A 57,671-nucleotide genomic window follows, 5' to 3' on the forward strand; every position below is an offset into this window, starting at 1 on the left:
CATTATGTGCAAAAACAATAACACTTTCGAAAAGATTACTGCATGATTTAATAATTTTCTCCAGTTTTTTTTCATCAAAGGTATAAAGGTCGTCTTTGTAAACGATACTTTCTACAGGATATGCAAAATTTTGAGCAAAAATTAACGCTGTATTTGTTGCTCTTTTTGCAGAACTTGCCCAAATAATATACATTTTAGGAATAAAATCTTTAGCATAAGTAGAAACAAGATGAGCGTCTTTCATTCCTTGACAAGTCAAACCACGATCTTTATCATGCATTGGAACTTCCCAACTTGATTTTGCATGCCGAACTAAAATTAGATTTTTCATACTACTAATATTTATTTATCAATGGCATTGTATCAATTTATTTGAGGTTACAAATTACAAAATAAATTTTAAATGTAATTACATATTCAAATTCATATGGTGAAAATACCGTTAATTTATAAAAATTTCTATTGTATGAATGAAAAAGAAGTAAAGCCAAATTTAAATTTGTTTAAAAAAAAACACTCTTAAGAATAAATTACAGAAATCACATATAATCAATTTTTCTGTGGTAATTTAATGATCTTTTTTATTAATAAAAATTAAAATATAGCCTTAAAAAAACCTTTTATTCTTTTAAACCCGCAATTTGTGATGTGTAAAAAATTTCACTTCCAATAGAGATGGTGGTTAGGGCTATGACGACCTCTATAATTTTTTGGAAACAACAAGATTGATTTGCGAACAACTGCTAGATTGACTGCTAAAGGTTATGGTTAAAATCAACAGTCTTTTTACATTGAATACCATACTTCTTTGTAGCTTCTGTACTTGTAAGTTGTCCTCGTTTTATTTCTCGAACAATTTGTAATTTAAAAAACATTGTGTAGTCTTTTTGGGTGCGCTTAACATAGTGAGTTTCTTCATCTTTTTCCATTAGGATACTTTTTGTGTATCGCTATTTCAGGACAGGACACTATTAATAATTATAAACCTCGTGAGTTTGACTTTCGAGGTTTATTTTTTATACAAATAAAAAATTGCAGTACGCTGAATTAAATAATGCAATTAAAGTCCTAAAAAAATCAAGTTAATTTCTAAACATCATTACCATTCTGCTTGTTAAAAAAACAAAATAATTGTTAATTTTTTGAAATTAAAAACTAAATTTTTCTTAAAAAAAGTACATTTAAACGAGTATTTAGGTTAGTTATAGAGAAAAAAAATTAATACTGCTAATTCTTTGTAATTTTAATTTAACAAATTAAAGCTTTGTTTTTTAGTGCTTTAATAAAAATATAATCACTAGAAATAAAAATTGATTTCCCATTTATCAAATACCACAAAATTAATTTTAGTAATAATAAATTAAAAATTTGATAGTATGAATGCAAAAACTACTTTACTTATACTGACTTCCATAACTTTTGTTAGTAATCTATATTCTCCATTTAAAACTCTAAGATACTGGAGGAATTTAATACAAATCATACGTTCTGAATCTAACAAGATTTTGTGTATTAATTCATCGATATACCATTTAGTTTCAATAGACATTGATTCAAATTCAATGCTAACTAAATATTCGAATCCAAGCTATTCATCTATTACCTCTGATAAAAATTGCCAAATATACCTTTAGCAATTTTAAGATATTCAAACTTTCTAACGATTTAAAACAAATCAATATGAAACCAAATTTTACCCATTCGACAAGATTATTTACAATTTTCTTTTTATTTTTTTTAAGTTTCACAACAGTATCTCTTGCTCAAATAGGTCCTGGTATTGCTCCTATTAATACTCCAAGTGGAGGATTTAAGATTGACGGTACTCTTCTTGCGAACACTGCCGCAGGAGATTGGGTTGATGGAACTGGCACAGGCGGTTTTATACTTAATAATTCAGGAGGTCCTCTAAATACAGGAACTACTTATCATCTGTATGATCTGTATAACACTTCATCTGACAACATTTTTGGCGGAGGTGATAAAGTAGGTGACAATCCTAACAATTGGACCTGGACACCCGGTACAGCCAATGATAAAACCGACATGAATAATGCATTAATACATTTAACTACTGATTCAAATGGAAATGTATGGGTTGTTTTTGCAGCTGATCGTCTAAGTAACAATGGAAGTGCTTATATTGATTTTGAATTTCTTCAAACACCTATGACCAAAACAAGTACTGGATTTGCTACTTCAGCTCCAGCTTCTACAGGTGGAAGAACATTGGGCGATTTTTTATTAACTGTATACTTTGAAAGTGGCATTGCTAAATTTGACATTCAACGATGGGAACTTACTGGTAGTACATGGCAATACAAAACCTATTTTTCAGCTCTACCGCTTAACTCAGTATTTGCTGCAGGAAATACCAGTAATGTTCCTGTACCTTATCAGGCATTTGGGGTTAATAATTACCTTCAATACACATTTATTGAATCAGCAGTAAATTTAACAGCAGTATTAGGAGCAATTGATCCATGTACAAGTCTTAAAATAAAAACTATTTTTGTTAAATCTAAAACTTCTACATCCTCATCTGCAGCGATTAAAGATTTTTTTAATCCAGTTGCTATTGATAACCTTACTCTAGGAAGTTCTGATGCAGGAGATGATGCTACTGTTTGTTCAGGATTACCATATACGCTTCAAGGATCAGCAGTACCTAGTAATGGATATCAAGTTATATCCAAAACTTGGTCTGTTTTAAGTGGTTCCGCAACCATAGTGGATCCAACAAATCTCAATTCAAATGTAACTATCACAGGAAGTTCTGCAACATTCCGACTTACAGTTGTAACAGGACCAATATCTGGTTCAGGATCACAATGTACAGTAACGGATGATGTAACTATAACCGTTAATCAACCTCCCACCTGCTTAATATCGGGTCCAGATGGTCCTTTATGTCCGGCTTCTACTTCTAATATTTATTCAGCTCCAGTTAGCGCTAATTATGGATGGAGTATTTCAGGAAATGGATCAATTGTGGGAAATACAAATGCTCAATCCGTATCAGTAATCGCTGGTTCAGGTTGTAATACAACATTTTTGTTATCATTAATAATTACTGATGCCAATGGATGTATTTCAACTTGTACAAAAACTGTTACAGTCGTAGACGAAACATTACCTATTATAACTAATGCTGTAGCTTCTTTAAATCAAACACTTCAATGCAAAGATACTACTGGTATAAATGCTGCTTTGGCTTTATCGCCTGCTGCTACCGACAATTGTACACTTACTCCCAATAAAGTTTTACTGAGCGATGTAACAACCGCTGATGCTAATTGTACCAATGCGTATGTAAGAGTTAGAACTTGGAACTTTACTGATGGTTGTGGAAACACTTCTGCCAATTTTGTTCAAACTATTACTGTAATTGATAATACGGCTCCTGTTGTAACTACAACCGCAGCTTCATTAAATCAAACACTTCAATGCAAAGATACTACTGGTATAAATGCTGCTTTGGCTTTATCGCCTGCTGCTACCGACAATTGTACACTTGCTCCCAATAAAGTTTTACTAAGCGATGTAACAACCGCTGATGCTAATTGTACCAATGCGTATGTAAGAGTTAGAACTTGGAACTTTACTGATGGTTGTGGAAACACTTCTGCCAATTTTGTTCAAACTATTACTGTAATTGATAATACGGCTCCTGTTGTAACTACAACCGCAGCTTCATTAAATCAAACACTGCAATGCAAAGATGCTTCCGGTATAACTGCTGCTTTGGAGTTGTCACCTGCTGCTACCGACAATTGTACGCTTGCTCCAAATAAAGTTTTACTGAGCGATGTGACAACCGCTGATGCTAATTGTTCCAATGCGTATGTAAGAGTTAGAACTTGGAACTTTACTGATGGTTGTGGAAACACTTCTGTCAATTTTGTTCAAACTATCACTGTAATTGACAATACGGCTCCTGTTGTTACTACAACCGCAGCTTCATTAAATCAAACACTTCAATGCAAAGATGCTACTGGTATAAATGCTGCTTTGGAGATGTCACCTGCTGCTACCGACAATTGTACACTTGCTCCAAATAAAGTTTTACTGAGCGATGTAACAACAGCTGATGCTAATTGTACCAATGCGTATGTAAGAGTTAGAACTTGGAACTTTACTGATGGTTGTGGAAACACTTCTGTCAATTTTGTTCAAACTATCACTGTAATTGATAATACGGCTCCTGTTGTTACTACAACCGTAGCTTCATTAAATCAAACACTTCAATGCAAAGATGCTACTGGTATAAATGCTGCTTTGGCTTTATCGCCTGCTGCAACCGACAATTGTACACTTGCTCCAAATAAAGTTTTACTGAGCGATGTAACAACCGCTGATGCTAATTGTACCAATGCGTATGTAAGAGTTAAAACCTGGAACTTTATTGATGGTTGTGGAAACACTTCTGCCAATTTTATTCAAACTATTACTGTAATTGATAATACGGCTCCTGTTGTAACTACAACCGCAGCTTCATTAAATCAAACACTGCAATGCAACAATGCTTCCGGTATAACTGCTGCTTTGGAGTTGTCACCTGCTGCTACCGACAATTGTACACTTGCTCCAAATAAAGTTTTACTGAGCGATGTGACAACCGCTGATGCTAATTGTACCAATGCGTATGTAAGAGTTAGAACTTGGAACTTTACTGATGGTTGTGGAAACACTTCTGTCAATTTTGTTCAAACTATCACTGTAATTGACAATACGGCTCCTGTTGTTACTACAACCGCAGCTTCATTAAATCAAACACTGCAATGCAACAATGCTTCCGGTATAACTGCTGCTTTGGCTTTATCGCCTGCTGCTACCGACAATTGTACACTTGCTCCAAATAAAGTTTTACTGAGCGATGTGACAACCGCTGATGCTAATTGTACCAATGCGTATGTAAGAGTTAGAACTTGGAACTTTGCTGATGGTTGTGGAAACACTTCTGCCAATTTTGTTCAAACTATTACTGTAATTGATAATACGGCTCCAACTTTTAATGAATTATTACCATCTAATATAAACGTAGAGTGTAAAGCTATTCCAGTTGCAAAAACATTGACTGCTACAGACAATTGTGGTATTGCAAGAATTGATTTTTCTGAAACAGAAACTCCAGGAAATTGCCCTAGCTCTTCAACTATTTTAAGAACATGGATAGCTACTGATTCATGCAATAATAAAACTACTTATACTCAAAAAATAACAGTTAAGGATACTACACCTCCAACTTTTACAGCCCCTGCAGACATAATAATTTCAAGTGATGAAAATTGTCTTGCAGACATCAGTATAAGCTCCACTGGCACGGTAACTAATATTAAAGATAATTGCGATTCTAATCCATTAGCCACGTATGTTGATTCTGAATGTTTTGGAACTTCAGATGAGCAACAAATAAATGCAGGAAATGGAAATTATTTCCCTTTCACCATATCTGGATTTGATAATTTAACAGCTGCTAATATTGAAAAAATTAGTTTGGCATTCGAAACAAATCAAGGAAAAGGTAGAGCTGAATTTATTTTAGTTGCTCCAAGTGGTCAAGCAATTAAATTAGTTGGACCTTATTGTGAAGGAGGAGAATGTGATAATGAATCATCAAATACTCAAGAATTATATCTACCTGTTTTTTATCCTAATAACTCAGGTTATAAAAAATGGAATAATAACGATTTTATTCAAGATAGTGCTAGTCAAAACTTAACACCAAATGGAGAAACTACTTTTTCAAATAGTATTTTTGGAGTATCTTCTTTTGTTTCTAGTTTTGAAGAATTTACAGGATCTATGAACGGAAATTGGTTTGTATATTCAAAAAAACAAGCTAATGTTAATGGTAGTGTTATATTTAAAAGTGTTTGTTTGAAACCTACCAGTCTTTGTGTAGGAAATAAAATAATTTCTAGAACTTGGACTGTAACCGATGCATGTGGAAATAATGCTACTTCAACTCAAACTATCAAAATTATAGATGCTAGCGCTCCAACTTGGATTACCGCTGCAGATGCTTTAAACACCTCTATCGAATGCAATAATCCAGAAGCTTTGGCAGTTGCCCAGTCTCTTGATCCTATAGCAAAAGACAATTGTGATACGGATGTTTCCAATATCACTAAAGTAAGTGGTGTGTTTGTTGCTTCTTCTGAATGTGCCAATGCTGGAACATACACCAACACTTGGACTGTAAATGACGATTGTGGAAACACTTCGGCTGTATTTACTCAAGTGATTACTATTCAAGATACAACAGCTCCAACTTGGTCTACTCTAGCAACAGCTTTAAACACTACTGTAGAATGTAGCGATGCAGCAGCTTTGGCAACAGCCCAAGCTACTTTCCCTGCTGCTGCTGATTTATGTGATACGGATGTTTCCAATATCACTAAAGTAAGTGGTGCGTTTGTTGCTTCTTCTGAATGTGCCAGTGCCGGAACATACACCAACACTTGGACTGTAAATGACGATTGCGGGAACACTTCGGCTGTATTTACTCAAGTGATTACAATTCAAGACACAACAGCTCCAACTTGGTCTACTCTAGCAACAGCTTTAAACACTACTGTAGAATGTAGCGATACCGAAGCTTTGGCAACAGCGCAAGCTACTTTCCCTGCTGCTGCCGATTTATGTGATACAGATGTTTCTAATATCACTAAAGTAAGTGGTGCGTTTGTTGCTTCTTCTGAATGTGCCAGTGCTGGAACATACACCAACACTTGGACTGTAAATGACGATTGTGGAAACACTTCGGCTGTATTTACTCAAGTGATTACTATTCAAGACACAACAGCTCCAACTTGGTCTACTCTAGCAATAGCTTTAAACACTACTGTAGAATGTAGCGATACCGAAGCTTTAGCAACAGCCCAAGCTACTTTCCCTGCTGCTGCCGATTTATGTGATACGGATGTTTCCAATATCACTAAAGTAAGTGGTGCCTTTGTTGCTTCTTCTGAATGTGCCAGTGCCGGAACGTATACCAACACTTGGACTGTAAATGACGATTGTGGAAACACTTCGGCTGTATTTACTCAAGTGATTACTATTCAAGATACAACAGCTCCAACTTGGTCTACTCTAGCAACAGCTTTAAACACTACTGTAGAATGTAGCGATGTAGCAACTTTGACAAAAGCCCAAGCTACTTTCCCTACTGCTACCGATTTATGTGATACGGATGTTTCCAATATCACTAAAGTAAGTGGTGCGTTTGTTGCATCTTCTGAATGTGCAAATGCCGGAACATACACCAATACTTGGACTGTAAATGACAATTGTGAAAACACTTCGGCTGTATTTACTCAAGTGATTACTATTCAAGATAAAACGGCTCCGATAATTAATACAGTTGCATCAAATATAACTGTTGAATGTAATAGTCAAGGGAATCAAAATGCAATTGCTGATTGGTTGTCTATTAACGGAGGAGCAACTGCCTCTGATAATTGTTCAGATGTAACTTGGTCTAATAATTTTAATACACTTTCTAATGATTGTTCAACTGCAGTAACTGTAATATTTACAGCAAAAGATGCATGCGGAAATAGTTCTTCAACGTCAGCTACATTTAGTGTAAAAGACATTACTGCCCCTATAGCTCCTGAAGCTCCAGCAACAATAACCGTAACTTGTGCTACAAATGTTCCTGTATTAACAACACTTACAGCTACTGATAATTGTAATGGTGAAATCACTGCTGAGGGAATTGATGTAATTACTCAAGGAGATTGTCTTAACTCATTTGTTATTACTAGAACTTGGACATTTACAGATGCTTGTAGCAATTCCTCTTCAACTTCACAAATCATTACTGTAATTGATACAACTGCTCCTGTAATCAGCACACTACCAGAAATATCAACTATATCTTGTCTTGCAACACCTGAATTTACTCAAGCCACTGCAACTGACGGATGTGGTTCTACTGTAACTTTGACTTTTGCGGATGTAACCACAAACGGTCAATGTGCTGGTTCGTATTCTGTAACTAGAACTTGGACTGCTACTGACGCTTGTGGAAATGCTGCTACAGCTTTACAAACCATAAACGTTCAAGACACAGCTGCTCCAATTATTGCTGCGTTACCGGAAACATCAACTATATCTTGTCCTGCAACGCCTGAATTTACTCAAGCCATTGCAACTGACGGATGTGGATCTACTGTAACTTTGACTTTCGCTGATGTAACTACAAACGGTCAATGTGCTGGTTCGTATTCTGTAACTAGAACTTGGACTGCTACCGATGCTTGTGGAAATGCTGCTGCAGCTTCACAAACCATAAACGTTCAAGACACAACTGCTCCAGTTATTGCTGCTTTACCTTCTGCCTCAACTATCTCTTGTCCTGCAACGCCTGAATTTACTCAAGCCATTGCAACTGATGAATGTGGTTCTACTCTAACTTTGACTTTTGCAGATGTAACTACAAACGGTCAATGTGCTGGTTCGTATTCTGTAACTAGAACTTGGACTGCTACCGATGCTTGTGGAAATGCTGCTACAGCTTCACAAACCATAAACGTTCAAGACACAACTGCTCCAGTTATTGCTACTTTACCTTCTGCTTCAACTATCTCTTGTCTTGCAACGCCTGAATTTACTCAAGCCATTGCAACTGACGGATGTGGTGCTACTGTAACTTTGACTTTCGCTGATATAACAACAAACGGTCAATGTGCTGGTTCGTATTCTGTAACTAGAACTTGGACTGCTACTGACACTTGTGGAAATACTGCTACAGCTTTACAAACCATAAACGTTCAAGACACAACTGCTCCAGTTATTGCTGCTTTACCTTCTGCTTCAACTATATCTTGTCCTGCAACGCCTGAATTTACTCAAGCCATTGCAACTGACAGATGTGGTTCTACTGTAACTTTGACTTTTGCAGATGTAACCACAAACGGTCAATGTGCTGGTTCATATTCTGTAACTAGAACTTGGACTGCTACCGATGCTTGTGGAAATACTGCTACAGCTTCACAAACCATAAACGTTCAAGACACAGCTGCTCCAATTATTGCTGCGTTACCGGAAATATCAACTATATCTTGTCCTGCAACGCCTGAATTTACTCAAGCCATTGCAACTGACGGATGTGCATCTACTGTAACTTTGACTTTCGCTGATGTAACCACAAACGGTCAATGTGCTGGTTCGTATTCTGTAACTAGAACTTGGACTGCTATTGATGTTTGTGGAAATGCTGTTACAGCTACGCAAACAATCAATGTAGTAGACACTGTTGGTCCTACAAGTGCTACTCAATTCAGTTCAACTGTTAATGTGAATTGTGATGCAATTCCAGCTAAACCGGAACTTGTGTTTGTAGACAATTGTTCTACAGTTTCACCGGCTATTTTTACTGAAAACATCATAAACAGAACCGAAAATTCTTATTCAATCGTAAGAAAATGGTCTGTAGCTGATGCTTGTGGAAATGCATCTGAGTTTACTCAAATCATCAATGTTACAATTCCTAATAGTGTTGTAACAATAAGCAGTTCAATTTGTAATGATGGAGAGATCACAACGAAGAATCTAAATGATTTATTACCGGTAGGAACTCCAACAAACGGAACTTGGGTAGATGTAAATAATTCTGGTGGGTTACAAGGAAGTAATCTTAATGCTTCAAGTCTTTCAGTTAGAGATTATACATTTGAATACAAAATTAATGATGCAACTTGCCCTAGAACTATAAGAATTGTCATGACGGTAAATACTGGTTGTGGTGGTATTGTATTAGCTTGTGGAACTGTATTGGTTCATAATGCTTTCTCTCCAAATGGTGACGGAATTAATGAAAAATTCATAATCGATAATATTGATGATATTGTTTGTTATCCAGAAAATACGGTAGAGATATACAATCGTTGGGGGGTTTTGGTTTTTGAAACCAAAGGATATAATAATACAAGTAATTCATTTGATGGAATTTCTGGCGGTAGATCAACTGTTCAACAATCTTCTGGTTTACCAACAGGAACTTACTTCTATATTTTGAATTATACCTCTGTTGACAATGATGGAAAAATCATAACCAATAAAAAAGATGGATATTTATACTTAACCAAATAATTAGTCTTCTACCTGAGAACAAAAAAAGTTCTCAGGTAGAATAAAAATAATAACAATAGCCCTATTTCAATTAACTGATAACAGTTATCAAATCCATCAATTGCCCTACACAATTCTTATAAATGAGTTCGATAGGTAATTTAAAGTAATAAATATCTACTATGAAAACAAAATTATTTTCTTTCGTTTTGATGTTTACAGCAATAGTAAGTTTTGCCCAACAAGATGCTCAATTTACTCAGTATATGTACAACACAATCAATATTAATCCCGCTTATGCTGGATCAAGAGGTGCTTTAAGTATTTTTGCGCTACACCGTACACAATGGGTAGGGCTTGATGGCGCACCAGTAACTAATGCTCTGTCAGTAAATACACCCCTCAAAGAAAGCAACTTAGGCTTGGGGGTATCAATTATAAATGATAAAATTGGGCCAACTACTGAAAATACGATTTCGGCTGATTTATCATACACCGTTCCTACTTCTGAAACGTTTAAACTGTCTTTTGGAATCAAAGCAACTGCTAACTTTTTCAATTTAGATGTCAACCGATTAAATCCTGTTGACGATGATCCTAGTCTGCATGATTTTAATAATAAATTTACGCCAAATATTGGAGCCGGTGTTTATTTACATTCTGATAAAGCTTATGTAGGGTTTTCAGTTCCAAATTTCATTGAAAGCAACCGTTATGATGATAATGAAGTAGCCATTTTTAAAGAAAAAATTAATTACTACTTAATCGCAGGTTATGTATTTGATGTGAATGAGTACATAAAATTTAAACCCGCATTATTAACAAAAGTTGTTAGTGGTGCTCCTCTTCAAGTGGATGTATCAGGGAATTTTATGTTCAATGATAAATTTGTTGTAGGGATAGCTTACAGATGGTCTGCGGCACTAAGTGCAATGGTTGGATTTCAAGTTACTGACGGCATGTATATAGGATATGGTTATGACCATGAAACCACTAAGTTGAATAACTACAATTCTGGTTCTCATGAAATATTTTTACGTTATGAAATATTCAAAAATAATGGTAAAATTATAACTCCAAGATTCTTCTAGAAATTAAGTCTATGAAAAAAATTATATTCTTTTACATAACATTAATAAGTCTTGCTTCTTTTAAAGGAAATGCTCAAGACTCAAAATTTTATGTAACAGATAAAATAAGTGACAAATATGCTTACATAGATGTTATAAAAACATATGAAAGGATTACTGAAAAAGGATATAAGTCAGTAGATCTTTTTAAAAAACTCGGAGATTCCTATTACTCAAACGCAGATTTTAAAAAAGCTGCTAAATGGTATTGTGAATTATTTGCCTTAAACATTGATATAGAACCGGAATATTATCATAAATATGTGAAGTGTTTACTATTTATTGGTCAAAATGATAGTGCCAATGAAATACTGGAAAAATTAAAACAAAAATCAGAGGTAATACAAGAGAAAAAAAATTAAAAACAACCATAAAATCACAACTCCTAGATTCTACTAAAAACAATTATTATGAAAAAAAATATACTCCTTTACATAACAATAGTAAGTGTTTTTTCTATTAACATTTATTCCCAAAAAGCAAAATTGGCTATTGCCGATAAAAAATATGATGGCTATGCTTATTTAGATGCCATCAAAACCTATGAAAGGATTGCTGAAAAAGGGTATAAATCAGCTGATATGTTTAAAAAACTGGGCAATGCTTACTACTTTAATGCGGACTTCGATAAAGCCGCTAAATGGTATGGTGAATTATTTGCCATTGATTCCTCAAATTTAGAACCGGAATATTATTATCGCTATGCTCAATCGTTAAGAGCAATAGACCAAAATGATAAGGCAAATGAGATGATGGAGTTATTCAACCAAAAATCAGGTAACGATACCAGAGCGAAACTATTTAAAAAAAACACCAACTATTTAGAAGCTATAAAAGCGAATTCCGGAAGGTATAAAGTTGAAGATGCCGGAATAAACTCTAAATATTCTGATTATGGAACTGCACTATATTCGAATAAATTAGTTTTTGCTTCAGCTAGAGATACCGGAAGTCTTGGACAAAGAAAACACAAATGGACCAATCAGTATTTTACAAACTTGTACACGGCTGATTTAGGAGAAGACATGACTCTGGGTGCTGCGAAAAAGTTTGATGGAACCATAAATTCGAAGTTTCATGAATCTACTCCTACTTTTACATCTGACGGAAAAACCATGTACTTTACACGAAACAACTATCTAGATGGCAAGAAAGGGAAAGACGGAAATAAAATTACTTTAATTAAAATATACAAAGCCACTTTAGAGAATGACAAATGGGCAAATGTAACCGAACTCCCTTTTGACAGTGATAATTACAGTACTGCACATCCTGCATTAAGTCCAGATGGAAAAACATTGTATTTTGCCTCTGATATGCCTGGAACTTTAGGACAGTCTGATTTGTTCAAAGTAATGATAAATCAAGATGGTACTTTTGGAACCCCTGAAAATTTAGGCAATGCTATTAATACCGAAGGAAGAGAAACCTTCCCATTTATCAATGATGAAAATGAAATTTATTTTGCATCAGATGGACATCCTGGACTTGGAGGATTAGATGTATTTATGTCTAAAATAAATGAAGATAGTTCTTTTAGTGAAGTTCAAAATGTAGGTGCTGATGTGAACTCTCCTAAAGATGATTTTGCTTATTTAATCGATACAAAATCAAGAAGAGGTTTTTTTACTTCCAATAGAGACGGTGGGCAAGGGTATGACGATATTTATAAATTTTTGGAAACAAGAAGACTGATTTGCGAACAGCTGCTTTATGGCGAAATCACTGATATAAAAACTGGAGAACTGCTTGCTAATACCAAAATAACTTTATACGATAATCAATTTAAGAGTATCAATACTGCTACTTCTGATGATAAAGGAAAATATAGCTTTAGCGTAGAATGTGGAAAGACTTACAATGTAAGAGCCGAAAAACCCGAATACGCAACCAAAGAAGAAAAAACAACTATCTCCGCAACAACCGGAAAAACATATTTGCCAATCGCATTAGAAAAAGAAATATGTAAAGTAGCTGTTGGCGATGATTTGGGGAAATGTTTTGGTATAAAAATGATTTATTTCGATTTAGACAAATCGAATATCAGACCAGAAGCGGCTCTGGATTTAGAAAAAATATTAGATGTATTAAATCAAAATCCAACGATGAAAATTGACATCCGTTCTCATACAGATAGCAGACAAACCTTCAAATACAATGAAGCTTTATCTGAAAGAAGAGCTAAATCAACTATAAACTGGTTAGTAAAAAATGATATTGATGCAAGTAGATTGACTGGTAAAGGTTATGGTGAAACTCAACTGGTAAACAAATGTACTGACGATGTAATTTGTACAGAGGAGGAACATCAACTCAACAGAAGGAGCGAATTTATTATTACTGCTTTGTAATAATTATCATAAATTTAAAAGGCTGTCTGATATGTAGAGGGCACTGAAAAAGTCCCGCTAGAAAAAATTGCGACAAAATCTTAATAGGATAACGGAATAAACGCTCTGAGAATCGCTTAATCAAGTTTAAAAACTTTTAAGTTTGAAAATATAACAAAGAGAAGGGCTTAAACTGATTTAAAGTTTAAGCCCTTTTATTTATAGGTAGTTTTTCAGTGCCCTCGATATGTAGTCAGCCTTTTTTGTACCATCATTTTCTAGAATAATGAATTACTATACAAACTAGGTAAAATTTGTTTCACTCAGAGCTTAATTCAATCTTCCAGAGTGAACTAAAACCCAACCAATAATTACTCCAAACAAAAAAGTCCAATGAAAACTATTTCATTGGACTTTTCTATTCAAACAACAAAATGAAAATTAGCTATACGTTTATTAATCATTTTTTTGATTCTGATATAAATATAAAAGGCTGCCTTTTGGGGGAAGACAGCCTTTTAGTTTAAAAAAACAAACTCTAATTATATTTTTGCGAAAATATTGGTGTAATATTTTCTACCATTTGCAGGGTTTTCTTTAATTGCAATTCCAAAATGTGTATGATCGCCTTCAATATTAGCTTTGTGGCTTGGACTTGCTAACCAAGCTTCTAAAACTGCCTCAGGTGTGTTATAGTTGTAAGCTATATTTTCACTTACAGTTTTAGCACCTAAAGTTTTAATGATATTTTCAGAACGAGCTACAAAATCATTATGATTGACTACATTATTGGCAATCATGTAATTGTCATGCTCTTCTGATTTGAAAGACATATGATTAATTTTTTCCAAAGGTATTAATCCAACACTAACTCTGTGTTTATTGATTAAAGCCATTGTTTCTAATTCTATTGGATTATAAGAATAACTTACTACTTTTTGTGCAGACGCTTCTGTAGTTTGAGTCTCAGAATCATCTGAAGAGCAAGAATTCATAGTGCAGATCACAATAACGAGTAATAATACACGAAGTAATTTTATCTTCATAATATGGTAGTTTAAGTTTAAAGTAGATTGTGGGGCAAACTTCTTTAATAAATAAATAATATGTTCTTATTTCTTATTCAAACATACTTAATTTATCGTTAAACTACCAAAAATAATCGACTAACTACATAATAAAAATAATTAAATATGTATTTTTCTTACATTATGGTGATAAGCGATCAATTTTCCATGAAAAATCTTCTTGATAACTATATCTAATTCTGTCATGCAATCTATTAGGTCTTCCTTGCCAAAATTCTACCTCTAAGGGTGTTATAAGAAATCCACCCCAATGTTTAGGTCTGGGAATTACCATACTCTCAAAATCCTTTTCTAACTGTTTTAGATTTCCTTCTAAATATTCACGAGAAGGGACAACTTCACTTTGGTTTGAAACGATTGCTCCTAATTTACTACCATCCGGTCTCGATTCAAAATAATTGTCTGAAATGGTTTCAGTAGTTTTACGAGCAATACCTTTTATGATAACCTGGCGTTCCATAGTGTGCCAAAAAAAAGAAAGACAAATTTTAGGATTTTGGGCAATAGCCCTACCCTTTTCTGAATTATAATTGGTGTAAAAAATAAATCCTTCCTCATTAAATTTTTTCAACAAAACAACTCTGGCCTTTGGAAATCCATCTAAACCTATTGTAGATACCGTCATAGCATTAACCTCGCTATCCCCACCAAAGTCTTCTACCTCATGAAACCATCTGTTAAAAAGGTTTATTGGGTCTTCGGGAATATTTGATTCTAATAGCTCACTCTTTTCGTACGATTTTCTATAATTACCTAAGTCTTTCATATATTATATTTTAAAATGATTTGAAACTTGAATGATTCAGTTTAAGAAGATTCAAATATCCAAATGTGAATTCAGATGAAATAAATTATTTTTATTTAAAACTCGAAGCTTTTTCCATCATCGGCCAAGAGTACTTCCGGAAAAATAGTTGCTGCTTCTTCTTTAAAAAGCTCAATATTTTCATATCGAGTAGAATAATGTCCTAAAATTAATTGCTTTGCGTTAGCTTTCAAAGCAATTGTAGCCGCATCTTTTGCTGTGGAATGCAAAGTCTTTTTAGCTAAATTTTCTTCTGATTGCAGGAAAGTGGATTCGTGGTATAAAACATCAATGTTCTCAATGATTGGGATTATAGCCTCATTATATGCGGTATCTGAACAAAATGCATAATTTTTTGCAGGATTAGGATCAAATGTTAATTTGTCATTTTCAATAATTCGACCGTCTTCTAAAATAATGTCTTTTCCGTTTTTTATATTTTGATAATAGCAGGTATCAATTTCATAATTTTGAACGGCATCCAAGTTAAGTTTCCTTTGTGCTGCTTTTTCTTGGAACAAAAACCCATTTGTATAAACACGGTGCTTTAAAGGAATGGTTTTTACCAAAACTTTTTCGTCTTCAAAAATCACTTCACTATCGTTGGATTCTAATTCATGAAAGAACAAACCATAATTAGTCCATGAATTAGATAATCGCAATTGCAACTTGATTATTTCTTGAATACCCTTTGGACCATAAATATGCAAATCAGTTGTTCTGTTGAGCAAAGTAAAAGTAGATACTAATCCTATTAGCCCAAAAAAATGATCTCCATGTAAATGTGAAATGAAGATATGATTAATCTTCGAAAATCGGATTTTATTTTTTCGCAATTGCACTTGGGTTCCTTCTGCGCAATCAATCAGAAAAATTCTGTTTTTTATTTCTAAAATCTGTGAAGTTGGATTCGTAAATGTTCTGGGCGTAGCTGCATAGCAACCAAGGATTGTTAGTTTCAAGTTTATGTGTATGTGTTATAGCGTATTTGGTTAAATCAATTAAACGGTTAAACCAATAACCGAATACACTAATTTAAAAACCTAAATCTCTTTCAATCTCTTCCATTTCAATAATATCATGAGCTTCCAATAGAGAAGGAACAACAGTTAATTTTTCAGGAACCGCATTGTAATCAAATTCAGAAGTAACTATAACAAATGATTTTTTAGCTTTTTTATGAAGTTTTGACAGAGGCATAAATAATTTCATATTCCCCGATGGCAAATCTTTGTACAATAAAAGATCTATGATCAAATTATGCTTTTCAAATGTCTTGTATTGGTGCGTAACCTTCATTAAAAAAGAGGTGAAATCACCTTGCGTATCTCTAATACTAATTGTATGTCCTTTTTGATCTACTTTCATATTTTTAATTTCTAAGTCTACTCAAGGTAGAGCCGTTTATAAATAGCTAATTTACAAAGTTTTATATTAAATTACTGAATTTTTGATGCCAAAAGATAAATTACGGCCATTCTAATTGCAACACCATTTTCGACTTGGTTTAAAATCACCGATTGTTGTGAATCTGCCACCTCACTGGTGATTTCGACACCACGATTTATTGGTCCCGGATGCATAATTACGATTTCTTTATTTAGGGAGTCCAAAATCGATTTATCAACTCCATATTGTTGAGCATATTCTCGTGTAGATGGAAAATAATTCACATCCATTCTTTCATTTTGCACGCGTAACATATTCGCCACATCACACCATTCAAGCGCTTTTCTCAAATTTGGTTCTACTGTAACACCAAGCGACTCAATGTATCTTGGAATCAACGTTTTTGGTCCGCAAACTTTTACCTCTGCTCCTTGCATTTGCAACGCATATATATTTGACAACGCAACTCTGGAGTGTAAAACATCACCTACAATCACTACTTTTTTTCCAGCTACCTCTCCTAGTTTTTCTCTAATTGAATAACTGTCTAATAAAGCTTGTGTAGGATGCTCATGTGCACCATCACCTGCGTTTACAATACTGGCTTTTACGTTTTTGGAAAGAAAATAAGCAGCACCGGGATTAGCATGTCGCATGACTACCATATCTACTTTCATCGAAAGTATATTATTAACGGTATCTATTAGAGTTTCCCCTTTTTTGACTGAAGATTGTGCTGCCGAAAAGCTAATAACATCGGCAGACAAACGTTTTTGGGCTAATTCAAAAGAGAGTTTTGTTCTAGTACTATTTTCGAAAAAAATATTGGCAATGGTAATGTCTCGTAAGGAAGGAACTTTCTTAATTGGTCGATTGATAACTTCTTTAAAATGATCGGCTGTTTCAAAAATTAGGTCAATATCATTCTTGTTGATGTATTTTATTCCTAATAAATGATTTACGCTTAATTCTTTCATTTCTTTTTACGATTATTAGTTTTTAATGTTAGCCTTTTAAATAAATTATAATCTAACTTGTAATTAAATAGACACCATCTTCACCGTCATTTTCCTTCCAACTGACTTTCACTTTTTCGTTATTTATGGCATCTACCTGTCTTCCTCTGTAATCCGGTTGAATAGGTAAATTACGGCTAAAACGTCTGTCAATCAAAACTAGAAGTTCAATTTCTGATGGTCTGCCAAAAGATTGGATGGCTGTCAAAGCGGAACGAATGCTTCGTCCTGTAAATAAAACATCATCAATGAAAATAACTTTTTTGTTTTCAACGATAAAATTAATTTTGGTTTTATTTGCTTCTAATGGCTTATCTGTTCTTCGGAAATCATCTCTAAAAAAGGTAATATCCAAATAGCCCAATTGAATTTCAGGTGTTAGGTATTCTTTTTCTAATATTTCTTTCAACCGTTCTGCTAAAAAAACGCCCCTTGGTTGAATACCTACTAAAATAGTGTCTGAAAAATCTAAGTGTTTTTCAATTAATTGACAGGCCAAACGATGTAATATGATAGTAACTTCTTTTGCAGTAAGTAATACTTTTTGACTCATTGTAAAGTGTGTTGTTTGGTTGTGCAAATATACGAATTCCGATTTATGATTTTATAATTATAAACAGAGAAAATAGAGGCCTTTCTTATTTACCCCATGAAATCCAGGTAGCTTTATGCCAAATAGTTTCTAAAGGTCCTTGTTTATGAGTTTTAAGCCACCAAGTGCAAAATAACAATTGGATAATAAATAATACAATCCCTATCAATAAACAATATGTTGCGCCTGTATATTCAAAAAATCCTAATCCATATCGGTAATAAATAAAGGAACCTATCATAGATTGCATGATGTAATTAGTCAAACTCATTTTTCCGAAAGGAATAAGCTTAGAAAACACTTTATGAACAGAATCCTTTTGATACAACAAAACAAATCCTGAAACGAGGACTAACATAAATGCTACGTTAGACCAAGAAGCAAATATAACAGTGAGTGTGTTAGATAGTGTTATTCTTTCAATTACAGCTACGGTATGCGTCTTTAAAACAAATAATGGGATAAATAAAATACTTGAATATAGCAATACTTTTTTCCAAAAGTGTTGGTTCGTATGGGTTGCATTAAAAAGTTTTTTTCGACCTAATAACATTCCAAACATAAATAATGCGGGAGCCTGAAAAAACCTTCCATTTTCCCAAGACCATAATAAAGAAGCGATTTTTCCTAATGTCAAGTTTCCAACTACATAATCGATGAAAGAACCATTTTTCATATAAAACCCAATGCTTTCATAATAACCATTAGACAAATTAGGTGGCGCTACATAATCCGGATTCAGCACATAATAAATACACCTTGCCCATTCTAAAGGTTGCAGTATCAAAATAACAGCCGTAATAAAAATAGCTTTGTTACTCCAGTTAACAACCGGTATCAATAAAAGTCCCAGAAAAGCATATAATGTCAGAATATCTCCTTGATAAAATGCAGTATTTATAAGCCCAAAAACAAATAATAATGCCATCCGCCAAAAAAATCGCCCTCGGAAATCATTTCCTTTTTTAGCTTGGTTGTCATTTTGAATGTAAAAACTAAACCCAAAAAGAAGCGCAAAAATGGCATACGATTTTCCTCCAAAAAGAAAAAATAAAGAATCCCAAACTATTTTATCCAAAGCAACAAGCCAAGCTGGAAAATTTTCAGGCAAATGATAATATTCAAAATGTTCTACATTGTGAAGTAACATAATAGACATAATGGCAAAACCACGTAAGGCATCTACCACTTCTATTCTGGGAGATTTTAAATTTAAAGTAATATTGGTCATCTTGATAGCTTGATTTAAACAGAAATAGTAAAATTCAAAAATATATTTTTTTAAATAAAATAGTAGTTTAAAAAATAGTTGGAAAGTTACATTTTGTGATTTTTATTAAAACTATTAAAAAATTTTACAAGAAACAGTAGAAATTATATAACAAACAAGCGATTCAATTTAGTAATTTTATATTTCTAATTAAAGATAAAAATCATGCAAAAAAAACTAACTAGATTGTTAATGCTTTTAATAGTGTTACTATCGTTTACAAGTTGTTCAATTATAGAAGGTATATTTAAAGCGGGTGTTGGTGTTGGCGTTTTTATTGTGATTGCAGTATTAGCGATTATTGCTTTCATCATAAGTAAAATTTTTAAAAGAAAGTAGATACTAATAATTTTAATCCTATTAGTGAATATCCATTAAACAAAAAATCTCCCACAAATTGCGGGAGATTTTTTAGTATTAAACAGTATTACTTTTATTTTGCATACATCTTAGTTCTTAATTCCTTAACTTTTTCATCATCAAGATAGTCATCAAATGTCATGTAACGGTCAATCGCTCCATTTGGCGTCAATTCAATTACTCTATTAGCAACCGTTTGAGAAAACTCATGATCATGAGTAGTAAAAATCACAGATCCTTTGAAGTTTTTCAATGAATTATTAAAGGCTGTAATGGACTCTAAATCCAAGTGATTCGTAGGTTCGTCCAGCATAAGAACATTCGCTCTTTCCATCATCATTCGGGACAACATACAACGTACTTTTTCTCCTCCAGATAATACTCTACAAGTTTTCAAGGCTTCTTCTCCAGAGAAAATCATTTTCCCAAGAAAACTACGAATGTTAACTTCATCACGCTCTTCCTCTGTTTTTACCCATTGACGCAACCAATCTACAAGTGAATAATCACTCTCAAAAAATGAATGGTTTTCTACCGGCAAATAGGCTTGGTTCGTAGTAACTCCCCAGTCATAAGTTCCCGAATCCGCTTTTTTATTTCCGTTTAAAATTTCGTAGAAAGCGGTTGTTGCACGGGAATCTTTCGAAAAAAGAACAATTTTATCGCCTTTTGCCATATTCAAATCAACTCCCTGAAACAAAATTTCGCCATCAATTGAAGTACTTAAATTCTGTACATTCAAGATTTGATCCCCTGCTTCACGCTCTTGGTCAAAAATAATCGCAGGATAGCGACGGCTTGAAGGTTTTATTTCGGAAATATTCAACTTGCTAATCATTTTTTTACGAGAAGTAGCTTGTTTTGATTTGGCTACATTCGCACTAAAACGACGAATAAATTCTTCTAATTCCTGTTTCTTTTCTTCCGCTTTTTTATTTTGTTGTGCGCGTTGCTTCGCCGCTAATTGGCTTGATTCATACCAAAAAGTATAATTTCCTGAATAATGATTTATTTTACTGAAATCAATATCCGATATATGTGTACAAACTGAATCTAAAAAGTGTCTGTCGTGAGAAACTACGATTACAGTATTTTCATAATTTGCCAAAAAATTCTCTAACCAAGCTATGGTTTCAAAATCCAGATCATTGGTAGGCTCATCCATAATAAGTAAATCTGGATTTCCAAAAAGCGCTTGTGCCAAAAGGACACGAACTTTTATCTTTCCTTCCAAATCTCCCATTAAAGTATAATGGTATTCTTCAGTAATACCAAGGTTTGACAACATCGATGCTGCATCCGAATCGGCATTCCATCCATTCATTTCTTCAAATTGCACTTGCAACTCTCCTATTCTATCTGCATTTGAATCATTGTAATCTAAATACAAAGCATCCATTTCTTTTTTAATCGCATACAAGGCTTTATTCCCCATCATAACGGTCTCCAGAACGGTACTCTCATCAAACATATTATGATTTTGGTTCAAAACCGACATACGTTTTCCTGGTTCCAAATGAATATGTCCCGATGTAGGATCCATTTCACCAGCAATTATTTTAAGAAAAGTAGATTTTCCAGCACCGTTGGCTCCAATAACTCCGTATATATTCCCGTGTGTGAAGGTCGTATTTACTTCGTCAAACAAAATTCGTTTGCCAAACTGAACTGATAAATTATTAACTGTTAACATGAATATTTTTTTATAAAATTTTTGCAAAAATACGAAAAAAAATACTGATTTAATGAATTCCAAAAAAATCCGTTTTTAATTGTTTCAATTTATAGAATATGACATTAATTCGTATAAAATTTCATCAGATTTTTTTATTTAAAATAACTTTTTTAAACTGCCGTAGACCGCTAATTCTACATCAGCAGGACTTCTAGAATTACATTGCTCAAATAAATCATTCAATACCGTTGGATTTATCGTTTGTTTTTTATCAATTTTAAGTAAAAGCTGCTGAGATAAATCACTTAAACTTTTAGACAATGGTAAAAGCGGCTGCACCAGTGGAGCATTTGCACTTAATCCAATTAAATCACTATTCATGGCGATCCATTTTATCAAAAAATTGGCCACCAAAATTTGGTTTTCTTGACTTTTATTTTCTAAATAATTGTTTACGGCAGTATCAAAATCAAAAACATCTGATGCATCTGCAGTACAGGCATCCGCAAATAAAGTTAATGGAGAGTGCATGCGGTATTTTTTTCCGCCACCGTTTCGTTTATAATTTTTCAGTGGTTCACAAAGGTTCGAAAAATCATTTAAAGCACGTGTGTCTTGATTGTTACTGATGTTTCTCAGAATTACTTCTTTGTTTCTAATGTGCGTAATTCCAAGTTCTTCTAATCTAAAAGAAATTGTTTTCAACCTTTTGCGTAAGCTTTTCATATTCGTCACCTCCTCACTAGACCACAATCGCTCTGCAATAGCTGCGGATCGTGGCCAAATCCTTGAATCGATATTTAATGGCGTAACCAGTTCGCTCCACATGGCCGCTTCTCCCCCTAAAACCCTTGCTTTTTCTTCCGGACTCAGAATACTGTTTTTTGGTATGGGATCATTCAAATAATGACTTTCAATACCAAGCATTAAGTCAATATAATACCCATTGGACAAAACACTATTAAAACCACTTTTTGCTGCTTTAATTAACGAGCCTCCAGAAGCAAGACCTTCATTTGTTCCTCTCCAGGCATGAATTATGGCATCTTTAGACATGTTTCCGGTCATTATTTCTTCCCAGCCCATCAATTTTTTGTTGTGCTTTTTCAACATTGGAAGTAACTGCATGTTAAAATACGTTTGCAAATCATGGTTGTTCTCCAAGTTATTTTTTTTCTTAAATTCCTGTATTTTAGGATTTGAATTCCACTCTTTCCCATTATTTTCATCACCTCCAATATGAAAATAAGCCCCTGGAAATAAAGGGCAAACTTCGTCAAAAATTTCGCTTAACAATTGATACGTTTTTGGATTTGAAGGATCTAAAGTTGCATTGAAAACCCCTGAATTTCTTTGCACTTCATAGGTGACTTTTCCATCACTTACTTTACTTCCTACTTCAGGATATGCGGTAAGGAATGCCGAAGCATGGCCCGGGACATCTATTTCCGGTATAACTAAAATCCCTCTTTGATCCGCATATTTCACAATATTTTTGATTTCTTCCTGAGTATAATAATTTCCATCCGAAGCCAATTCAGTTAATTTTGGATGTTTTTTCATTTCAATTCTCCATCCTTGATCATCTGCTAAATGCCAATGAAAAACATTCATTTTCATCGCAGCCATTGCATCAAGATTTCTTTTAATTACATCCACCGGCTGAAAATTTCGCGCGCCGTCAATCATCAATCCTCTCCAGGTAAATCTTGGTGAATCTGTAATTTCAACCGTAGGAAAATAATACGAAGTGCTGTTATTTTGCAGTAATTGCAACAGCGTTTCTAAGCCATGGAGCGCACCTAAATCAGACGTCGCATTGATTGTTATTTTATTGGAAGCAATAATTAGTGTATAACTTTCATCCTCATTTATTTCTATTTTCCCGTTGCGAACACAATTAATTTGCAATTCTGCTGCTGGACTTTCGTTGATTTTCGTCAAAAAACTTTGCTCCAAGAACAATCCTGTTCTGCCGTCCAATCTTCGTAAAAAACGAGTTGCTCCTATAAAAATTCTAGGATTTGGGTTACCGGTAATATTTACTTTAAAACTTTTGCTTAAAGCAAAAGTACCAGCAGTCAAATTTATATTTTGTGGCCACGGCATAAGATCTAATTGTTCTTTTTGCATTTGAGCATTCGAAACAAAAGCAGAGAATAATAGGATTAGAATTAATTTCATGTTATTTATCCGTTTATAAAGTTAATTTTAATAATCGAAACGCTTGAAAGCTTCGATAGCTTCGTACTCTGCAAGACCAAGATTATCATATAATTTTGCTGTATTTTTATTACGGTCTTCCGCTCTTACCCAAAATTCTCTGGAATCGTTTCCTTGAAACATTACTCTATCTTTTTGAGATTGATGGTACAAAATGGCGTGTCTTTTTAGTAAAACTTCATCTGGACTTAAAGGAACTGCCATATCAATTTCGTGAATATCCCATTCATGCCAAGCACCTCTATACAACCACAACCAACAATCATTCATGTAAGGCTCCGGTTTCAGTTGTTTCATTGCCGCGAAAATTGCATTCAAGCAAACTTCATGCGTTCCATGCGGATCAGCAAGGTCTCCCGCAGCAAAAACCTGATGGGGTTTTATTTTTGCGATGATATTCTTTACAATGGCAACATCAGCTGTCCCTAATGGATTTTTCTTTATCTGACCCGTTTCATAGAAAGGCAGGTCTAGAAAATGAATATTCTCCTCTTTTAATCCAATATATCTTGTGGCAGCATACGATTCACGTCTTCTGATTAAACCTTTTAATTTTCGAACCTCTAATGAATCTATCTGGTTTTCTGTTTTGTAATTTAGAAAATCGATAACTGCGTTAAAATTAATTTTAGCATCATCGGTCCCTATAAAATCGTTGCAAACTTCGGCAAATTTTAAAGCTTCATCATCAGTAACGGCTATATTTCCTGAAGTTTGATACACCACATGAACATCATGTCCTTGTTTTATCAATTTTGAAAAAGTTCCTCCCATAGAAATTACATCATCATCTGGATGCGGACTAAAAAGGATTACTCTTTTCTTAGCAGGATTAGCGCGTTCCGGTCTATATGTATCATCCGTATTGGGTTTTCCTCCTGGCCATCCAGTTATCGTATGTTGCAATACATTAAACATATTGATATTTAAATCGTAAGCGGAACCTTCTAAAGCCAAAAGATCAGACATTCCATTATTATTGTAATCCCTGTCGGTTAGTTTTAAAATGGATTGATCTGTTTTTTGGCACAGCCAAACGATAGCTTTACTTTTTAATTCTTGAGTCCAAATGCATTCTCCCACCAACCAAGGCGTTTTGAATCGGGTTAATTCTGAAGCAGCCGATTGGTCCAGAACAAAAGTGGTATTGGTGTGATTTTGCAAAAAAGTAGCAGGAACTTCAGAACTGATGTCTCCTTGAATAGTTCTTTTTATAATATCGGCTTTATTTTGTCCCCAAGCCATCAATACAATTCTTTTAGACCTGAGAATTGTAGAAACTCCCATCGTAAGTGCTCTTTTAGGAACATTATCAATTCCATTAAAATCTGAGGAAGCATCTACTCTGGTAATATGATCCAAAGTAATTATTCGAGTTCCTGAATTGATATGCGAACCTGGTTCGTTGAAACCAACATGACCTGTACGTCCAATTCCTAATAATTGAAAATCGAGTCCACCTGCATTTTTTATTTTCATTTCATAATCAATGCAATATTGATTCAGTTCATCGATAACCACCGTTCCGTCTGGAATATTTACATTTTCCGGATTGATATCAATATAATTAAAAAGATGCTGGTGCATGAAATAATGATAACTCTGATTGTTCTCTTTTGTCATTGGATAATATTCATCCAAATTAAAAGTGATTACATTACTAAAACTAAGTCCTTCTTCTTTATGCATTCGTACCAATTCTTCATACACTTTTATTGGTGAAGATCCTGTTGCCAAACCTAGAACACAAGGTTTATTTTCTTCTTGTTTCGATCTAATTAATTGTGCCATTTCTTGAGCGACAATCACAGATGCTTCTACTGAGTTTTTAAAAATTTCATTGTGAATTTTTTCAAATCTCGTTTCCTCAAATTTACCGGCACTTTTATAACTGATGTCAGGTTTAATTTCTAAAGCACTTTTCATATGTCGTTTTTTATACTGATTTATAAAGATAGGTTTTTTTAAAAGAGTGGAAAAAAAATTAAAATCGCAGATATCTAATTCTTTAAATCAAATGCTAAATTTTATCGAATTCTAGAAAAAGCGTACCATTTCTATTAGGTAAGGGTATTTCACAGAAAATGGAAAATTAATTCTAATGCAGGAATTAGGAAAATATTCAAAAAAAAAGCATCGTTTTATAACAAAAAGTGATTATTCTATAATTCTAACAATATTTATTCTAAATAATTTTTTTTTAGTTTACTTAACAAATATATTTACGGTCGTACAGCAATAAAAATATTTTTACAACAACCACTAACCAATTTATATTTATGAATTCAGAACAAACAAAAGCTAACAATTCCGCGCTTTATACGCTTATTACCGTATTTTTCTTTTGGGGTTTTATTGGAGCATCAAACGGGATTTTTATTCCATTTTGCAAAGCTAAATTTGGCTTAGATCAATTTCAAAGTCAACTTATTGATTTTGCATTTTACGGAGCATATTATATTGGGGCATTACTTCTATTTATTTTTAGCAGCATTGCAAAAAAGGATATTTTAAATAATTGGGGATTCAAGAAAGGAATTATATACGGGCTTTTGATAAGTACATTTGGTGCTGTACTTATGATATTGGCAGTAACACAAGGAAGTTATTTATTCATTCTTGGCGCATTATTTATTGTAGCACTTGGTTTCTCATTACAACAAACATCGGCACAGCCTTTCGCAGCTTCTCTTGGTGAACCACATTCAGCATCTAGCAGACTGAATTTTGCCGGAGGAATCAACTCATTGGGAACCACGGTAGGACCAATAGTGGTTTCGATCGCCTTATTTGGAGTTAGTGCAGGTATAAATATTGAAGAATTTGCTCAAAAACCGGATTCATTAGATTCTATGAGAATCCTTTATGTATTTGTTGGAGGACTATTTTTATTGGCAGCAGCTTTATTCCATTTTTCTAAAAAATTACCAGCAGGAAAAAGTGATTCTTCTTTTGAAACCGCGAACAAAGCAATGAAAACCCTAATTGCCATCACTGTGATTTTGGTCGCTATATTTGCGTACATCTTTTCTCGTTATGAAGAACCTGAATTTATCGCTCGTTTTATTGAAAATAAAGAAAAGGATTATTTAGGATTAGGCTTAACGGTTTCCACACTTTTGGTAGTTGTTATTGGATTGTTCTTCGCAAACACAACGGCTCAAAAAAATCCTGAAGGATGGGGAGCCATGAAATACCCGCAATTAGTATTGGGAATGTTAGCCCTTTTCGCTTATGTGGGTGTCGAAGTAACTATAGGAAGTAACCTTGGTGAATTATTGGTAACCGCTGATTTTGGTTCTATTTCTGGACCAGCTTTAGCACCTTACATGTCTATGTATTGGGGAAGTTTAATGATCGGACGTTGGGCAGGAGCAATTACGGTTTTCAATCCATCATCACAATTAAAGAAAATTTTACTGATCGTAGTTCCTTATGTAGCTTTTGGAGTGGTATTAGCTGCTAATGCTATTTCCGGACAAGATGTAACGCCTTTATATGCATATGCATTTGTAATTTTATTTCAAATCGCTGGTTTCTTTTTAGGAAAAGACCAACCTTCAAGAACACTTATGATTTTTGGTTTAATGGGAATGACAGCCATGCTTATTGGTTTATTTACTACTGGAACAATCGCAATTTTTGCTTTTATGAGCGGTGGATTATTCTTAAGCATTATGTGGCCATCTATTTTCTCATTGGCAATTGCAGGTTTAGGAAAATACACTTCCCAAGGTTCTGCTTTCTTAGTAATGATGATTTTAGGTGGTGGAATTATCCCTCCACTACAAGGAAAACTCGCGGATATTATTGGAATTCATGCTTCTTACTTTATTCCTGTTTTATGTTTTGCTTTCATCGCATTCTACGGATGGAAAGTAATTGGAATTCTAGAAAAACAAGGAATCGGAAAAGAAGTGGAAGTTGGTGGATCTCACTAATTTTAGCACAAACTAACCAAAACCAAACCAACAAAAAAACTCCCATTTTGCTAAGCATAATGGGAGTTTTTATTTATTTCGAGATCATCAAATTAAAAATCGGTGATCTGCAATCTCAAATCTATTTATTTCCTTTCTCGAAATCGGCAACAAACTGTGCTAATCCAATATCAGTCAATGGGTGTTTCAATAAACCGTAAATTGCAGACAATGGTCCGGTGATCACATCAGCACCAATTTTCGCACAGTTTACAATGTGCATCGTGTGACGCACTGAAGCAGCAAGAATCTGAGTTTCGTAACCGTAGTTATCATAAATTAATCTTATTTCTTCAATCAAAGCTAAACCGTCTGTTGAAATATCATCCAAACGACCAATAAACGGAGAAACATAAGTAGCTCCCGCTTTGGCAGCCAATAAAGCCTGACCAGCCGAGAATACTAAAGTTACATTCGTTTTTATACCTTTATCCGAAAAGTATTTAGCAGCCATAACTCCCTCTTTAGTCATCGGCAATTTTACCACAATTTGCTCGTGTAAATCCGCTAATTCTTCCCCTTCTTTAACCATTCCGTCAAAATCCAAAGCATTTACTTCAGCACTTACATCTCCATCAACAAGATTACAAATATCAACGTAATGTTTCAAAATGCTATTTTTTCCAGTGATTCCCTCTTTTGCCATTAATGTTGGATTAGTTGTAACACCATCCAAAACGCCTAATGCTTGTGCTTCCTCAATTTGAGCTAAATTAGCCGTGTCAATAAAAAACTTCATAATATATTTATTTAATTGTGTGTTTCTAATTCTTTGGGCGTGACCCTTCGTAAAAACTTCGGGTCGGGCTTTCCGTTTCAATCCACGCTAAAAAGCATGGGATTTCACTGCAATCCCTCACGCAAGCATAAAATCAATAAATTCGGTGCAAAATTACAACTTATAATGATTCAAACCATATACAATAAGACTTCGTAACGTACTTGTGTATGGTTTTGTGTACTATGTGTATCTGCATATTACATATTTTATCAAAGATAAAGTTATTAACAATTACTAAAAAGATTAAAAATGACCTTACAGGCTCTGTAGAAAAATAAAATTTCTAAAAAAACTTAAATTAATATCAGAATTTACTTAAAAATGAAAATATCGTTAATAACATAACTTTTGTATTGTTTCCATAGTCAATACATTTACATAATTAACAGAAACAAAAAGCCCGACTTTTGAGCCGAGCCCTATGCAATAAGGTAAAAAATCTTCTAGGACATTTTACTTCTGCAAATCTACTCAAAAAAAAGGTTTCAGTTTCATAAACTAAACCAAAAATGTTTTACACTTCAAAACAAGTTGCTGAAAAAGCAGAATGCACCCGTATGACAGTTTCCCGTTGGAAAAAAATTGGCTGTATCAAACCCTGTCATGAATCCCCAAAAGCCACACTCTATCTAAAAGAGGAAATTGACTTATTTTTATCAACCTATACAAGAGGTAGAGGACACTTAAAAAGGATTTACAATGTCTAATCCATTTGAAGACCTAGCCAAAGCGTTGGAACGTATCGAAGCAAAGATGCAGGCCAATGAGCCAACACCGGAAACACTCTTGTCACGAGTTGAAACTGCCGAGCTATTAGGCATTACTCTAAACACCCTCAAGAAATTTACTAGAGATACAACAATACCCGCTTACGGGATTGGATCACGTGTGTTTTACAAGAGAAATGAAGTACTTGCCTCACTAACGAAAATCAATTAGTCATGGATATTACGAAACCACAAGACAAGGCTCAAAAGCCTATTGATTTGATATTAGAACGATCACAATCAGAAATAAAAGCCGCCAAACATCTAGAGGCTGTTGCTATAATTCCACAAAGTTCGAAGGCAGTAAGAAAAAGCAAAACTAATGGGAAGGAAGAGTCAAAGTCTCCGTTCCCGCGAGTTGAAAGTTATATTTCAGCTAACAGAAACATATCTCTAAACGAAATGACAGGACTTATTGAATTCGATAGGATTCCGATATCAGACCATATCGCTTCTACTTTACGTGTTGAATGTGCCAACTATTATCGTATTAATATCACAAAGGATACCATACAAACAGTTCTGGAAACGGAGGCATATAAAAAAAAATACCATCCTATAGCCGAATTTATTGTTGCATTAAAGATTAGAAAATACGACGAGAGCTGCTTAGACAATTTCGTGAGCTGCTTTGAGACATCTATGGAAAAGTCCTTACTTAAAACCTATCTAAAACGGTGGATGCTTGGGCTGTTTGATATGTATAGCAATAAATGGATAACCAAAAATGTACTTGTACTCGCAGGAAAACAGGACTCAGGAAAAACGGCTCTAACCAAAGGTATATTACCAAATGACCTTAGAGAATATGGAAAAGTCACCTCCTTTAATTCATTCAAGCTAACAGATGCAAAAGTCTCCCTTTGTAGTCAATTTGTGGCTTGTTTTGATGAGTTTGAGTGTATTCTTGCGAATAAAGGTTCTCTAGCAGACTTCAAAAACATAACTAGTTCCTACGACATATCGGAACGTTTACCTTATGGTAGATTTAAAACCCAAATGTATAGATCGGCAATAATAATGGGTACCACAAACAGTGAGCAGATGTTAACCGACCCCACTGGAAATAATAGATTTCTTGCTATTGATATGCAGGGGTTCGACTTTGAAAAAGCAAAAAAAATAGATATGTATGATGTTTGGCGTGTAATATACGAATACCATATGAATGGAGAGACTAGTTCCTTAACTGATGACGAAAAACTTTTACAGACAGATGAGAACTTAAAATACGAGGTCGAGGATATAACACTATCCTTGATTAGAGACAAGTTGGTGCCGTCTACAACATCTTCAGTGACTGCAAGTGAGATTCTAATATACTTAGAGACTTTGACCAAACAAAGAATGACTGTACAACGTGTAGGCATCTCCCTAAAAAAGCTGGACTATGAACCAATAAGTATAAGAAATGGCAAGCACGTAGCAAAAAAATATAAAATTCAATTAGGGGATAGTAGTGGAAGTATTGGAGCCCCGACTAGTATACCCGAGTTCTTAAATCATCTTGATAATATAATGAAAGAAACAGATACACCGCCAGGTCTATAACTAAAATGTAGTAAGAGTGTAGAAAGCTTTTCTAATAACTCCTACTACATACTTACTAATGAAAATAGGACTTAACAAGGATGTAGTAAGTGTAGTAAGTTATTTACACTTATTATAGTCCTAGTAATACAATACTAGGATATAAGTCGTCTCCCTTCGTATATGATAAAAGTGCACTGATCCTAAAGTTGACAGAAAACTATCTTACTACACTCATTTTTCCCTGGTAACCCTTGCTACCACTGTGGAAAAAGTGTAGTAAGTTATTTTTGAAAAGCTTACCACATCCTTGCTAAGCCTACTGTCTCCTAAATTTACTACCCCAAGGACTCGACTGCCATTTTCATTTTCCCTATAATTAGACGGGGCGGCGTACTAAGGTAGTGCATCACTGCTTTTATACTCCTCATATTTTTTTTTTTTGATGTTGCAAACACCAAAATTTAAGGTCAGAAACCTCCCTATATAACTTTAAATTGCGGTAAAACCACCTACTAGCTGTTGAAAAGGGACTCACTTAAGAGCTTATACAGCTAAGAAAGCGACGACACTCGAGTAAAAGCTTATCCTTATTAAAACCCGAGCTATAAAGATGGTTATAATAAGCAAAAAAGGTCCTCTAAAACTGATCTACCCCGCTTATAATATAAATAGGGTTCGGTATATAAAATTGGGGCGGGGCTTATATGCTATCAAAAAAGCCAAAAGCGTAAATTAATAACTAGACTTTGCTGATTGGCTTTAATTGTTCGCTCGATTTTTTTGGAAGGGTGCCATTGCGAAAAGTTGTTTTTTAGATAAATTCTCCTTGGCAGTCTTCCGAAAAAATGAGCATAGCCTTGTGGCGATTGAACTATTTACAACTACAATAACACCCCAAGTGAAGCAAAAAAAGCGTTATTTACTCCAACCCATAGAAAGCTTTTTTTGGTAAACGGGTGGCGGTGTTCGCGGATATCGAACAGTCACCTCAGGACGGGAACGAAGCGTAGCATGCGAAGTGGAGTGCAGTACTGAGAGCGTGAAACGGCAGGGAAAAAATATAAGTCAGCCGTTAGGCCAACAAAGATTTAAGGCAAAGTGAAGTTTTTACTGAACGGAGCCAACCCTGATGGCTGTGCGAAAGAGCGAGCCGCTGCAAAACAGAAGCGACAGGCATTGCACTGCTGAATTGAATGAATCGAAGTTTACGGAGAGAAATGAGATGAAGCTGTGTTGTGGATGTGGTAGCTTCTACGAATGACTTGAGAGGGCGTGTGAAAATTGGGAATGCAGACAACAAAAAAAGAGCTTCTCTTTTTTGAGGTGCTCTATTTTTGGGGGCAAATGGTCTTTGGAATGGAGAGAAGAATGATTGACTGGAAAAGCCAAATGTAACGAAGCAATCGAAAGGAAAGAGACCGCTTGACAAGCTGCTGTTACTATTATACCGAAAATGTTCAATGAAAACTGCCTTTACGCCACCTTCTCCTCATACAAATGCTTCTGGAACTCTATAAACAACTAACAACCTTTATAAACCTATCTACGCCCTCCACTCAGCATACTGGCCTTCTGCCTGATCCATTATTTCCTGGAGAATGTTGTTGAGTTCGTTAATGTTTACTTTTCCTCTCAATTCTTTTTTTACGGCTAGTCGTATGCTTGCTTTAGCATCTTCTTTGTTCATCCAGTCTATCTGCAAGTTGTTTTTAACTGCTTTGACTACTCCGTGTACAATATCCTGAACAGGGCCTGCTTCTTTGATAATATCCTTTTTTGAAGCTAGTATATCATAGAAAGCTAATTCTTCGTCTGATAAGCCTAATTCTTTGTTTCGGTGGTCTTCTTCTTGAAGTAGTTTGGCTCTCTACTAATTCAGCGATGATGGTTTATTTGTCAACCAATTTTATTCTGTCGTTTTCTCTTTTCGCTTTACCTTGTTCTACTGCTGTATCAACGACATAACGCAATATTATATCAATCTGCTTGCCTACTTTGGCAAAACCAAAAGTCCGAGCCAAGTAACGAAAAAGTTCAGCTTCCTCAATGCTCAGATTATTTGTTAAAACTTCCTGTAAAGCAACTAAAACTTCTTCAGGAGCAATGTCCTCCATTATACGTTTTTCTATGTCGTTGCTGCGGTAGTAATCTAAAGTTGTATTGTCGCTCCAATAAAAAGGTTGATGATGTATTGTCTGAACTATATTCATCTCTTTGATAATTCCTTCCAAGTGTTTGTCTAATTTTGCCCCTGCGCGACTGGTGTTCCACGCTTGCAATACTTTTTTATATAATAAACTTTTACTTATAGGAACCTCTGTATCCACTAATGATTGTATCTGTTGCTTTATGGTATTACGGTTTTGAAACTCATATATTGTTTCACTGTTAGCATTAAAAATAGGCGTTAGGGCTTGGGCAGTATAAGGATTTTGCTTTGTTGTAACATTCATTGGTAAAACCGCTTCGGGCATTGCTTTAATTGACTCAAATGCAGGTTCAAATAAAGCTTCAGTAATAATCTCTACTTTAACTTCCGGCTGTGTTTGCAGTTGCTTTACTTTTTCAATTATAGCATCAATAATTTTATCTGAGTTTTCACGCCAGTCAATTGTCCAAATGCGATGAATATCCCAACCTAAAGCTTTAAGCACGGATGGCATTACCATTTCTCTGTCGTTGGTTGTGTGAGCATTATAGTAGTAATGTCCGTCAACCACAATTCCCAAAATATATTGTTGCGGTTTATCGGGGTGAACAATACCAATATCCACTTTAAATCCCGAAGTGCCAATATTACACTTTACAACTAATCCTTTTTCCTGTAATTTTTTACTAATAGATGTTGATAAGTGTTGCTTGTTCAAGGTTTCCTGAACATCTTCGGGACGAACACTTAAATGTCCTTTTTCTGCAAACTGTAAAAATGCCTTCAATCCTGCTACACCTTCGGCTGATGTGCGGCTTAAATCTATTTGGTCTGTTTGCAATGTAACGAATATGTGCATTTCATAGCGTGCACGAGTTACAGCGACATTTAATCTACGCCAGCCACCATCACGATTTAATGGACCAAAATTCATACTCATTTTACCTTCTTCATTAGGAGCATAGCACACTGAAAATAGAATAATATCACGTTCATCACCCTGGACATTTTCTAAGTTTTTCACAAACAATGGCTCATTGCTTTCATTGGCAAATTCTTCCAATTTCGGGTCAGACATAAAAAGTTTTTGTAGTTTGTCTTCTATTAGATTCTGTTGTGTTTGACTGAAAGTAACAACACCTAAACTCAATTTCCGTTTTTGTGAATCGCTGTAATGTGTTTTAATGTATTGCACAATTTCATCTGCTTCAAATTTATTTGTGCGTGTTTTACCTTTATCATAAAATCCTTTTACGGGATGATGCTTTACTTTACGGTTCAAATCATCAAAGGAAGGGAATGTAAGAAGTTTGTTTTCGTAATAATTTACATTGCTGAAAGCAATTAGACTTTCGTGCTTACTTCGATAATGTCGCAACAAATATTTTGAAGGCACTGACAACGACAAACAATCATCTAAAATACTTTCTAAATCTTCCACATCCATATTTTCTTCGTCCAACTTTACGGTGCTGAAAAATGAGGTTGGTGGCATTTGTTTCGGGTCCCCTACAATTACGCATTGTTTTGCTCTTGCCAAGGCACTTACTGCTTCGCAGGTTGGTAACTGCGATGCCTCGTCAAAAATTACGATGTCAAAATGTTTTGTATTCACATCAAAATACTGTGCTACTGAAATTGGACTCATAAGCATACAAGGAGCAATACGGGGTAGTAATGCAGGGATTTGGTCAAACAATTTTCTGATACTCAATCCCCTGCCTTTGTTTTTGATGGCTCGTTGTAAAATTCCAATTTCTGAACTTTGCATTGCTTCGGCTGTAGTGTTGGGTAACTGTGCCGCTAACTTCATTCGTAATTCTTGAATGGAGAGGTTTTGAAAGTCCTTTGCAATTTTTTTATACTGTTGAATTTTACTTTCAAATAAGCCCACATTGAATAAACTTAATGATTCGTGTTGCGAGATAATCCTTTTTGCAATGGAAGCGTGGGCAGTGTAATTAAAGTAATCGGCTATGTTTTCAGAATCACACAATTTGTTTTCGTAATCACTTATCAGCCATTGCAAACTCAAACCCTCGCCTTGATAACGGAGTTGAACATAGTTCATCCAAATTCTTAATTGAGGAAGGTGTGCTTGTATTTTTTGTAGTTGTATTACAGTTTCATTTAGCCAGTTTTCTTTTTGTTGGAAATTAATCGCCGTAAGTGTTTCGTAATTTTTCTTTTGTTCGTTTAACGTTGTTGTTGTTTGTATGAGCTCTGTAATGGCAGCAAAGTTACCCTCCTTAACTTCATCTAGATACAGTAAGTTTTTTTCTTGCCAAACCTGAACCCATTTGCCAAGTCCATTACGCTCCCAATCGTTTGTTAAACTGCTTAGATGTTGAATCAATAAAGCTTTATTGTCAATATCAGATAAATCTGTTTGTTCTTCTTTGAATAAATTTTTCAATGACTGTTGTACAGGGCTAAAGCGGCTTTGTTGCAAAAGACTTTGCACCTCTTGCAACTGATTGTTATAGGAAAAAAGTTGCTCTAATTCGCTTTCTTCATTAAAAGGAGCTTTTCTAAAAACGGCTAACTGCTTTTTTATCTTTCTTTTCTTTAGCCATTTAGGGAAGAACCAACTTTGTTGTGCCTGTTTCCATTCTATTTCTGTTGCGGAAATATTTGTGGATAAAACATTGCGATTGTAATTTTTTAAAATACTGTTTAGAACTGTCAGATATTGACCATATGCCTTACTCCATTCTTCATAGAGACTGTGATTTTCTTTGTCGGATAAGTAGCGTACAAGTTCCAAAGGAATATTCGGTAAATTTTCTAAGGTATTTATTATCTCATTAAATTGTTCCCACTCAGTTTTAGCTTGTATAGGAAAAGGGAAATGTATTGCCTTAGCTAACGACTGCGATTTGCTTTGTACATCAGGCAAGAGGATTAATAATTTTTGTGTTTGTATTAAAATTTCATCATTTACAGAAGGAGAATACTGCTGTAAATTCAAAGCAGTCAAAGGATTTTCAGAAGGGTGAACAAGTAGTTTTATTATAGATTGGAATTGTGGAAGCCAATCTGTCCATTGTTGCCAAAGTGTTGCATTCAATTGTAGCAAAACGGTTTCAGAAATGAAACTTTTCGGAAAAACCTTGTCACTATAATTTTCTAAGGCGGTAATACTATCGTATAAACTCCAACCAACTTGTTGCTTTTGGTGCAATACATTTACATAATTGCTGATAGCTTTCTTAGCATCGTCTAACCGTTGTCCCTCTTGCTGAAAATCGACGGTTCGTGCAAGTTTTGATGTTTCAATTGATTTTGCCATTTGCTGCAACACATCGGACTTTTTAGATTTATTGGAGTGTAGCTCCAATGTAAATGGGTCAAGTCCAATTTGCTCTAATCGTCTATGAACAACATCTAAAGCCGCTTTTTTTGCTGCTACAAATAAAACTCTTTTTCCACGATATAAGGCATCGGCAATAATGTTGGTAATGGTTTGAGATTTTCCAGTTCCTGGAGGTCCGTGCAAAACAAAACTACGACCTTGCTGTGCGGCAAGCACCGCCGCCATTTGCGATACATCGGCTGGTATGGGTAGCATGATAGACTCTGAATTAACATTGTCAAAATCGTTAATAGAATACGGTTCGTGATTTTCATTGAATACTAATCTGCCATCTACTAAACTACGCACCATATCGCTTTTTAGCAAATCTTCCTCGTGCTCTACAATGTCTTTCCACAGAATCAGTTTGCTGAAAGAAAAATTACCTAACACTAATTGCTCCTGTACATCCCAACCTTTTAACTGCATAACGGCTCTACGAAGAATGCCCATTACTTTTGCTACATCAACTCCCTTCTCGTCAGTAGGTAGTTGTTCCAATGCACTCAAATTCAGTTCATACTCTTGACGAAGAAATTCTACCAATGTGATGTTTATCATGGTTTCTTCTTCACGGCTTTTCAATACAAACTTGCTGTTTACTGACCTCCGGCTGATTTCTACAGGAACCAGAAGCACTGGCGAAAGACGTGGCTGCTCGGGAGTTTTACGATCATACCATTTCAATAACCCAACGGCAAGATATAATGTACTTGAACCGTTTTCTTCAATTGCTTGCTTTGCATTTTTGTGAATGTAAGAGAGAATATTGTCTAAGTCTTGTTGATGATAGTGAGTAAGTAGTCTATTGTATTTCAATTCATCAGTTGCCGTTTGATATAATGGAGACGATTTATGAAGCGGCTGTGAGAAAAGGTTATACTTGCGTAAGACCTCCGCATTCGGATTAGGCATAATCGAAAAACTTTTTCCCTCCGATAAAGTGTCTTCTAAACTACTGATATCAATATCTACCAACTGCAGCATATTGCGGGTGATATGCAGATTCAGTAAGTTGTTGCGAAGTGATAAATCTAGAAGTTTACGTTCCCATATTTTTTGCTTGGTTTTTGGTTGTTTGCCTTGCAATAATTCGTCTTGATAAATAGTGCCAATCTCAAAACGGTTTTCCATATCAGCCGTCTCTGTTTGCTTTATAGCTTCTTCATCTAATTGTGTTCGTGTTGAGTTTGTTAGCAGAGGCAATGGACGAATCCGGAGAGTTCTTGCACGTTTTATATCTACTGATAGCAGAAAATCTTCTTTTTGAACTAATTGTGCTTCGCCTGCATTCAGTGCATCACTGAATTTTATATTATTTCCTTTACATACACTTACTGCTTCAACTGCTGCCATTTCACGTATGCCTTTAGAAAGTCGTTTAGTAATTGCAGTTTTATCGTCATTAATAATTTCAGAAAACTTCTCGTCTTGTAACCAGCAACTAACAAAAGCATGACCACGAACAATAATTAGAATAGGATTTAGGTCAACTGCTTCCAAGCAAGCGGCAAACAATAAACTTATGTCAATACAGTTTCCGAACTTTTCCTGTTGAATGGTATTAAGTAAACGTAACCTTTGTCCCGTTTCTTCATAACCTGGAGGTAAAGAACTATAAACAATTTCCTCGCTTTGAATGGCGGAATATATTGCTGACATCATTTGCAATACACGTTCTGGATCATTGTTCTGATAACCTTCAAAAGCCGTTCTTAATCCTTGCTTTTCTAAAGTTTCAATTGCTTTTCTTTTAATGTGGTATATGTAAGGATGATTGGGAGTAACATACGCTGCTATCAGTTCTGGCAATACTTGAAACCCTCCAAAATGCTCTAAAGGGTAAACATTTATAGAAAAGGTTTCTTTGCATATTGAAATTTCTTTTTCAACAACTTCTATTGTGATATTTGCTTTTTCGGTTTCAGACAGCTTGTTAAGAAAATCACGGTTGACTTTTAAACTTTCTAACGGAATTTTCACGTCTTTTTCAGCAGGAACGGTTGAGATACTGTAATTAAACGGCTCAATGCAAGGAAGGTCAGCAGTTATGCTTATTTCAAGTTGAGCAGAATCTGTTTCAGAAGTGTTTTCAATAGTCAACGACCGAACGGGCTTAATATCGTTCAGATACAAAGAGATGTTTAAAAATGGAAGTGTCTGCTTGTTTATTTTAAGAGTTGCTTGTTCTTGCATGATTTATTTTTTCTATTTAAGTTCGTCAAACTTTGCTTTCATTGTAGGGTTACCGTGAGTTAATTTTTTAATGGTTAAATCTTCGGCTTTTTGATTAGCAAGTCGAAGGTTGTTGTCTGATGATAACAAAGCGTCTTTGGTTTTTTGAAGGTGGTCAATAGTCTTATCTATTTCTTCAATTGCAATTTTAAATTTGCGACTTGCTAGTTCGTAATTTCTTCCAAAACCATCTTTGAAAGAATTTATCTTTTCTTCAAAATTAGTTATGTCAATATTTTGATTCCTTTCTAAAGCCAGTGCTGCTTTATATTGCATACCATTCATTGCAGCATTACGAAGTAGTGTAATTATTGGAATGAAAAATTGAGGTCGTACAACATACATCTTGTTGTATTTATGCGATACATCAACAATTCCTAGATTATAAAACTCACTTTCTGGTTCTAAAAGAGAAACAAGAACAGCGTACTCGCATTTTTTCTCTGTCCGGTCTTTGTCCAATTCTTTAAAAAAATCCTCATTTCTTTTTTTCGTGGCTGTTTCGTCTCCTTCATTTTTCATTTCAAACATTATTGAAATGATTTCGTTACCCCCTTCGTCAGTTTCCCTGTAAATAAAATCACCTTTACTACCGGATTTTGAGTCGTTATCTTTTTCAAAATATGCTTTTTGAAAAGCTGTTGCTCTAAGTTTGTTAAACTCGGTCTCGCAATGCTGTTCAAGTGTTTCGCCTACCATTTTTGTTGATAGTTTTAACTTCATATCCTTTCTAAGTGCAATCTCCTCGTCCTTATGCTTAATGATTGCATCCTTTTCCTTTAGTTCTGCCGAATACTTTTCACTTAATGATTTTTCAAGAAGTTGTTTTTCGGTGTCTTTTATTTTTAAATCGTTAGCCAAATTATCACGTTCCCTTTCAGCTTTTTGAGTGGCTTCATTAATAGCAAGTTTTTTTTCAACTTCTGCATTATCAATTTTGGATTTGAGTTGTAGTAGCTCAGTTTCTTTTTGGGCTAATTTTTGAGACAGTTCAATGTCCTTCTGAGCTTTAAGTTCAGTCAATTCCTTGTCCTTACTTTGCGAGTTGTTCTTGCAAAGAATATCTAACATTAGCTTCAGCGAGTTTTACGGCACTTTCTTTCTCTTTGTCGGCAAGATTTAGTCGTGTCTGCAATTCTTCTTCAAATTGGTGGTCTCGCACTTGTTTAAGTATGTCAGCAAAACCAGCTTCATCAACTTTAAAAGCTTTCTTACAATTTGGGCAAATTATTTCGTTCATGTCTTTAAATGCTAGTTATTTTTACCTGTGGTTTAATATTTGCAAGGTTGTTAATAAAATGACTGATAACGTTTAGCTACCTTGAGATGGCGGGGAAATTGTAACCTTTCAGATTTCGGTTTAACGAAAACTTGAAGCGAAACGAAAAGCCGACTAAATCCAGTAACTCGTCTTTACGAATCTCATAGCGCTCAGACATGTGTTTCAGGAAAATTAAGGGAAGTACATAATCTTTGTACTAATTCTCAGCTACTACACCATAAAGCTCGTTAGCCGCTTTCCACAATTCCTGTTCAAAATTGATATCAGCTTTTATAGGGGTCTTTGCCATTCTGTATTTAATAATTATTATCTATAGTAGTTCGCTAAGGTATTGAAAAAAAATACTACCAGAATGTGGAAAACCACAATGACCAAGCAATTCGTAAATGAACGATATATACTAAGGAAATCCTATACCCAGTTTTGGTGATATTTGAGTTTTCTTGCTATAGATAGAAAGTAGTTATAATAAGCAGCATAAAAAAACTCCACTTCTTCTTTAGAAAACGAACATCTTGTTCAATTTTGCTTTCTTGAGAAGAAGTGGAGCTGATTGTTAATCGGGCGTTAGAATCCCGAAATTCATTGAGAAAAAAAAAAAAAAAAAAAAAAAAAAAACTGTGTTACACTATAACTTGTCCCTAGCCTCTTCGTAAAGAGTCGCAATTTCCTCATCACTAAGACCAATATATTTTATAAGCATTGCTTCGGTGCTATGCCCCGTAACGGACATAATTAATGCATTTGAAATTTTACCATACTTACTTGTGGCATAGGTTCGTCTCATCGCGTGAGTTCCGATTGCGATATGCTTTGGGACAGAAACCAAAGTTTCCACACCTTTAATATTTTGTTTATAAAGAACAGGAGCATTAATCTCAGCAATCTCGCACAGCTTCTTAATGTTTCTGTTCAAAGAAGTAACATCAATTTGGTAAGCGATAGAATGTATCAAATCAATCGTATCTTGTGTCAATGGTACAATCACGTCCTTACCGGTTTTTTGCTGCGTTAAATAGAGCCTGTTGCCTTTGATATTAGAGGAAGTGATAGAAAGTAAATCTCCTGCTCTCTGCCCTATCTCGATTCCAATCAACAACCATATCCGAGAGTTTTCTAAATGCTCTGGCAAATCCTTCAAATACTTAATAGACTGTATCTCGGCTGGGTAAAGCATTACAATTTCACCCCTCTTTTTTGCCTTGCCTGATTCTTTATAAGAGCGCATTTTCGAAACATCAAATCCTTTTACCTCTACACAATAATTAAGCACAGTATTAATAAAACGAGTATGTTGGATTGCCGAGTTATTAGAAATGAATTTAACACTGCGCAGCCATCTTTTAAAGTCATGCATAAAGGTAGTATCAACCTCAATAACGTAAACTTTATTATTGTCTATAAATTCAGTTAGCAAGTCAAATGCACGGTTGTAAGCGCTTAAGGTATTACGCGCCAGCTCGCTTTTACTATCAATATACATGCTGCATATATTTAGAAACAATAGCCTGTCTTTTATATTTGCTTTTCCGCTGGCTTCGTTAATAATATCTTTTAGCCATTCGGAAGTAAGTTTATTAATCGTTGCATCTGCCTCAACCAAATCGGTTATTTTACGCAAAGTAGAATTGGTTTTCTTTTCCTCAGCGGTTATACCAATGGTGGCTTGCTTTTTAACATCCCAACGACTTACGCCTACGGACAGCCCAGTCGAGAGCCTAACAACGTTCTTTACTCCATTTGTAGCCCTACACTGAATGCTCTTCCCCCTTAACTCAAAAACTGGTGCTTTCATATACTCAATCATTAAGTAATAAAGATAACACAAATAATTAATATGTGTATAGTTTTGTGTATATATTATTGCTTTTTATTGCTTTTTAATGCCTTTTCAGTCTTTTTAGGTTAATTAAGAATCCCCTATTTAATAACCATAAGGCTCATTCACGCTAGCATTAAGGCAATTTAAGACGAAAATACGTTATTACAACTTATAATGATTCATAAGCATTTTTTCATACACTTTATCAGGAAGTATTCGTTTCAAAACAATCGAAAACTTTTGCATAAAAACACCTACTTTATAATGAATTTTAGGATTCGGCGTTTGTATAATTTTATACACCGCTTCTGCCATTTCGTTTGGATTACTGCCACTATCCACATGTTCATCCATAGTCTTTAATATATTTCCATAGAGATTTTCATAAGCAGAACCTTTAATAACCGGAGCATGAAAACGCCCCGAAGCAATATTAGTCGCGAAATCTCCCGGAGCCACATTGGTAATATGAACACCAAACGACTTCACTTCCATACGCAATGCTTCCGTAATGAGTTCTAATGCTCCTTTTGAAGCAGAATAAACACTTCGATATGGCAAACCCATATACCCAGCAATCGAAGTAATATTAATGATTAAACCTGATTGTTGTGAACGCATTTGTGGCAACACGGCTTTCATCACTTCAATTGGTCCAAATAAATTTGTCTCAAAATTATTTTTAATCTCCTGCATTGGAATTTCTTCCAGCGGTCCTGTAATCCCAACACCCGCATTATTAATTACAACATCAAGTCTTCCTGAAATAGCAATTACTTTGGCAACAGCCGCATGAATCGAATCCGTATCTCGAACGTCTAAAGCTACTAAAGGGAAAACCGAATTTAAAATTCGTTCCGGATTTCGGCTGGTTCCATAAACAATAAAACCTTTTTGATGTAAAAACTCGCCAATAGCTTTCCCTATTCCTGAAGAACCTCCTGTAATTAGAACTACTTTATTCATTTATTTTGTTTAAGGTTTAACGTTTAACGTTTTTGACATCTTGTACAACTACAAAAAAGCTAAAACCAACTGCAGTTAGAATTGTCCAAAAATAAAAAAATCCTCCCGAAGGAAGACTACTTATTTGTTTGAATTTCGAAAAGAACCTGAAATAAATTCAGATTAAAAAAATGGCAAGCGACCTACATCGCACCGCTCAACCACGTACCCTTGCTATGTTCCCATCCTGGGGGAGTCTGCAGGAGCTGGTCGTGTAGGACTTGCCGGTGCAAATATACAACCTTTTTATATTTTTGCAAGTGCTTTGCACCTATAAAATAACGTTGTATATTGGGGTATTCAAATTTTACACTATGAAAAATTATAACATACTATCTATCATTTTATTAGGAACTGTACTAGTTAATTGTGAAGATACAAAAAAAGATGAAAATTCTTTATTTACCTTTGATAATTCAAAATTTAAGGAACAATACCAGCCTCAAGAAGCCCTTTCTTTGGAAATTTTAAACTCCAATTCAAAAACTATAGACAGCATTATTTACTATGTAAATGATACAAGAATTGGTTCCAAAAAAGGAACTGACAAATTAACTTTTGAATTAAAAGATCAAAAACTCGGCTATCAAAACCTAAAAGCTTTAGTATATTATGAGGGGCAAAACTCAGAAGCTACTACAAGAGTGGAATTAGTTTCTAATATTCAGCCAAAATTATTAAAATATACCCTCGTAAATACGTATCCGCACGATATTCAAGCGTACACTCAAGGATTAGAATTTTACCGAGATACGCTTTATGAAGGAACAGGAAATGGTTCAGGTCCATCAGGAAAGAGAGGGATTTCCAGCTTAAGAAAAACAAATTATAAAACGGGCGAAGTTTATAAAAAAGTGGAATTGGATGCTAAATATTTTGGCGAAGGGATTACGATTCTAAATAACAAAGTATACCAACTGACGTATCAAAATAATGAAGGGTATGTTTATAATGCAGATACCTTCAAAAAAGAAAAAACAGTTCCATATTACAAAAAAATGGAAGGCTGGGGTTTAACCAATGATGGTAAAAGTTTATATATGACAGATAGTTCTGAAACCATACATGTATTAAATCCAGAAACTTTTAAAGCAATTGACCATATCAATGTTTACTCTTTAAAATCTAAAGTAAAAGGAGTTAATGAACTGGAATGGATTGATGGAAAAATTTATGGAAATGTGTACCAAAAAGATGCAATTGCGGTTATCAATCCTAAAAATGGAGCCGTAGAAGGAATAATAAATCTCGCAGATTTGACTACAAAAATTGCAAAATTAGAAGATACTGACGTTTTAAACGGAATTGCTTACAACCCAAAAACAAAAACCATTTTTGTAACCGGTAAAAACTGGAACAAAATGTTTGAAATCAAAGTTTCAGAGTAATTATCATCTAAAATGACAACATTAATCATTAATATAAAGGAATTACTTCAGGTTCGGGAAACAACTACCACTAAAATTTCGGGTGCCGAAATGGCAATACTTCCAACTCTCAAAAATGCTTATTTAGTAATTAAAGACAACTTAATTGCTGATTTTGGCACGATGGATAATCTACCTCAAATACCTGCTAACAAGACGATTGATGCCACCGGAAAAATGGTTTTACCCTCTTGGTGCGACAGTCATTCTCATCTTGTTTATGCCGGTAATCGGGAACAGGAATTTGTAGATCGAATCAATGGCATGACCTATGAAGAAATTGCCAATCGTGGCGGTGGAATCTTAAATTCAGCTAAAAAACTCAATGAATCCTCTGAAGAAGAAATCTACAACCAATCCAAAGCTAGATTAGAAGAAGTCATCCGTTTAGGAACTGGAGCTGTAGAAATCAAATCGGGGTACGGATTGACATTTGATGGTGAATTGAAAATGCTTTGCGTGATACAGCGATTAGCTCAAAATTATCCAATAACCATAAAAGCAACTTTTCTTGGCGCTCATGCTTTTCCATTGGAATACGCATCAAATCATCAAGGTTATATCGATTTAATCATTAACGAAATGCTTCCAGAAATTGCCAAAAATAAATTGGCAGAATTCATAGATGTATTTTGTGAAACCGGTTATTTTACTGTTGATGAAACCCAACAAATCATGGAAGCTGGAATTAAATTTGGCTTAAAGCCAAAAATACATGTCAATCAATTCAATTCAATTGGTGGAATCCAGGCTGGAATTAAATACAATGCGCTTTCTGTTGACCATCTAGAAGTTGTGACAGCAGAAGATATTGAAGCTTTAAAAAATACCGAAACAATGCCTGTTGCTTTGCCATCCTGTTCTTATTTCCTGAGTATACCGTATACGCCAGCACGAGAAATGATAGCTGCTGGACTACCTCTGGCTCTCGCCACGGACTATAATCCTGGCTCTACTCCATCCGGAAATATGAATTTTGTGGTTGCAACTGCGTGCATCAAAATGAAAATGACTCCCGAAGAAGCTATAAATGCAGCCACAATCAACGGAGCCTACGCTATGGGGATTTCAGCAACCCACGGAAGCATAACGATTGGTAAAAGAGCTAACCTAATCCTAACAAAACCTATTTCCTCCTATTATCAGTTACCATACGCTTTTGGCAGCAATCTAATTGATACTGTATTAATAGAAGGTGAAATTTTTGAATAAAAAAAGAGGAACGTAATGTTCCCCTTTTTTTATTAAATCAACTATTGTTGTTATCTTAAAACAAAACTTGTTTTAGAAACCAATATATCTCTATCGAAAATATTGATGTAGTAAGTCCCTTTAGCAAAATCTTTTCCTTTTAAATCTTCAGAAACATTGATCGTTTTGTTTTCATATTTAACATTAGTCAAAAAACTATAGGTTAATGTATTGTCTCCAAAAGTTTCTGTTTTTTTATCTCCTAAAACATTGTTTTTGCTGTCAATTACTTGAACATAATACATTTTGTCTCCAGACATTGCAATTTGATTTTCAGCAATAGTAAAATTAACTCTAAGAACATCCGCTCTGCTGGCTTTATCAGTTTCAATTTGTTTTCCTGAACTTCTTAATTTAAAAGCAGAACCTCTAGTGTTTAAAACCGTCAATTTCGACCCTTTTTCAACAGCTTTAGATAATTCTTCATTTTGACCTGTCAATGCTTCAACATTCTTTTTAGTTTCTCCTAGTACTACAACTGTACTATCACGTTGTGTAGTAAGTGTCGTATTTGCTTTTTTTAAGTTGTCATTTTCAGCCATTAAAACCTTCATATTTCCCTGTAAGGCATTAAATTGTGTTTTATACTTTGACATAGTAGCTACATCGCCTTTAGATTTACTCAAATCAGACATTAAGTTTACCACTTTATCTCTTTCTTGAATTAACTCATCAGACATTGATGTATTTTCTGCAATTGCAGCATCATACGTTGATTTTAATTCTTGTAAATCTTTCATAACTGATTCTTTTTCAGTTAATGTAGTTTTCAATTCTGTTTTTACGATCTCGGTATCTGACGTCATTTTAAAAATATAAACTAAACTTCCCACTAATAAAATAGCTAATACTGCTATAACCGCTTTAAGACTTGAACTGCTTTTTTGATTTTCCATCTTTTAATTTAATTTAATTTATTTTACAAATTTAACAATATATAACCACGTAATAACGTATGTTAACGTAATTATATTATTTTTGGGGAAAAAAAATATTTTTTTAATGGAAAAAATTATCCCATTTACTATCAAAGATCTTGCAAAAATTACGAACCATAGAAGTGGTGAAATAAAATTTGGAGAGAAAATGATCACTGTTCCAAAAGAGACCGATCCTGTTGAGTTTCTTAAAACTTGCGATGCAAAATACGTATTGTTTGGAATTCCAGAAGACATAGGCATAAGAGCTAATTATGGCAGGCCTGGTGCAGCATCAGCTTGGGATAGCGCCATTAAAAGTATTGCAAATATTCAGCACAATCGATTTTGTAAAGGAAGCCAACTTTTTGTTTTAGGTCAATTGAATGTAAGTGTCGAAATGAAAGAAGTGGAACATTTGGATTTTAATGACATTGACGATCGATCTAAATTAAGTCAATTAGTAGAAAAAATCGATAAAGATGTTTCTCATATAATATTCAACATCATAAAACTAGGTAAAATTCCTATAATTATAGGTGGCGGACATAATAACTCGTATGGAAATATAAAAGGAGCTGCACTTGCTAAAGGGAAACCTATCAATGCTATCAATTTTGATGCCCATTCTGATTTTAGAATTTTAGAAGGACGTCACAGCGGTAATGGTTTTTCGTATGCGTTTGAAGAAGGGTTTTTAAAGAAATATTTTATTTTTGGTTTACACGAAAATTATACTTCCAAAAGTGTATTGGATATAATTAAAAAAATAGAAGATCGCGTACGCTACACTACTTATGATAGCATAAACATTAGAAAAGAAAAAGATTTTAATCCAGAAATGGCTCAAGCCTTAGAGTTTATCAATGATGACTTTTTTGGCATTGAGATCGATTTAGATTCGATTCCTAATATTGCTTGTAGCGCAATGACTTTGAGTGGTTTTTCAGTGGAGCAATTACGACAGTTTATATCCTATTTTGGAAAAAACAAAAATGCAACCTATTTACACATTTGCGAGGGTGCCCCAGATTTAGGAGAAGAAAAAAACAACCATTTAATAGGTAAACTTATAGGATATTTAGTAACTGATTTTATTAAATCTAATACTCTTTAGACTGTTTTGTTGATGAATTTCTGGAATTAAAATTAACAAATTCATCAACAAAACACCATATAAATATCATCAAAAATAATAATACTATCTTTGCTGTACTATTTATGTACTTATTACATGATATTTAATACCAAAAATATGTTATTCGAAGATTTATCACTCTCAAAAAGTATACAAAGAGCCGTATTTGAACAAGGCTATCTTAATCCAACTCCCATTCAAGAACAATCTATTCCAATTGTATTATCTGGAAGAGATTTAATAGGTTGCGCACAAACCGGAACTGGAAAAACTGGCGCATTTGCTATTCCAATAATACATCAATTGCACCGAATTGTAGGTTCTTCGAAAAAAGCCAAACAAATTCGTGCTTTAGTAGTTACTCCTACAAGAGAATTAGCCGTTCAAATTGGACAAAGCTTTGATACCTACGGAAAATACACCAACCTGACACAACTTACCATTTTTGGTGGAGTTTCACAAAATCCTCAAGTAGATGCTTTAAAAAACGGTGTCGATATTTTGATTGCAACACCTGGAAGACTTCTTGATTTACACAAACAAGGTTTTATCGATTTAGACCATTTGCATGCTTTAGTTCTTGACGAAGCAGATCAAATGCTAGATATGGGATTTGTAAATGATGTAAAAAAAATTGTAAAGCTTACGCCAAAAAACAGACAAACATTATTTTTCTCCGCTACGATGCCAATCGCTATCCGCGAATTAGCTGAAATGTTTTTGACTGATCCTGCAACAGTAACCGTTTCTCCAGTATCTTCTACTGCCGAAAATGTAGAACAACGCGTTTATTTTGTTGAAAAAACAGAAAAAAGAAACTTACTCTATCATTTAATTAAAAATGAAAATCTTTCTGATGTTTTGGTTTTTTCAAGAACCAAACATGGTGCTGATAATGTTGTAAAAGCATTACGAAAAAACAATATTGCTGCAGAAGCCATTCATGGTGACAAATCACAAAATGCAAGACAACGCGTTTTGGACGCTTTTAAAAACAAAGAAGTGGGTGTTCTCGTAGCGACTGATATTGCAGCCAGAGGAATTGATATTGACCAATTGCCCGTTGTAATTAATTTTGATTTACCTAATGTTCCTGAAACTTACGTTCACCGTATAGGTAGAACCGGTCGTGCCGGAAACGGTGGTATTGCAATCTCTTTTTGCAGTAAGGACGAACATACCTATTGGAAAGAAATCCAAAAACTAATAAAAGTGGATGTGAAAACTGTAAATGATCATCCTTATCATTGGCATTCTGGAAGTCCGGAAACAGCACCAGGTTCACAACAAAAAAATTCAAACCGTAGTGGTGGAGCCCATAAATCGAGAAAATCAGAAGTTTCTAAGCAAAATAAAAAACGCTGGTATTAATTAGAAACTACTCTTAAATTTTAATCTGTAAGTAATGCCTTTTGTCAAAAAAACAAAAGGCATTTTTATTAAAATTTAAATTTCTCACAAAGCAATTTTAAAAAACAAAATTATACAACTATAAATTAAGCTATACTTTTAGGTTTTGATATTAGAATACTGATGATTTCAAATAATTTAATCGAATCAAAAGGCTTTATGATGATATCATTGATTCCGGCCGAAAGAGCTTCTTCGATTATTTCTGCTTTATCAAATGCCGTTAATGCAACTATTGGTATATACATGCCTTTTTGACGAATCATTCTGATAGTTTCAAATCCATTGATTAAAGGCGTTGGATATGTAAATCATTAGAATCAATAGAGGAACGAAGTGCTAATTTAGAAATATCCAAAGATTTTTCAAAATTAGCATCCTTTAAGTCTTGGTAAGCTTCATCCGTAAGTTTAGTGATTTCTTTCTTAGAATATGTTTTTGGTTGTGCAATTGAATGACCTACAAAATAATTTAACCCAAACAATAGCAATAAAACAATACGTAAATGATGCATAAACAATTAAAGTTTACCAAATATACATTTTTTTAATAAAAAAAGAAGAAGAATAACGAGGTGTTATCTATTAAAACAAAACGGAATAGACACATTTTAAAAAACAGTAATGCAACTCTTTAAAATATAAAATAATTAAAAATCTGAATTTTTAAATGAAAAAAAACCTGCTCAACTAATTGAACAGGTTTACTCTATGATTTACTGGGAAAACTTAGCGTTTTATAACTATTCTGAAACCAGAGTTTCATTTTCATCATCACCTTCCCATTGTCCTACAACTGAGGTTGCCAAGGCATTTCCTAAAACATTTGTTGCACTACGAAACATATCACAAAAATGATCAATAGGTAAAATTAATGCTATTCCTTCAATTGGAATATCAAACATACCACAAGTAGCGGCAACTACAACTAAACTTGCTCTTGGAACACCTGCAATTCCTTTACTGGTAAGCATCAAAACCAAAAGCATGGTCATTTGTGTTCCTAAATCCAAATCAATTCCGTAGGCTTGAGCAATAAAAATACTGGCAAAGGTCATGTACATCATACTTCCATCTAGATTAAATGAATAACCTAATGGCAACATGAAAGAAACGATTCTGTCTTTTACTCCAAAACGTTCTAATTCCTCTGTCAATTTTGGAAAAACTGCTTCACTGCTGGTTGTTCCAAAAGCAATAATCAAAGGACTGACAATTCTTTTAAGTAAAACAGTCATTCTACTTTTTAGAAAAATGTAACCTACCAGAATTAATACTAGCCAAAGTGATGAAATTCCAATTAAGAATGAACCAAAGAATTTGAAATAGGTAATTGCTAATTCCTGAAAATCCCTTACGGCAAAAACTCCTGCAATAGCTCCAAAAACTCCTATTGGAGCAAACTTCATTACATAATTTACCATTTTAAGAACAATATGAGACGTTTTATCTAAAGCATTGGTAACAGGCTTTACAAAATCTCCCAGGGAAGCCGCAGCCAAACCAAAGAAAATAGAGAAAATCACAATTTGTAAAATTTCATTGGTAGCCATTGCCTCAAAAATACTTTTGGGTACAATGTGCTCAATGAAATTGTCAAAAGATATATTTTGAGTTTTTGCAGTAACTTCAGAGACAGAAGTTAAGTCAACATTTGATAAATTAAGACCAACTCCCGGTTGCAGTATGTTTACAAAAAACATTCCCAATAATAAGGAAACAAAAGAAGCTGTAAAAAACCAACCCATTGCTTTCCCTCCAATTCTTCCAACAGCTTTAATATCGCCCAGTTTTGCAATTCCTACAACAAGTGTTGTGAAAACTAATGGCGAGATAATCATTTGGACTAATCGAATAAAAACTGTTGCCAGAATTTTAATTTTTGCGCTAAAACCTTGAGCAGCTTCTGGCGAAATGGAATTATGAATTACAATGCCTAATATAGCACCTAAAACCATCGCAATTAATATTTGTCCCGTTAATCCTGAAAAAAAAGATGGCTTTTTAGTTGTTTTGGTATTCATTAAATTGATTGTTAGGTTTTAGCCCTTGTCCTGGTTACTACAGTTTTATACGTGTTAAGTTAATTTTCTTTACAATAATTCTTTTCTCGTTTGCTGTCAAGCAAGGAAAGAATTATTGTAAAGCAGGAAAAGCTTCAAAAATTAATATTAATAGGTTTTGTTTATCAAATAAAAATCAGCTAATACAATGGCTGCCATTGCCTCAACGATAGGTACTGCACGCGGCACAACACAAGGATCATGTCGTCCTTTACCAGTCATTTCAGTTATACTTCCTTTATTATCCAATGATTCTTGTTTTTGCATAATGGTAGCAACAGGCTTAAATGCCACACGGAAATAAATATCCATTCCATTACTAATTCCGCCTTGAATCCCACCTGAAAGATTAGTTTTAGTCGTTCCATCTGGATTGTATAAATCATTGTGCTCGCTTCCTTTCATCCTTGCTCCATCAAAACCACTTCCAAACTCAAATCCTTTTACGGCATTAATAGAAAGCATTGCTTTACCCAATTCAGCATGAAGTTTGTCAAAAACAGGTTCTCCTAAACCAATAGGCACATTTTGAATCACGCAGGTTACAGTTCCACCGACAGTGTCGCCTTGTTTGCGAATATCACGAATATATTCCTCCATAATTACCGCTGATTCCTCATCAGGACAACGAACAGGATTATTTTCGGTTTTTGAAAAGTCTAATTCTTGGTATGGTTTTTCTAAAACAATAGGACCTACAGAAGAAACGTAAGCATTAATTTTTATTTCTGATAACATTTGTTTTGCTACCGCCCCAGCTACTACTCTACTAGCCGTTTCACGAGCAGAACTTCGTCCTCCACCGCGGTAATCACGAACACCATATTTTTTTTCATATACATAATCAGCATGACTGGGTCTGTAATTATCTTTTATATGAGAGTAATCGTCTGATTTTTGATTGGTATTGGGAATAATAAAACCTATTGGTGTTCCTGTAGTTTTACCTTCAAATATTCCGGATAAAAATTGAACATCATCCGGCTCTTTACGTTGGGTAACTATAGCCGATTGACCTGGCTTTCGCCTTGACATTTCAAACTGAATTGCATCTAAATCTATAGTTATTCCAGGAGGGCAACCATCTATTATACCGCCTAATGCTTCACCATGTGATTCTCCAAAAGTTGTTATTCTAAATAGTGTTCCGTAGCTATTACCTGCCATTATAATTAGTTTTGAACAAAAGTACCATTTTAGTTTAAAGTTCAAAAGTTTAAAGTTTAAAGTTTTAGGAAACATTTCACATTTGTTGATATTAATTTAATCTTGTCTTGGATTTCTTAACCTTTAACTCGATTGCTATTGCTAATAATTCTATTAATTTGGTAAACTTCAAATTCAAATACATTGAAAAAAAGAAAAGTCGAGTTAGTGGTGATTTCTGATGTACACCTTGGAACTTTTGGTAGTCATGCTAAAGAACTTTATAATTATTTATCTTCTATAAAACCTAAAACGCTAGTCTTAAACGGTGATATTATAGATGTATGGCAGTTTCGAAAATCGTATTTTCCAAAAGCACATTTAAAAGTCATACAAAAAATTATAAGTTTTGCTTCGAAAGGAACGAAGGTTTACTACATTACAGGAAATCATGACGAAATGCTCCGGAAATTTAGTGATATGAATATGGGTAATTTTGCATTAGTGGACAAGTTAGTATTAGACCTTGATGATAAAAAAGCCTGGATATTTCACGGTGATGTTTTTGATGCTTCTGTGCAACACTCAAAATGGATTGCCAAACTTGGCGGTTTAGGCTATGATTATTTAATACTTTCAAACCGATTTGTAAATTGGTGTTTGTCTAAAATAGGAAGAGAGCCGTATTCTTTTTCTAAAAAAATAAAGGCGAGTGTAAAAAAAGCGGTTAAGCACATTTCTGATTTTGAGAAAACCGCAACTGAATTAGCTATCGAAAAAAAATACGACTATGTCATTTGTGGACACATTCATGAACCAAAAATGATTCATAAAGAAAATAAAAATGGGACTACTTTATATTTGAATTCAGGAGATTGGGTAGAAAACTTAACAGCATTGGAGTACAATAAAAAACGTTGGAAATTATATAGCTATTCTGAAGCAAACTATGCTGAAGAAGAAAACCTTTTTGAAATGGAAGATATTTTGAGTAATCAAATCCTGGCTTCAGTGCTTTTCTCTAAACAAAATATCCTTCTGTAATGCCAATATAAAAAACTATCAAAATTCTAAAAACGTAAATTATATAACTTTTCTTTAAAATTTTATAAAATTCATGTCCTACTAAATCTTACATTTGCATCTATAAAAACTTACTTATGAAAAAAATTATTTTATCTGCAATAATGTTAATTGGATTAGCATTTACCGCACAAGCACAAGATGTTTCTAAAAATGCTATCGGTCTACGTTTTGGTGACAGTGGTGGTTTTGGAACTGAAATAACGTATCAAAGAGGATTGTCAAACAACAATCGTTTAGAGTTAGATTTAGGTTGGAGAAATAGAAATAATTATAAAAACGATAATTATGATGACAATGCTATCAAATTAACTGCTTTATATCAATGGGTATGGAATATTGAAGGCGGATTCAACTGGTATGCAGGTATTGGTGGTGGTGTAGGAACCTACAACAGAGATTATTATGACAATAGAGATTATAATAATGGAACTTTTGCATTTGCTGCTGGAGATATAGGTATCGAATATAATTTTGACATCCCATTGTTAATCTCTTTAGATTTCAGACCTGAATTTGGTAGCAGTGACTATTACAGAAACAATTATGGTTCTGATGTAGCTTTAGCTCTTAAATACCAATTCTAATATATCAAAATGTATTAAAAAAAATGCCACTATTTCTAGTGGCATTTTTTTTATTTAAAAATAATCTCTTTCTTAGAATTTATTTTAATTACACAAAAAGGATTTGTAAAAGCTTGTGTAACCATACTCCCTGGTTCCGGACTAGTTTCTTTTATGGTGATAACAATATTTTTATCAGTTTCAACTACAGTATCAATTCCTATACTATAACCTCCCGATGTTTTTTCTCCCATATTCAAAACTATAAAATTAGAAGTCTGAATATCATTTGAACTGATTTTATTTTTTAGATTTTCATCGTTCTGTAACATTGCTATTTCATTTGGCTCCGAAAGAATCTCAAAAAAACGAATACTTGCACCACCGTTTGTCTGTTGTGTCAATACCTCGTATAAAGAATTTTTTTCGGAACTTTTTGTAATTGTTGCACCACAGGAAAATAAAGTCAAAGCCACTAGTGATACTATTATCTTTTTCATTACGGTATTTTATTGGTTGATAGATTAATTTAAAAAGTTTTACTACTTTTTTATTTTAGAAAAATGTAAATCTAATCTATGTGTATTTTTTTATTGCTTTTTTATATAAAGCTTCATAAAGCGGCAAGATGTTCTTGATATCAAATTGTTTTGCAACAGACAGCGCATTTTTTTTAAATTTATGAAGAGTTGCATCATCTTTTAAAATTTTCAAAGCGTTTTGTGCCATTTCATCCGTATTCCCCACATCACTTAAATATCCGGAAATACCGTCAAAATTTACTTCTGGCAAACCTCCAGAATTACTTGAAATTACGGGAACACTCCACGCCATAGCTTCTAGAGCGGCAAGACCAAAACTTTCGGTTTCAGATGGCAATAGGAATAAATCAGTATAACTCAAAATTTTATCGATCTCATTACTGTTTCCAAAAAAGATAACTTTATCCTGAATTCCTAATTCCTGACATAAATATTCTGCTTTTTCTTTTTCAGGACCATCCCCTACCATCATCAATTTAGCAGGAATTTCTTTTTGAATATTATAGAAAATTTTAATTATATCCGGAATTCGTTTTACTTTTCTGAAATTACTGATATGGGTAATGATTCTCTCATTTTTATTAGCCATTACGGAACGATGGCAGGCTGTACTTGGATCATTCAGATTTTTATCTAATTCTATAAAATTAGGAATTACCTCAATTTCATTTTTTACATTAAATAATTTATGGGTATCATCTTTCAAACTTTGGGAAACCGAAGTAACAAAATCCGATTTATTAATACTAAAAGTCACCGCTGGTTTATAAAACGGATGATTCCCAACTAATGTAATATCAGTTCCGTGTAATGTAGTCACCATCGGAATATTAATTCCCTCATCTTTCAGCATTTGTTTAGCCATATAACCCGCATAAGCATGAGGAATTGCATAATGCACATGCAATAATTCAATTTTATAGAGCTTTACCATATCCACTAATTTGCTTGACAAAGCCAATTCGTAAGGTTGATAATGAAATAACGGATATTCAGGAACATTGACTTCGTGGTAATGTACATTTGGATTTAAAAGCGCCAAACGTACAGGCTGACTATACGTTATAAAATGGATTTCGTGACCACGTCTTGCCAATTCAAGACCTAATTCTGTTGCGACAACACCACTTCCTCCAAAGGTAGGATAACAAACTATTGCAATTTTCATCTATGTATTTTAATAAAACGAAATTAATAAAAATAGGAATGTGTTTTATGGAAATTTAAGTTAAATCCTTTAAAGTCTAAAACTTAATGCGTTGAATTCTTACAGCGTTTAAAATTGCTAACAAAGCGACGCCAACATCTGCAAAAACAGCTTCCCACATCGTAGCTAAACCTCCTGCTCCCATTACTAAAACAATTAATTTAACGGTAAAAGCTAAAAAAATATTTTGCCAAACAATTTGTTTTGTCTTTTTTCCAATATTAATTGCCGTATAAATCTTAGCGGGTTGATCATTTTGAATGACAACATCGGCAGTTTCAATGGTGGCATCACTACCTAAACCTCCCATTGCAATTCCTACATTGGCCAAAGCAATTACAGGAGCATCATTTACTCCGTCACCAACAAATGCAACGTTTAAATTTTGTTTCAATAAAGCTTCTAATTTTTCAACTTTGTTTTCAGGCAATAAATTTCCAAAAGCCTGCTCCATATTCAACTCTTTGGCAACAACAGAAACTATGGATTGGTTATCGCCAGAAAGCATAATGGTCTCTATATTTAATTTATGTAAGCTCTGAATTGCCTCTTTTGCATCTTCCTTCACTTCATCAGCAATAATAAAATAACCTGCATATTTTTGATTGATGGCAACAAGTATGATAGTAAAAGGAATTGCATCAATTTCAGTATCATAAGCGATATTGTAATTTTGCATCAACTTAGCATTTCCTACTAAAATCTCTTTTCCATCCACAAAACCTTTTAGTCCCAATCCAGCAATTTCCTTTACTTCACTTACAATGCTAGCTTTGGTAAGGTCTTTGGCAAATTCTATAATTGCCGAACCCACGGGATGTGTCGATTTAGTCTCTATTGCGGCTGTATATTGTATCAAATCAGTTTCTGAAATCCCAACAGCTACTACTTTTTGAACGTTGAAAACCCCTTTAGTCAATGTTCCTGTTTTATCAAAAACGACTACTTTGACCGATGCTATTATATCCAAAAAAGTAGATCCTTTGAATAGAATTCCGTTTTTACTTGCTGCGCCAATCCCTCCAAAATACCCTAACGGAATAGAAATTACCAATGCGCAAGGGCAAGAAATTACTAAGAAAACCAATGCTCTGTACAACCAATCCTTAAAAATGTAATTATCTATAAATACCATTGGAAGCACACAAATGGCTATTGCCAGATAGACCACAATTGGTGTGTAAATTTTAGCAAATTTCCGAATAAACAATTCTGTTGGCGCTTTTTTTGCAGAGGCTAGCTGAACCATCTCCAGAATTTTTGATAATTTACTATCGGTGAAAGCTGTAGTTACTTCTACTTGAGAAATAGTATTGAGATTGATCATTCCTGCCAGGATTGTTTCTCCTTTAGATTTGGTATCGGGTTTGCTTTCTCCTGTTAATGCCGCAGTGTTGAAAGTAGCATAATCAGAAAGTAATTTTCCATCTAAAGCTAATTTTTCACCTGGTTTCAATTCTATGATTTCTCCAATAGTAACTTCCGAAGCTTTTTTGGAAACAATATTCACTCCGTCAATTACATTTGCTACATCAGGCCTTTGATCTAATAATGATTTTATATTCGATTTTGCTCTTTTTACAGCTAGCATCTGGAACAATTCACCAATTGCGTAAAATAGCATTACAGCCACACCTTCGGCATATTGACCAATTCCAAAGGCACCTAACGTAGCGATTCCCATCAAGAAAAATTCAGAAAAAATAGCTCCTTTGCGGATGCTTTCATACGCTTCTTTCAACACTGGAAACCCTACAGGAACGTAAGCTAAAACATACCAAATGACTCGAATCCAACCATTAAACCAAGATTGTGGAACGTAATTATCAAACAATAAAGCAATCAGCAGTCCTATAAAACTAATTATGGAAGGTAAAAACATTCTGAAAGTGCTTTCATTTCCATTAGAATGATCGTGATCTTCCTCATCGTGATTTTCTGACTCACTATGAGAAGAACAACATCCTGTATCTTGGGCTTTATTTACTTTTTTTTCTTCTAAAGCGCAGCAAGGTTGTTTATCATCCATATCAAGTTTGTGCGTCATTTTAGATA

Annotated in this window: 41 protein-coding genes, 1 other RNA gene and 2 pseudogenes (1 of these 44 only partly in view); 15 read left to right on the forward strand and 29 right to left on the reverse strand. The window is 34.2% G+C overall.

The genetic code is table 11. From position 1 onward, the window contains the following. Both ACNQGD_RS06875 and ACNQGD_RS06880 read right to left on the reverse strand, forming a co-directional pair. A protein-coding gene (locus tag ACNQGD_RS06875; RefSeq protein WP_417998776.1) for a SixA phosphatase family protein crosses the window boundary here: on the reverse strand, positions 1-331 show its 5' portion. It extends 155 nt beyond the left edge of the window; the window shows 331 of its 486 coding nt (coding positions 1-331); the start codon lies at positions 329-331; the stop codon falls past the left edge of the window. A gap of 424 nt (positions 332-755) precedes the next feature. Then, positions 756-929, reverse strand: a complete 174-nt coding sequence (locus tag ACNQGD_RS06880; RefSeq protein WP_417998777.1) for a hypothetical protein — start codon at positions 927-929, stop codon at positions 756-758. Positions 930-1,680: 751 nt separating this feature from the next. On the opposite strand from ACNQGD_RS06880, the gene ACNQGD_RS06885 reads away from it, so the two are divergent. The 4 genes from ACNQGD_RS06885 (at position 1,681) to ACNQGD_RS06900 (ending at position 13,561) form a co-directional block, all read left to right on the forward strand. Then, entirely contained in the window at positions 1,681-10,101 is an 8,421-nt protein-coding gene (locus ACNQGD_RS06885; protein ID WP_417998778.1) for a gliding motility-associated C-terminal domain-containing protein, read from the forward strand. A 161-nt stretch (positions 10,102-10,262) separates the two neighbouring features. Beyond that, positions 10,263-11,171 carry a PorP/SprF family type IX secretion system membrane protein gene (locus tag ACNQGD_RS06890; RefSeq protein ID WP_417997252.1) on the forward strand — a complete coding sequence of 303 codons (909 nt, stop codon included), beginning with the start codon at positions 10,263-10,265 and terminating at the stop codon, positions 11,169-11,171. Between the two features lie 11 nt (positions 11,172-11,182). Then, entirely contained in the window at positions 11,183-11,572 is a 390-nt protein-coding gene (locus ACNQGD_RS06895; protein ID WP_417998779.1) for a tetratricopeptide repeat protein, read from the forward strand. A 48-nt stretch (positions 11,573-11,620) separates the two neighbouring features. Beyond that, positions 11,621-13,561: an OmpA family protein gene (locus ACNQGD_RS06900; protein ID WP_417998780.1), complete on the forward strand. Its 1,941-nt coding sequence runs from the start codon at positions 11,621-11,623 to the stop codon at positions 13,559-13,561. A 521-nt stretch (positions 13,562-14,082) separates the two neighbouring features. On the opposite strand, the gene ACNQGD_RS06905 is transcribed toward ACNQGD_RS06900, so the two are convergent. The 7 genes from ACNQGD_RS06905 to ACNQGD_RS06935 all read right to left on the reverse strand — a co-directional run bounded on the left by ACNQGD_RS06905 (position 14,083) and on the right by ACNQGD_RS06935 (position 19,661). Continuing rightward, positions 14,083-14,586, reverse strand: coding sequence for a CAP domain-containing protein (locus tag ACNQGD_RS06905; protein WP_417992842.1), 504 nt, complete (start codon positions 14,584-14,586; stop codon positions 14,083-14,085). A gap of 163 nt (positions 14,587-14,749) precedes the next feature. Beyond that, positions 14,750-15,394 (reverse strand): pyridoxamine 5'-phosphate oxidase, encoded by a 645-nt coding sequence (gene pdxH, locus ACNQGD_RS06910; RefSeq protein ID WP_417997249.1) that lies wholly within the window; start codon positions 15,392-15,394, stop codon positions 14,750-14,752. Positions 15,395-15,489: 95 nt separating this feature from the next. Beyond that, on the reverse strand, positions 15,490-16,395 hold the full coding sequence (locus ACNQGD_RS06915) for a ribonuclease Z (protein WP_417998781.1): 906 nt from the start codon (positions 16,393-16,395) through the stop codon (positions 15,490-15,492). Between the two features lie 73 nt (positions 16,396-16,468). Beyond that, entirely contained in the window at positions 16,469-16,801 is a 333-nt protein-coding gene (locus tag ACNQGD_RS06920; RefSeq protein ID WP_417992839.1) for a ribonuclease Z, read from the reverse strand. 71 nt (positions 16,802-16,872) lie between these two features. After that, a complete protein-coding gene (locus ACNQGD_RS06925; protein WP_417992838.1) occupies positions 16,873-17,799 on the reverse strand; it encodes an aspartate carbamoyltransferase catalytic subunit in 927 nt (308 codons plus the stop codon). 52 nt (positions 17,800-17,851) lie between these two features. Further along, positions 17,852-18,391 (reverse strand): bifunctional pyr operon transcriptional regulator/uracil phosphoribosyltransferase PyrR, encoded by a 540-nt coding sequence (gene pyrR / locus ACNQGD_RS06930; RefSeq protein ID WP_417997247.1) that lies wholly within the window; start codon positions 18,389-18,391, stop codon positions 17,852-17,854. An 85-nt stretch (positions 18,392-18,476) separates the two neighbouring features. After that, positions 18,477-19,661, reverse strand: a complete 1,185-nt coding sequence (locus ACNQGD_RS06935; RefSeq protein WP_417998782.1) for a DUF418 domain-containing protein — start codon at positions 19,659-19,661, stop codon at positions 18,477-18,479. A gap of 204 nt (positions 19,662-19,865) precedes the next feature. Between ACNQGD_RS06935 and ACNQGD_RS06940 the strand changes: the two genes are divergently transcribed. After that, entirely contained in the window at positions 19,866-20,039 is a 174-nt protein-coding gene (locus tag ACNQGD_RS06940; RefSeq protein WP_417992836.1) for a hypothetical protein, read from the forward strand. Between the two features lie 94 nt (positions 20,040-20,133). Here the strand turns inward: ACNQGD_RS06940 and ACNQGD_RS06945 are convergent, their stop codons facing one another. From ACNQGD_RS06945 to nagB, 3 genes are all read right to left on the reverse strand, one after another. Further along, the gene (locus tag ACNQGD_RS06945; RefSeq protein WP_417992835.1) at positions 20,134-21,753 is read right to left on the reverse strand and encodes an ABC-F family ATP-binding cassette domain-containing protein; all 1,620 of its coding nucleotides are present in this window, start codon (positions 21,751-21,753) and stop codon (positions 20,134-20,136) included. Positions 21,754-21,891: 138 nt separating this feature from the next. Further along, positions 21,892-23,919 carry a beta-N-acetylhexosaminidase gene (locus ACNQGD_RS06950; protein WP_417998783.1) on the reverse strand — a complete coding sequence of 676 codons (2,028 nt, stop codon included), beginning with the start codon at positions 23,917-23,919 and terminating at the stop codon, positions 21,892-21,894. 27 nt (positions 23,920-23,946) lie between these two features. Then, a complete protein-coding gene (gene nagB, locus ACNQGD_RS06955; protein ID WP_417998784.1) occupies positions 23,947-25,884 on the reverse strand; it encodes a glucosamine-6-phosphate deaminase in 1,938 nt (645 codons plus the stop codon). Between the two features lie 353 nt (positions 25,885-26,237). On the opposite strand from nagB, the gene ACNQGD_RS06960 reads away from it, so the two are divergent. Beyond that, positions 26,238-27,899 (forward strand): MFS transporter, encoded by a 1,662-nt coding sequence (locus ACNQGD_RS06960; RefSeq protein WP_417998785.1) that lies wholly within the window; start codon positions 26,238-26,240, stop codon positions 27,897-27,899. A 121-nt stretch (positions 27,900-28,020) separates the two neighbouring features. Here the strand turns inward: ACNQGD_RS06960 and fsa are convergent, their stop codons facing one another. Next, positions 28,021-28,677 carry a fructose-6-phosphate aldolase gene (gene fsa / locus ACNQGD_RS06965; RefSeq protein WP_417992831.1) on the reverse strand — a complete coding sequence of 219 codons (657 nt, stop codon included), beginning with the start codon at positions 28,675-28,677 and terminating at the stop codon, positions 28,021-28,023. 551 nt (positions 28,678-29,228) lie between these two features. On the opposite strand from fsa, the gene ACNQGD_RS06970 reads away from it, so the two are divergent. Genes ACNQGD_RS06970 through ACNQGD_RS06980 form a run of 3 tightly spaced genes read left to right on the forward strand, consistent with a single transcriptional unit; the run spans position 29,229 to position 31,037 of the window. Continuing rightward, positions 29,229-29,426, forward strand: coding sequence for a hypothetical protein (locus tag ACNQGD_RS06970; protein WP_417998786.1), 198 nt, complete (start codon positions 29,229-29,231; stop codon positions 29,424-29,426). Further along, positions 29,419-29,658 (forward strand): helix-turn-helix domain-containing protein, encoded by a 240-nt coding sequence (locus ACNQGD_RS06975; protein WP_417998787.1) that lies wholly within the window; start codon positions 29,419-29,421, stop codon positions 29,656-29,658. Before ACNQGD_RS06970 ends, ACNQGD_RS06975 begins: the two co-directional genes overlap by 8 nt. 2 nt (positions 29,659-29,660) lie before the next feature. Next, positions 29,661-31,037 (forward strand): VapE domain-containing protein, encoded by a 1,377-nt coding sequence (locus ACNQGD_RS06980; protein ID WP_417998788.1) that lies wholly within the window; start codon positions 29,661-29,663, stop codon positions 31,035-31,037. 1,525 nt (positions 31,038-32,562) lie between these two features. On the opposite strand, the pseudogene ACNQGD_RS06985 reads toward ACNQGD_RS06980, so the two are convergent. The 8 genes and pseudogenes from ACNQGD_RS06985 to ffs all read right to left on the reverse strand — a co-directional run. Further along, positions 32,563-32,871 (reverse strand): annotated as a pseudogene (locus ACNQGD_RS06985) (type I restriction enzyme endonuclease domain-containing protein); the annotation flags it as partial. Between the two features lie 37 nt (positions 32,872-32,908). Then, on the reverse strand, positions 32,909-38,719 hold the full coding sequence (locus ACNQGD_RS06990; RefSeq protein ID WP_417998789.1) for a DUF3320 domain-containing protein: 5,811 nt from the start codon (positions 38,717-38,719) through the stop codon (positions 32,909-32,911). Between the two features lie 12 nt (positions 38,720-38,731). Further along, positions 38,732-39,829: a DUF2130 domain-containing protein gene (locus ACNQGD_RS06995; RefSeq protein ID WP_417998790.1), complete on the reverse strand. Its 1,098-nt coding sequence runs from the start codon at positions 39,827-39,829 to the stop codon at positions 38,732-38,734. After that, the gene (locus tag ACNQGD_RS07000) at positions 39,792-39,998 is read right to left on the reverse strand and encodes a hypothetical protein (RefSeq protein WP_417998791.1); all 207 of its coding nucleotides are present in this window, start codon (positions 39,996-39,998) and stop codon (positions 39,792-39,794) included. The genes ACNQGD_RS06995 and ACNQGD_RS07000 overlap by 38 nt, the downstream gene beginning before the upstream one ends. A gap of 76 nt (positions 39,999-40,074) precedes the next feature. Then, positions 40,075-40,224 (reverse strand): annotated as a pseudogene (locus tag ACNQGD_RS07005) (hypothetical protein); the annotation flags it as partial. 444 nt (positions 40,225-40,668) lie between these two features. Then, entirely contained in the window at positions 40,669-41,835 is a 1,167-nt protein-coding gene (locus tag ACNQGD_RS07010) for a tyrosine-type recombinase/integrase (RefSeq protein WP_417998792.1), read from the reverse strand. Positions 41,836-42,024: 189 nt separating this feature from the next. Continuing rightward, positions 42,025-42,828 (reverse strand): SDR family oxidoreductase, encoded by an 804-nt coding sequence (locus tag ACNQGD_RS07015; RefSeq protein WP_417998793.1) that lies wholly within the window; start codon positions 42,826-42,828, stop codon positions 42,025-42,027. 168 nt (positions 42,829-42,996) lie between these two features. Beyond that, positions 42,997-43,094: signal recognition particle sRNA small type (gene ffs / locus ACNQGD_RS07020), an RNA gene on the reverse strand. 87 nt (positions 43,095-43,181) lie between these two features. On the opposite strand from ffs, the gene ACNQGD_RS07025 reads away from it, so the two are divergent. Both ACNQGD_RS07025 and hutI read left to right on the forward strand, forming a co-directional pair. Then, positions 43,182-44,255, forward strand: a complete 1,074-nt coding sequence (locus ACNQGD_RS07025) for a glutaminyl-peptide cyclotransferase (RefSeq protein ID WP_417998794.1) — start codon at positions 43,182-43,184, stop codon at positions 44,253-44,255. A gap of 12 nt (positions 44,256-44,267) precedes the next feature. Then, positions 44,268-45,506, forward strand: a complete 1,239-nt coding sequence (gene hutI / locus ACNQGD_RS07030) for an imidazolonepropionase (RefSeq protein WP_417998795.1) — start codon at positions 44,268-44,270, stop codon at positions 45,504-45,506. A gap of 50 nt (positions 45,507-45,556) precedes the next feature. Here hutI and ACNQGD_RS07035 read toward each other — a convergent pair whose 3' ends face one another. Beyond that, the gene (locus tag ACNQGD_RS07035; protein WP_417997239.1) at positions 45,557-46,441 is read right to left on the reverse strand and encodes a hypothetical protein; all 885 of its coding nucleotides are present in this window, start codon (positions 46,439-46,441) and stop codon (positions 45,557-45,559) included. Positions 46,442-46,547: 106 nt separating this feature from the next. Here ACNQGD_RS07035 and ACNQGD_RS07040 point away from each other — a divergent pair, with 106 nt between their 5' ends. Together ACNQGD_RS07040 and ACNQGD_RS07045 are read left to right on the forward strand one after the other, a co-directional pair. After that, positions 46,548-47,579 carry a formimidoylglutamase gene (locus ACNQGD_RS07040; protein ID WP_417998796.1) on the forward strand — a complete coding sequence of 344 codons (1,032 nt, stop codon included), beginning with the start codon at positions 46,548-46,550 and terminating at the stop codon, positions 47,577-47,579. 138 nt (positions 47,580-47,717) lie between these two features. Next, complete coding sequence (locus ACNQGD_RS07045; RefSeq protein ID WP_417998797.1) at positions 47,718-48,971, forward strand: DEAD/DEAH box helicase; 1,254 nt, start codon at positions 47,718-47,720, stop codon at positions 48,969-48,971. A 125-nt stretch (positions 48,972-49,096) separates the two neighbouring features. Here ACNQGD_RS07045 and ACNQGD_RS07050 read toward each other — a convergent pair whose 3' ends face one another. From ACNQGD_RS07050 to aroC, 4 genes are all read right to left on the reverse strand, one after another. Further along, on the reverse strand, positions 49,097-49,276 hold the full coding sequence (locus ACNQGD_RS07050) for a response regulator (protein ID WP_417997236.1): 180 nt from the start codon (positions 49,274-49,276) through the stop codon (positions 49,097-49,099). A gap of 23 nt (positions 49,277-49,299) precedes the next feature. Then, positions 49,300-49,524, reverse strand: a complete 225-nt coding sequence (locus ACNQGD_RS07055) for a hypothetical protein (protein WP_417998798.1) — start codon at positions 49,522-49,524, stop codon at positions 49,300-49,302. 228 nt (positions 49,525-49,752) lie between these two features. Continuing rightward, positions 49,753-51,033, reverse strand: a complete 1,281-nt coding sequence (locus ACNQGD_RS07060; RefSeq protein ID WP_417992822.1) for a dicarboxylate/amino acid:cation symporter — start codon at positions 51,031-51,033, stop codon at positions 49,753-49,755. 147 nt (positions 51,034-51,180) lie between these two features. Continuing rightward, a complete protein-coding gene (gene aroC / locus ACNQGD_RS07065) occupies positions 51,181-52,239 on the reverse strand; it encodes a chorismate synthase (RefSeq protein WP_417998799.1) in 1,059 nt (352 codons plus the stop codon). A 183-nt stretch (positions 52,240-52,422) separates the two neighbouring features. Here aroC and ACNQGD_RS07070 point away from each other — a divergent pair, with 183 nt between their 5' ends. Both ACNQGD_RS07070 and ACNQGD_RS07075 read left to right on the forward strand, forming a co-directional pair. Beyond that, a complete protein-coding gene (locus tag ACNQGD_RS07070; RefSeq protein ID WP_417997234.1) occupies positions 52,423-53,262 on the forward strand; it encodes a UDP-2,3-diacylglucosamine diphosphatase in 840 nt (279 codons plus the stop codon). A gap of 116 nt (positions 53,263-53,378) precedes the next feature. After that, on the forward strand, positions 53,379-53,888 hold the full coding sequence (locus ACNQGD_RS07075) for a hypothetical protein (protein ID WP_417998800.1): 510 nt from the start codon (positions 53,379-53,381) through the stop codon (positions 53,886-53,888). A 50-nt stretch (positions 53,889-53,938) separates the two neighbouring features. Here the strand turns inward: ACNQGD_RS07075 and ACNQGD_RS07080 are convergent, their stop codons facing one another. From ACNQGD_RS07080 to ACNQGD_RS07090, 3 genes are all read right to left on the reverse strand, one after another. Beyond that, entirely contained in the window at positions 53,939-54,367 is a 429-nt protein-coding gene (locus ACNQGD_RS07080; protein ID WP_417997233.1) for a protease complex subunit PrcB family protein, read from the reverse strand. Between the two features lie 76 nt (positions 54,368-54,443). After that, positions 54,444-55,577 carry an N-acetyl-alpha-D-glucosaminyl L-malate synthase BshA gene (gene bshA, locus ACNQGD_RS07085; protein ID WP_417998801.1) on the reverse strand — a complete coding sequence of 378 codons (1,134 nt, stop codon included), beginning with the start codon at positions 55,575-55,577 and terminating at the stop codon, positions 54,444-54,446. A 76-nt stretch (positions 55,578-55,653) separates the two neighbouring features. After that, the gene (locus tag ACNQGD_RS07090) at positions 55,654-57,663 is read right to left on the reverse strand and encodes a heavy metal translocating P-type ATPase (RefSeq protein ID WP_417998802.1); all 2,010 of its coding nucleotides are present in this window, start codon (positions 57,661-57,663) and stop codon (positions 55,654-55,656) included. Positions 57,664-57,671 lie beyond the last annotated feature (8 nt).

The organism is Flavobacterium glucosi (assembly GCF_048286535.1).
GTDB lineage: Bacteria > Bacteroidota > Bacteroidia > Flavobacteriales > Flavobacteriaceae > Flavobacterium.

Coding starts and splice junctions, on each gene's coding strand:
- ACNQGD_RS06935 (WP_417998782.1), bottom strand. CDS start 19,661: ATGACCAATATTACTTTAAATTTAAAATCTCCCAGAATAGAAGTGGTA.
- ACNQGD_RS07090 (WP_417998802.1), bottom strand. CDS start 57,663: ATGACGCACAAACTTGATATGGATGATAAACAACCTTGCTGCGCTTTA.
- ACNQGD_RS07080 (WP_417997233.1), bottom strand. CDS start 54,367: ATGAAAAAGATAATAGTATCACTAGTGGCTTTGACTTTATTTTCCTGT.
- bshA (WP_417998801.1), bottom strand. CDS start 55,577: ATGAAAATTGCAATAGTTTGTTATCCTACCTTTGGAGGAAGTGGTGTT.
- ACNQGD_RS06975 (WP_417998787.1), top strand. CDS start 29,419: ATGTCTAATCCATTTGAAGACCTAGCCAAAGCGTTGGAACGTATCGAA.
- ACNQGD_RS06990 (WP_417998789.1), bottom strand. CDS start 38,719: ATGCAAGAACAAGCAACTCTTAAAATAAACAAGCAGACACTTCCATTT.
- ACNQGD_RS06970 (WP_417998786.1), top strand. CDS start 29,229: ATGTTTTACACTTCAAAACAAGTTGCTGAAAAAGCAGAATGCACCCGT.
- pyrR (WP_417997247.1), bottom strand. CDS start 18,391: ATGAGTCAAAAAGTATTACTTACTGCAAAAGAAGTTACTATCATATTA.
- ACNQGD_RS07010 (WP_417998792.1), bottom strand. CDS start 41,835: ATGAAAGCACCAGTTTTTGAGTTAAGGGGGAAGAGCATTCAGTGTAGG.
- nagB (WP_417998784.1), bottom strand. CDS start 25,884: ATGAAAAGTGCTTTAGAAATTAAACCTGACATCAGTTATAAAAGTGCC.
- ACNQGD_RS06960 (WP_417998785.1), top strand. CDS start 26,238: ATGAATTCAGAACAAACAAAAGCTAACAATTCCGCGCTTTATACGCTT.
- ACNQGD_RS07075 (WP_417998800.1), top strand. CDS start 53,379: ATGAAAAAAATTATTTTATCTGCAATAATGTTAATTGGATTAGCATTT.
- ACNQGD_RS06945 (WP_417992835.1), bottom strand. CDS start 21,753: ATGTTAACAGTTAATAATTTATCAGTTCAGTTTGGCAAACGAATTTTG.
- ACNQGD_RS07040 (WP_417998796.1), top strand. CDS start 46,548: ATGGAAAAAATTATCCCATTTACTATCAAAGATCTTGCAAAAATTACG.
- ACNQGD_RS06885 (WP_417998778.1), top strand. CDS start 1,681: ATGAAACCAAATTTTACCCATTCGACAAGATTATTTACAATTTTCTTT.
- ACNQGD_RS07000 (WP_417998791.1), bottom strand. CDS start 39,998: ATGAACGAAATAATTTGCCCAAATTGTAAGAAAGCTTTTAAAGTTGAT.
- ACNQGD_RS06895 (WP_417998779.1), top strand. CDS start 11,183: ATGAAAAAAATTATATTCTTTTACATAACATTAATAAGTCTTGCTTCT.
- ACNQGD_RS06900 (WP_417998780.1), top strand. CDS start 11,621: ATGAAAAAAAATATACTCCTTTACATAACAATAGTAAGTGTTTTTTCT.
- aroC (WP_417998799.1), bottom strand. CDS start 52,239: ATGGCAGGTAATAGCTACGGAACACTATTTAGAATAACAACTTTTGGA.
- ACNQGD_RS07035 (WP_417997239.1), bottom strand. CDS start 46,441: ATGGAAAATCAAAAAAGCAGTTCAAGTCTTAAAGCGGTTATAGCAGTA.
- ACNQGD_RS07045 (WP_417998797.1), top strand. CDS start 47,718: ATGTTATTCGAAGATTTATCACTCTCAAAAAGTATACAAAGAGCCGTA.
- ACNQGD_RS06980 (WP_417998788.1), top strand. CDS start 29,661: ATGGATATTACGAAACCACAAGACAAGGCTCAAAAGCCTATTGATTTG.
- ACNQGD_RS06925 (WP_417992838.1), bottom strand. CDS start 17,799: ATGAAAGAATTAAGCGTAAATCATTTATTAGGAATAAAATACATCAAC.
- ACNQGD_RS07050 (WP_417997236.1), bottom strand. CDS start 49,276: ATGATTCGTCAAAAAGGCATGTATATACCAATAGTTGCATTAACGGCA.
- ACNQGD_RS06880 (WP_417998777.1), bottom strand. CDS start 929: ATGGAAAAAGATGAAGAAACTCACTATGTTAAGCGCACCCAAAAAGAC.
- pdxH (WP_417997249.1), bottom strand. CDS start 15,394: ATGAAAGACTTAGGTAATTATAGAAAATCGTACGAAAAGAGTGAGCTA.
- ACNQGD_RS07055 (WP_417998798.1), bottom strand. CDS start 49,524: ATGCATCATTTACGTATTGTTTTATTGCTATTGTTTGGGTTAAATTAT.
- ACNQGD_RS06995 (WP_417998790.1), bottom strand. CDS start 39,829: ATGTTAGATATTCTTTGCAAGAACAACTCGCAAAGTAAGGACAAGGAA.
- ACNQGD_RS06940 (WP_417992836.1), top strand. CDS start 19,866: ATGCAAAAAAAACTAACTAGATTGTTAATGCTTTTAATAGTGTTACTA.
- ACNQGD_RS06920 (WP_417992839.1), bottom strand. CDS start 16,801: ATGAAAGTAGATCAAAAAGGACATACAATTAGTATTAGAGATACGCAA.
- ACNQGD_RS06950 (WP_417998783.1), bottom strand. CDS start 23,919: ATGAAATTAATTCTAATCCTATTATTCTCTGCTTTTGTTTCGAATGCT.
- ACNQGD_RS07060 (WP_417992822.1), bottom strand. CDS start 51,033: ATGAATACCAAAACAACTAAAAAGCCATCTTTTTTTTCAGGATTAACG.
- hutI (WP_417998795.1), top strand. CDS start 44,268: ATGACAACATTAATCATTAATATAAAGGAATTACTTCAGGTTCGGGAA.
- ACNQGD_RS06890 (WP_417997252.1), top strand. CDS start 10,263: ATGAAAACAAAATTATTTTCTTTCGTTTTGATGTTTACAGCAATAGTA.
- fsa (WP_417992831.1), bottom strand. CDS start 28,677: ATGAAGTTTTTTATTGACACGGCTAATTTAGCTCAAATTGAGGAAGCA.
- ACNQGD_RS06905 (WP_417992842.1), bottom strand. CDS start 14,586: ATGAAGATAAAATTACTTCGTGTATTATTACTCGTTATTGTGATCTGC.
- ACNQGD_RS07015 (WP_417998793.1), bottom strand. CDS start 42,828: ATGAATAAAGTAGTTCTAATTACAGGAGGTTCTTCAGGAATAGGGAAA.
- ACNQGD_RS07025 (WP_417998794.1), top strand. CDS start 43,182: ATGAAAAATTATAACATACTATCTATCATTTTATTAGGAACTGTACTA.